Annotated in this window: 48 protein-coding genes and 1 pseudogene (2 of these 49 only partly in view); 28 read left to right on the forward strand and 21 right to left on the reverse strand. The window is 70.6% G+C overall.

The genetic code is table 11. The annotated features are described in order from the left end of the window. The 4 genes from LCN96_RS15330 to LCN96_RS15345 form a co-directional block, all read right to left on the reverse strand. Positions 1 to 1,097, reverse strand: partial view of a DUF2786 domain-containing protein gene (locus LCN96_RS15330; RefSeq protein WP_225273295.1) — the 5' portion only. 88 nt of this gene lie to the left of the window's left edge; the window shows 1,097 of its 1,185 coding nt (coding positions 1–1,097); it begins with the start codon at positions 1,095 to 1,097; its stop codon lies off the left edge, out of view. A 315-nt stretch (positions 1,098 to 1,412) separates the two neighbouring features. Beyond that, positions 1,413 to 1,718, reverse strand: coding sequence for a hypothetical protein (locus LCN96_RS15335; protein WP_225273296.1), 306 nt, complete (start codon positions 1,716 to 1,718; stop codon positions 1,413 to 1,415). A gap of 15 nt (positions 1,719 to 1,733) precedes the next feature. After that, positions 1,734 to 2,906 carry a zinc-dependent alcohol dehydrogenase gene (locus tag LCN96_RS15340; protein WP_225273297.1) on the reverse strand — a complete coding sequence of 391 codons (1,173 nt, stop codon included), beginning with the start codon at positions 2,904 to 2,906 and terminating at the stop codon, positions 1,734 to 1,736. Continuing rightward, positions 2,903 to 3,280, reverse strand: coding sequence for a hypothetical protein (locus LCN96_RS15345; protein WP_225273298.1), 378 nt, complete (start codon positions 3,278 to 3,280; stop codon positions 2,903 to 2,905). The genes LCN96_RS15340 and LCN96_RS15345 overlap by 4 nt, the downstream gene beginning before the upstream one ends. A 306-nt stretch (positions 3,281 to 3,586) precedes the next feature. On the opposite strand from LCN96_RS15345, the gene LCN96_RS15350 reads away from it, so the two are divergent. Further along, positions 3,587 to 5,047, forward strand: coding sequence for a ricin-type beta-trefoil lectin domain protein (locus LCN96_RS15350; RefSeq protein WP_225273299.1), 1,461 nt, complete (start codon positions 3,587 to 3,589; stop codon positions 5,045 to 5,047). Positions 5,048 to 5,072: 25 nt separating this feature from the next. On the opposite strand, the gene LCN96_RS15355 is transcribed toward LCN96_RS15350, so the two are convergent. Genes LCN96_RS15355 through LCN96_RS15365 form a run of 3 tightly spaced genes read right to left on the reverse strand, consistent with a single transcriptional unit; the run spans position 5,073 to position 7,184 of the window. Beyond that, positions 5,073 to 5,729, reverse strand: coding sequence for a carboxymuconolactone decarboxylase family protein (locus tag LCN96_RS15355; protein ID WP_225273300.1), 657 nt, complete (start codon positions 5,727 to 5,729; stop codon positions 5,073 to 5,075). A 15-nt stretch (positions 5,730 to 5,744) separates the two neighbouring features. Further along, positions 5,745 to 6,563 (reverse strand): SDR family oxidoreductase, encoded by an 819-nt coding sequence (locus tag LCN96_RS15360; RefSeq protein ID WP_225273301.1) that lies wholly within the window; start codon positions 6,561 to 6,563, stop codon positions 5,745 to 5,747. Positions 6,564 to 6,584: 21 nt separating this feature from the next. Next, positions 6,585 to 7,184, reverse strand: a complete 600-nt coding sequence (locus LCN96_RS15365) for an HXXEE domain-containing protein (RefSeq protein ID WP_225273302.1) — start codon at positions 7,182 to 7,184, stop codon at positions 6,585 to 6,587. 124 nt (positions 7,185 to 7,308) lie between these two features. Between LCN96_RS15365 and LCN96_RS15370 the strand changes: the two genes are divergently transcribed. Genes LCN96_RS15370 through LCN96_RS15380 form a run of 3 tightly spaced genes read left to right on the forward strand, consistent with a single transcriptional unit; the run spans position 7,309 to position 9,702 of the window. Then, complete coding sequence (locus LCN96_RS15370; protein ID WP_225273303.1) at positions 7,309 to 8,580, forward strand: hypothetical protein; 1,272 nt, start codon at positions 7,309 to 7,311, stop codon at positions 8,578 to 8,580. After that, a complete protein-coding gene (locus LCN96_RS15375; protein ID WP_225273304.1) occupies positions 8,577 to 8,945 on the forward strand; it encodes a FixH family protein in 369 nt (122 codons plus the stop codon). Before LCN96_RS15370 ends, LCN96_RS15375 begins: the two co-directional genes overlap by 4 nt. Before the next feature lie 40 nt (positions 8,946 to 8,985). After that, positions 8,986 to 9,702, forward strand: coding sequence for a hypothetical protein (locus tag LCN96_RS15380; protein ID WP_225273305.1), 717 nt, complete (start codon positions 8,986 to 8,988; stop codon positions 9,700 to 9,702). Here LCN96_RS15380 and LCN96_RS15385 read toward each other — a convergent pair. Together LCN96_RS15385 and LCN96_RS15390 are read right to left on the reverse strand one after the other, a co-directional pair. Further along, positions 9,687 to 12,482 (reverse strand): AAA family ATPase, encoded by a 2,796-nt coding sequence (locus LCN96_RS15385; RefSeq protein ID WP_225273306.1) that lies wholly within the window; start codon positions 12,480 to 12,482, stop codon positions 9,687 to 9,689. The two genes, LCN96_RS15380 and LCN96_RS15385, sit on opposite strands and share 16 nt — an antisense overlap. A gap of 64 nt (positions 12,483 to 12,546) precedes the next feature. Next, positions 12,547 to 13,437: an alpha/beta hydrolase gene (locus tag LCN96_RS15390; protein WP_225273307.1), complete on the reverse strand. Its 891-nt coding sequence runs from the start codon at positions 13,435 to 13,437 to the stop codon at positions 12,547 to 12,549. A 78-nt stretch (positions 13,438 to 13,515) separates the two neighbouring features. Between LCN96_RS15390 and LCN96_RS15395 the strand changes: the two genes are divergently transcribed. Then, on the forward strand, positions 13,516 to 14,220 hold the full coding sequence (locus tag LCN96_RS15395) for a TetR family transcriptional regulator (protein WP_225273308.1): 705 nt from the start codon (positions 13,516 to 13,518) through the stop codon (positions 14,218 to 14,220). Positions 14,221 to 14,278: 58 nt separating this feature from the next. Here the strand turns inward: LCN96_RS15395 and LCN96_RS15400 are convergent, their stop codons facing one another. Further along, positions 14,279 to 15,208: a TetR/AcrR family transcriptional regulator C-terminal domain-containing protein gene (locus tag LCN96_RS15400; protein WP_225273309.1), complete on the reverse strand. Its 930-nt coding sequence runs from the start codon at positions 15,206 to 15,208 to the stop codon at positions 14,279 to 14,281. Between the two features lie 216 nt (positions 15,209 to 15,424). Between LCN96_RS15400 and LCN96_RS15405 the strand changes: the two genes are divergently transcribed. Together LCN96_RS15405 and LCN96_RS15410 are read left to right on the forward strand one after the other, a co-directional pair. Then, entirely contained in the window at positions 15,425 to 16,456 is a 1,032-nt protein-coding gene (locus tag LCN96_RS15405; protein ID WP_225273310.1) for a hypothetical protein, read from the forward strand. A 558-nt stretch (positions 16,457 to 17,014) separates the two neighbouring features. Further along, positions 17,015 to 19,111 carry a tetratricopeptide repeat protein gene (locus LCN96_RS15410; protein WP_225273311.1) on the forward strand — a complete coding sequence of 699 codons (2,097 nt, stop codon included), beginning with the start codon at positions 17,015 to 17,017 and terminating at the stop codon, positions 19,109 to 19,111. Positions 19,112 to 19,371: 260 nt separating this feature from the next. Here LCN96_RS15410 and LCN96_RS15415 read toward each other — a convergent pair whose 3' ends face one another. The 3 genes from LCN96_RS15415 to LCN96_RS15425 all read right to left on the reverse strand — a co-directional run bounded on the left by LCN96_RS15415 (position 19,372) and on the right by LCN96_RS15425 (position 21,281). Next, positions 19,372 to 19,605: a hypothetical protein gene (locus tag LCN96_RS15415; protein WP_225273312.1), complete on the reverse strand. Its 234-nt coding sequence runs from the start codon at positions 19,603 to 19,605 to the stop codon at positions 19,372 to 19,374. 283 nt (positions 19,606 to 19,888) lie between these two features. After that, positions 19,889 to 20,587 (reverse strand): SDR family oxidoreductase, encoded by a 699-nt coding sequence (locus LCN96_RS15420; protein WP_225273313.1) that lies wholly within the window; start codon positions 20,585 to 20,587, stop codon positions 19,889 to 19,891. Positions 20,588 to 20,984: 397 nt separating this feature from the next. Continuing rightward, positions 20,985 to 21,281 carry a hypothetical protein gene (locus LCN96_RS15425; RefSeq protein ID WP_225273314.1) on the reverse strand — a complete coding sequence of 99 codons (297 nt, stop codon included), beginning with the start codon at positions 21,279 to 21,281 and terminating at the stop codon, positions 20,985 to 20,987. A gap of 176 nt (positions 21,282 to 21,457) precedes the next feature. Between LCN96_RS15425 and LCN96_RS15430 the strand changes: the two genes are divergently transcribed. Next, complete coding sequence (locus LCN96_RS15430; RefSeq protein ID WP_225273315.1) at positions 21,458 to 22,636, forward strand: DUF5685 family protein; 1,179 nt, start codon at positions 21,458 to 21,460, stop codon at positions 22,634 to 22,636. Positions 22,637 to 23,305: 669 nt separating this feature from the next. Here LCN96_RS15430 and LCN96_RS15435 read toward each other — a convergent pair. From LCN96_RS15435 to LCN96_RS15445, 3 genes are all read right to left on the reverse strand, one after another. Continuing rightward, positions 23,306 to 24,127 carry an alpha/beta fold hydrolase gene (locus tag LCN96_RS15435; protein WP_225273316.1) on the reverse strand — a complete coding sequence of 274 codons (822 nt, stop codon included), beginning with the start codon at positions 24,125 to 24,127 and terminating at the stop codon, positions 23,306 to 23,308. Positions 24,128 to 24,146: 19 nt separating this feature from the next. Continuing rightward, positions 24,147 to 24,716 (reverse strand): DJ-1/PfpI family protein, encoded by a 570-nt coding sequence (locus LCN96_RS15440; protein ID WP_106242228.1) that lies wholly within the window; start codon positions 24,714 to 24,716, stop codon positions 24,147 to 24,149. 87 nt (positions 24,717 to 24,803) lie between these two features. Next, entirely contained in the window at positions 24,804 to 25,547 is a 744-nt protein-coding gene (locus LCN96_RS15445) for a GntR family transcriptional regulator (protein WP_225273317.1), read from the reverse strand. 440 nt (positions 25,548 to 25,987) lie between these two features. Here LCN96_RS15445 and LCN96_RS15450 point away from each other — a divergent pair, with 440 nt between their 5' ends. From LCN96_RS15450 to LCN96_RS15480, 7 genes are all read left to right on the forward strand, one after another. Beyond that, positions 25,988 to 27,355 carry an extracellular solute-binding protein gene (locus tag LCN96_RS15450; RefSeq protein WP_225273318.1) on the forward strand — a complete coding sequence of 456 codons (1,368 nt, stop codon included), beginning with the start codon at positions 25,988 to 25,990 and terminating at the stop codon, positions 27,353 to 27,355. Further along, the gene (locus LCN96_RS15455) at positions 27,352 to 28,302 is read left to right on the forward strand and encodes a carbohydrate ABC transporter permease (protein ID WP_225273319.1); all 951 of its coding nucleotides are present in this window, start codon (positions 27,352 to 27,354) and stop codon (positions 28,300 to 28,302) included. The genes LCN96_RS15450 and LCN96_RS15455 overlap by 4 nt, the downstream gene beginning before the upstream one ends. Next, positions 28,302 to 29,213, forward strand: a complete 912-nt coding sequence (locus tag LCN96_RS15460; protein WP_225273320.1) for a carbohydrate ABC transporter permease — start codon at positions 28,302 to 28,304, stop codon at positions 29,211 to 29,213. Before LCN96_RS15455 ends, LCN96_RS15460 begins: the two co-directional genes overlap by 1 nt. After that, the gene (locus LCN96_RS15465) at positions 29,213 to 30,280 is read left to right on the forward strand and encodes an ABC transporter ATP-binding protein (protein WP_225273321.1); all 1,068 of its coding nucleotides are present in this window, start codon (positions 29,213 to 29,215) and stop codon (positions 30,278 to 30,280) included. Before LCN96_RS15460 ends, LCN96_RS15465 begins: the two co-directional genes overlap by 1 nt. After that, the gene (locus LCN96_RS15470) at positions 30,280 to 31,356 is read left to right on the forward strand and encodes an ABC transporter ATP-binding protein (RefSeq protein ID WP_225273322.1); all 1,077 of its coding nucleotides are present in this window, start codon (positions 30,280 to 30,282) and stop codon (positions 31,354 to 31,356) included. The genes LCN96_RS15465 and LCN96_RS15470 overlap by 1 nt, the downstream gene beginning before the upstream one ends. Before the next feature lie 107 nt (positions 31,357 to 31,463). Then, positions 31,464 to 32,924: an NAD-dependent succinate-semialdehyde dehydrogenase gene (locus LCN96_RS15475; RefSeq protein ID WP_225273323.1), complete on the forward strand. Its 1,461-nt coding sequence runs from the start codon at positions 31,464 to 31,466 to the stop codon at positions 32,922 to 32,924. Between the two features lie 180 nt (positions 32,925 to 33,104). Next, the gene (locus tag LCN96_RS15480) at positions 33,105 to 34,343 is read left to right on the forward strand and encodes an iron-containing alcohol dehydrogenase (RefSeq protein ID WP_225273324.1); all 1,239 of its coding nucleotides are present in this window, start codon (positions 33,105 to 33,107) and stop codon (positions 34,341 to 34,343) included. A 153-nt stretch (positions 34,344 to 34,496) separates the two neighbouring features. Here LCN96_RS15480 and LCN96_RS15485 read toward each other — a convergent pair whose 3' ends face one another. The 3 genes from LCN96_RS15485 to LCN96_RS15495 all read right to left on the reverse strand — a co-directional run bounded on the left by LCN96_RS15485 (position 34,497) and on the right by LCN96_RS15495 (position 37,244). Next, positions 34,497 to 35,504, reverse strand: coding sequence for a sugar phosphate isomerase/epimerase family protein (locus LCN96_RS15485; protein ID WP_225273325.1), 1,008 nt, complete (start codon positions 35,502 to 35,504; stop codon positions 34,497 to 34,499). Continuing rightward, the gene (locus LCN96_RS15490; protein ID WP_225273326.1) at positions 35,501 to 35,641 is read right to left on the reverse strand and encodes a hypothetical protein; all 141 of its coding nucleotides are present in this window, start codon (positions 35,639 to 35,641) and stop codon (positions 35,501 to 35,503) included. The genes LCN96_RS15485 and LCN96_RS15490 overlap by 4 nt, the downstream gene beginning before the upstream one ends. A 268-nt stretch (positions 35,642 to 35,909) precedes the next feature. Further along, entirely contained in the window at positions 35,910 to 37,244 is a 1,335-nt protein-coding gene (locus tag LCN96_RS15495; RefSeq protein WP_225273327.1) for an ROK family transcriptional regulator, read from the reverse strand. 242 nt (positions 37,245 to 37,486) lie between these two features. Between LCN96_RS15495 and LCN96_RS15500 the strand changes: the two genes are divergently transcribed. From LCN96_RS15500 to LCN96_RS15535, 8 genes are all read left to right on the forward strand, one after another. After that, positions 37,487 to 38,764 (forward strand): ROK family transcriptional regulator, encoded by a 1,278-nt coding sequence (locus LCN96_RS15500; protein ID WP_225273328.1) that lies wholly within the window; start codon positions 37,487 to 37,489, stop codon positions 38,762 to 38,764. A gap of 212 nt (positions 38,765 to 38,976) precedes the next feature. Continuing rightward, entirely contained in the window at positions 38,977 to 44,175 is a 5,199-nt protein-coding gene (locus LCN96_RS15505; protein ID WP_225273329.1) for a ThuA domain-containing protein, read from the forward strand. A gap of 111 nt (positions 44,176 to 44,286) precedes the next feature. Beyond that, entirely contained in the window at positions 44,287 to 44,922 is a 636-nt protein-coding gene (locus LCN96_RS15510; RefSeq protein ID WP_225273330.1) for a hypothetical protein, read from the forward strand. Between the two features lie 200 nt (positions 44,923 to 45,122). Continuing rightward, complete coding sequence (locus LCN96_RS15515) at positions 45,123 to 46,148, forward strand: COG1470 family protein (protein WP_225273331.1); 1,026 nt, start codon at positions 45,123 to 45,125, stop codon at positions 46,146 to 46,148. Beyond that, complete coding sequence (locus LCN96_RS15520) at positions 46,145 to 46,861, forward strand: hypothetical protein (RefSeq protein WP_225273332.1); 717 nt, start codon at positions 46,145 to 46,147, stop codon at positions 46,859 to 46,861. Before LCN96_RS15515 ends, LCN96_RS15520 begins: the two co-directional genes overlap by 4 nt. Further along, on the forward strand, positions 46,858 to 47,490 hold the full coding sequence (locus LCN96_RS15525) for a hypothetical protein (protein WP_225273333.1): 633 nt from the start codon (positions 46,858 to 46,860) through the stop codon (positions 47,488 to 47,490). The genes LCN96_RS15520 and LCN96_RS15525 overlap by 4 nt, the downstream gene beginning before the upstream one ends. Positions 47,491 to 48,227: 737 nt before the next feature. Beyond that, on the forward strand, positions 48,228 to 49,418 hold the full coding sequence (locus tag LCN96_RS15530) for an MFS transporter (RefSeq protein ID WP_225273334.1): 1,191 nt from the start codon (positions 48,228 to 48,230) through the stop codon (positions 49,416 to 49,418). Between the two features lie 572 nt (positions 49,419 to 49,990). After that, positions 49,991 to 50,143: a hypothetical protein gene (locus LCN96_RS15535; protein WP_225273335.1), complete on the forward strand. Its 153-nt coding sequence runs from the start codon at positions 49,991 to 49,993 to the stop codon at positions 50,141 to 50,143. A 4-nt stretch (positions 50,144 to 50,147) separates the two neighbouring features. On the opposite strand, the gene LCN96_RS15540 is transcribed toward LCN96_RS15535, so the two are convergent. After that, positions 50,148 to 51,137 (reverse strand): GlxA family transcriptional regulator, encoded by a 990-nt coding sequence (locus tag LCN96_RS15540; RefSeq protein WP_225273336.1) that lies wholly within the window; start codon positions 51,135 to 51,137, stop codon positions 50,148 to 50,150. A 176-nt stretch (positions 51,138 to 51,313) separates the two neighbouring features. On the opposite strand from LCN96_RS15540, the gene LCN96_RS15545 reads away from it, so the two are divergent. Beyond that, the gene (locus LCN96_RS15545; protein ID WP_225273337.1) at positions 51,314 to 51,898 is read left to right on the forward strand and encodes an HD domain-containing protein; all 585 of its coding nucleotides are present in this window, start codon (positions 51,314 to 51,316) and stop codon (positions 51,896 to 51,898) included. A 426-nt stretch (positions 51,899 to 52,324) separates the two neighbouring features. On the opposite strand, the gene LCN96_RS15550 is transcribed toward LCN96_RS15545, so the two are convergent. Beyond that, entirely contained in the window at positions 52,325 to 53,311 is a 987-nt protein-coding gene (locus tag LCN96_RS15550; protein ID WP_225273338.1) for an AraC family transcriptional regulator, read from the reverse strand. Positions 53,312 to 53,383: 72 nt separating this feature from the next. Here LCN96_RS15550 and LCN96_RS15555 point away from each other — a divergent pair, with 72 nt between their 5' ends. The 4 genes and pseudogenes from LCN96_RS15555 to LCN96_RS15570 form a co-directional block, all read left to right on the forward strand. Then, positions 53,384 to 54,229, forward strand: coding sequence for an SDR family oxidoreductase (locus LCN96_RS15555; RefSeq protein WP_225273339.1), 846 nt, complete (start codon positions 53,384 to 53,386; stop codon positions 54,227 to 54,229). Next, positions 54,226 to 54,582 (forward strand): DUF4440 domain-containing protein, encoded by a 357-nt coding sequence (locus LCN96_RS15560; protein WP_225273340.1) that lies wholly within the window; start codon positions 54,226 to 54,228, stop codon positions 54,580 to 54,582. Before LCN96_RS15555 ends, LCN96_RS15560 begins: the two co-directional genes overlap by 4 nt. A gap of 240 nt (positions 54,583 to 54,822) precedes the next feature. Beyond that, positions 54,823 to 55,083, forward strand: a pseudogene (locus LCN96_RS57640) (ISAzo13-like element transposase-related protein); the annotation flags it as partial. A 561-nt stretch (positions 55,084 to 55,644) separates the two neighbouring features. Beyond that, positions 55,645 to 57,398, forward strand: the 5' portion of a protein-coding gene (locus tag LCN96_RS15570) for a fibronectin type III domain-containing protein (RefSeq protein ID WP_225273341.1). The gene runs 85 nt beyond the window's last position; 1,754 of the gene's 1,839 nt are visible here — the first part of the coding sequence; it begins with the start codon at positions 55,645 to 55,647; its stop codon lies off the right edge, out of view.

Raw genomic sequence — 57,398 nt, forward strand, 5'->3', positions numbered from 1 at the left:
TGCGAGACCAGGTTCGGAAACAGGCGCTCGACCGCCTGCTCCACCTCCTGCTCGCGGGCCGCCAGCACCGGCACCAGATCGGTGCCCCGGCTGGCGCTCTCCTGCGCGACCGCACCCGCCGTGGCCTCGGCGAGCCGCTCCCCGATCCTGGAGGCGAACGCCGACAGGAACGACTGCCGGAACGCCTTGTTCCTCGACCGGCCGCCACCGTGCTTCTTGGTGCCCGAGTTCACCAGCGCGGTCTGCGCCTGCACCAGCAGCGAGGTGAACAGCATCTCCACCCACGACAGGTCCGCGGCGAACCCCAGCACGGTGGCGAACCCCAGCTCCTGCGACCAGATCACCCGGCACCTGTTGGCCTCGGCGACGAGGCTGAGCAGCACGGCCTTGGGCTGCTCGTACGGCGCGTCCACGCCGACCCGGATGCCCGCCGGGGCCTCACCGCCGCCCGGCTGCGCGTCCAGCATGGCCGCGTCGATGCTGTACTTCGCCATCAGGCTCTGCGCCGCCGAGGTGAACGTCTGCGCCTCCGCCTCGTACGTCGTCGACTCCGCCTGGGCGAGCAGCGCCCGCACCCGCGTGAGCGTCTTCTCGCTGACCGCGTGCGGACGTGCCAGGACCGGACGTCGAGCGGCCCCGGGCGGCGGGCTCAGCGACTCCAGCCGGGGCAGCCCGGTCAGCAACCCCAGCAGTTCGAGCACGCCGGAGACGGTCATCAGCCGGCTCGCCCCGTCGCGCGCCCGCCGCGCCGCCAGGTAGCCGCCCTGCCACCACACGGCGGCCTCCAGGCCGGCGAGCTGGTCGCGCCAGCGCTCGTCCACCGTGGCCGGCGCGTAGGCGCGCAGCTCGAAGGCGACGAGGTCGGCCGCCGCCCGCCCGTGCCAGTCGCTCAGCCGCCTGGCCGCGATCCTGACCACGTCGGCGGGCTGCCAGCCGTTGCGCCACAACGCCGAGATCGCCCGGGTCGCGGCCGCCACCAGCACCCGATCGGCGTCGTCGCGGTCGGCCAGGAAGGCGGCGGCGGAGTCGAAGGCCGCCTGATCCTCGCGGGCCAGCGCCTCCATCGCCGCGCCGATCAGCTCATTGGCCCTGCTCACACGCGCCGTCCAGGTCGAGGAAGAGTCCGCCAGAACTTTACCGTGCCGGAGCCCCGTCTCCGCTCATCGGTGGGACCCTGACCGGCCCCGGCTGTGCCGTCGTTCCGGCAGGTCGGGTGCGCGGCATCCGGCCGGCGGCGCCGTGGAGGCCGGCGACCCTGGACACGGTGGCCGGCGGCGCCGGCCTGCGCGCGGACGCCGCGGCGTTGCGGGTGCACCAGGCAGCGGAAAGGAGGACCAGGGGCTGTCTTGCTTGACAGGCCGGCCACGCGGGCGGGCGGCCGATGGAGCGGCTCGACCGCAGCGTGGTAGCCACTAGGGACGTGGTGAGTGCCTCGTCCAGCCCCTGCTCCAGCCGCGGTGTGAGCGGCGCCCGGAGGCGGCGACGCAACTACGGCAGACCTCGCCGATCTGGTCCGCCGCGCCGCCCGACTCCGGGAACACCTCCGGCCAGGCCACATGCGGGAACCGGATCAGCCGTGCCCGGCTCAGCGCCAGCCCGCACAGGGTCTGGTTGGTCCCCGGCCGCCAGGCGTGCGCCTCGCCGGACGGCATGCGGATGCCGTGCTCGTCGCGCCACTGTCCCGACGCCGCGACCGACGGCTCACCACGTGGCGGCATGGCACCCCACCCCCGTCACGTCGTGGGCTGGAAGACGGCCCGTACGCAGCCGTCCCGCTTGTTCTTGAACAACTCGTAGCCCGTGGGGCCGTCCCGCAGGCTCATCGGGTGGGTGAGCAGGGGAGAGGCGTCGATCTCGCCCTTGCTCATCCGGTCGAGGATCATCGGGATGTAGCGGTGGCCGTGCTGCTGGCCGCTGCGCAGCGTCAGCCCCTTGTTCATGACGGCCCCCATCGGGAACTTGTCGACCAGCCCGAGGTAGACGCCCAGGACGGAGACGATGCCGCCCTTGCGGCAGGCGTGGATGGCCTGGCGCAGCGACAGGCCGCGGTCGGTCTGCAGGCGTACGGACTGCTTGGCCCGGTCGTAGGCGTACTGGAAGCCGGTGCCGTGGCTCTCCATGCCGACCGCCTCGACGCACACGTCCGGCCCGCGCCCGCCGGTCAGCTCCTTGAGCGCGTCCAGGACGTCCACCTGCTCGTAGTTCAGCGTCTCGGCGCCGATCGCGGCGGCCATCGCCAGCCGCTCGGGGAACCGGTCGATCGCGATCACCCGTTCGGCGCCCATCCGCAGCGACGCCAGGGCCGCCATCTGGCCGACGCCGCCGCACCCCCACACGGCCACCACCTTGCCGGGACCGGCCTCGCCCAGGTCGGCGCCCATCCAGCCGGTGGGCACGGCGTCGGAGGCGAACACCGCGCTGGAGTCCGGCACGCCCTCCGGCACGGGGAAGGCGTTGACGTCGGCGTACGGCACCCGCACGTACTCGGCGTGGCTGCCGGCGAAACCGCCCATCGCGTGCGAGTAGCCGAAGATGCCGGCCGTGGCGTGCCCGTTCAGCTTCTCCAGGAAGCCGGGGTTGGGGTTGGTGTTGTCGCATAGCGACCACAGCCCGGTCCGGCAGTAGTGGCAGCGGCCGCACCCGATGATCGAGCACACCGTCACCCGCTCGCCGATCCGCCGCTCGCGCACCTCGGAGCCGACCTCGACGATCTCGCCGACGAACTCGTGGCCGAGCACGTCGCCGGCCGCCATCGTCGGGACGTACCCGTCCAGCAGGTGCAGGTCCGATCCGCAGACCGAGCTGGCGGTGACCCTGACGACGGCGTCCTGCCGGTTGAGTATCCCGGGGTCGGGGACGTCCTCGACCGACACCTCGTTCACACCGGTCCAGCACAGCGCCTTCATCGCAGCCCTCTCCTCGCCAGCCGCCGGAACGCGGGCAAGCCCGTCCGGCCCAGGACCGTCCGATGCCCCTCCGGCTGGCCCTTCACCACGAGCACCTCGCCGGTCTCCAGCAGTTGCTTGAGTGCCCGTACCTGCTGCCTGGCGTGCCCGCCGGCGGCGCGGACCGCGATCTCGCTGCCCCGCCCGCCCGGAGCGGGGGTGACCCGCACCTCGTGCCGCTCGGCCAGCCGGGCCAGCACGTCGGGCCGCTCAGTGCCGGTCAGCTCGGCCGGGTCGGCCAGGACCGTGACGGCGAACCAGGTGGGGTCCGCCGCGTGCGAGGCTCTCGCCAGTCGCGCGGCCGCCGCACCTGCGGTGGCCGCGACGGCTCCCACCAGGAAGAGGCGTTTGGTACGGCTGCCGTGACCACGAGGTCTGCGGCCTTTGAACGGTATGGCCCTCATGCCGCGCGGCTGCCCCGCACCGGAACCCCCAAACCGCGTTCGCTGCCGCGGCGGCCTTTTCCCGGCGCGGTGTTAGCGCTAACTTAAGCTTGCCACCCCCCGTTCCACGTCGCGCCCGCCCGACCACGCGCGACCACGTCAGGTACCGGCACCATCCCGGCTGGACCGGCCGATGCGACCTTCCGGCTTCCGGCCCGCGAGCAGACGACCGCGACGACGCACGAGAAGGGTTCCCCCATGGACACATCCCGAGCCAGGCGCCTGCTCGCCGGGCTGGCGGCCCTGGTGCTCCTGCCGCTCACCGCGGTGAGCTCATGGACGACGCCCGCGGCGGCCGCGACCAGCCAGTTCCGCGGCATGAACTGGGCGGTGCCGGGCGACAACTTCAGCACCGGCCCGCTCGTCCTCGACGGGCTGAGCGGCTCCGACAGCTACGCCACGGTGCAGGCCAAGGCCAACGCGCTGTACGACGACATGCAGGCGACACTGGGCGTGAACACGGTCCGGCTGCCGATCAACACCCACACCGTCGGCACCACCTGGTGGAACGCCTACCGCGGCGCCATCGACGCCGCCACGGCGCGCGGCTGGAAGGTCGTCCTCGCGTACTGGGAGGACGGCGCCGCCTCCGGAGGCCGCATCACCGACCTGCCGGCGTGGAACTCGATGTGGTCCACCGTTACCTCCCAGTACGGAGGGAACGGCCTCGTGTACTTCGAGCCGATGAACGAGCCGCACGGCTACAGCTCGGCCGAGTGGCGCAACCTCGCCGCCGACTGGCTGAGCCACCACTACTCGGCCCCACCGAACCGGGTGCTCGTCGGCGGCACCGGCTACAGCCAGGACCTCCGCGACCTGTGCGGCGACTCGCGGTTCGCCGGCACGCTGTTCTCCTTCCACCACTACGCGTTCTTCTACGCGGCGAACACCTACGACGGCTGGCGCTCCCACGTCCAGACGCGCCTGGGCACCTGCGCCTCGCGGGCGGTCGTCACCGAGTTCGGGGCGCCGATGAACAACGGCCTCGACTACGCCGACGCCAACAGCACGGACAACTTCGTCCGCCACATCCGCGCCGTCACCCAGGTGATGCGGGACAACGCCATGGGCGGCACCTACTGGCCGGCCATCGGCGGCAAGCCCGGCGACATCGGCTACGACTGGTACTCGATGTACGCCAAGACCGGCAGCGGCACCGACCTCAACCTGACGGTCCGCAACCCGTCCGGCGCGAACCGCCTGCGCTACGGCTGGGGCGACGCCGTGGACGGCGGCGGCGGCACGACGACGACGCAGATCGTCAACCAGAACTCCGGTAAGTGCGTGGACGTCCTGCAGGGCTCGACCGCGAACGCCGCCGAGATCGTCCAGTACACCTGCTCCGGCGCCGCCAACCAGCAGTGGCAACTACGCGACCTGGGCAACGGCTACCACAACATCGTGGCTCAGCACTCCGGCAAGTGCCTCGACGTGACCAACGCCTCCACCGCCAACAACGCGGCCGTCATCCAGTACACGTGCGGCACCGGCACCAACCAGCAGTGGCAACTGCGCGCCGTGTCGGGCACGAGCCACGTGGAGATCGTCGCCCGGCACTCGGGCCGGTGCCTCGACGTGTCCGGCCAGTCGACGGCGAACAGCGCCCGCCTCCAGCAGTACACCTGCTGGGGTGGCGCCAACCAGCGCTGGGACGCTTGAGGCCGCGACCTCGGGCTCAAGATCGTCAAGCCTGCTGAAGATCCAGGGCCCGGGCGGCGGCCCAGGCTCTCGGAAGGCCGAATTCGGCGACACCACGCAGCAGGTCCCGCAGGGTGTCGTCGGTCGCGCCGGCCGCTCGCGCCAGCTCGGCGTGCACGCGCAGGGATTCCCCGAGCGTCTGGTAGAACACGTCCACCACCAGGCAGGCGATGGCCCGCTCCCGGACGCTGAGGTGCGGGCGCGCCCAGCGCTGGGCCAGCTGGTCCTCGGTGAAGGCGGCCAGGCCCGGGTCCACGTCCTCCAGAGCATGGACGACGCGTGCGAGCGGCCCGGCCAGCGGCGTCGGCTCGACGGGCCGGTCGTCCCGCGCCTCCGGCAGGCCGAGCTCGGTCAGGCGCTCGAACGCGGTGACCACGATCGGGTAACCGACGTAGGGCGCCAGATGCCGGAAGAGCTCGCGGATCGCCTCGGCGTCGGCTCCCTGGTCCAGGGCCATCCGCAGGTGCATGGCCAGGGGGCGGCCGAGGTGGGGGTGGCACAGGTCGGCGGTCAGGCAGACGAACGCCTTCTCGCGCACGGTCAGATGGGGCAGGCCCCAGAGATTGTGGCCCGCGCTCACGGCGCACTGGGCGAAGACGGGGTCGAGCGCGGTCAGGGCTTCGGCGCCGGAGAGCTGGGTCATGCCGGTGGACTCCGTTCAGGACAGGCCGAGCACGCGCATGCGTACGGCGTCGAGGGTGTACTGGGGGACGATGCGGCCCATGGTGCTCATCAGGCGGGACTTCTTGCCGACGGGGTAGCGGGCCCGTGGCCGGCGCGCGGTGACGGCGTGCAGGACGGCGCGGGCGACGACGTCGGGGCTGGACCCGCTGCGCTCCTCCTTGAGGCCGGCGGTGGTCATGGCGCGGTACGCCCGGCCGTACAGCCGCCGCCCTTCCTCGCCGAGTGAGGCCAGGCGGGGCTCGACTTCCTCTTCGAGCTTGTCGACGGCGTCGGTGTGGATGGAGCCGGGCTCGATGAGGACGGCCGCCACGCCGTACGGCTTGAGCTCCATGCGCAAAGCGTCGTTGAGCGAGCGGATGGCGTGCTTGGACGAGCAGAGCGGGCCGCCGAACGGCAGGGTGATCCAGCTCCCGACCGAGCCCACCGTGACGACCCGGCCGCGCGAGGCACGCAACATCGGCAGCATGGCCTGGGTGACGGCGATCTGGCCGAAGACGTTGACCTCGTACTGCCGGCGCAGCGCGTCCAGGGGGACGAACTCGAGCGGGCCGGTGACGCCGATGCCGGCGTTGTTGACCAGGGCGTCGAGGTGGCCGAGCCGCTGGGCGGCGCCGGCGATCTGGCCGGCGTCGGTGACGTCGAGGGTGATCGGGGTGACGGTGGGGCCGAGTGCCCGGCCATCGGCCTCCTTGCGCACGCCCGCGTAGACGGTGCAGCCCTCGCGGGCCAGCAGCAGGGCGGTGGCCCGGCCGATGCCGGTGGAGGCGCCGGTCACCAGGACCTTCTTCGACATGGTGGTGTGCTCCTTTCCGCGCTACCCGACCGCCAGCGGCTGAGCCGCCTGGTCCTCGGCCTTGAGCTGACGGTTCTCCTTGACGAGGAAATAGATCAACAGGCTGCTCATGATGAGGTGGCCGCCGGCGGTGTAGAGGCCGGGGAAGTAGCCGCCCTTGATGATCGGGAAGACGAAGTGGGCGATGCCGTTGAGCAGGCCGGCGCCCAGGGCGTACCACCACAGGAAGAAGTTGGCCACGCGGATCCGGTAGAGCGCGCCCGCACCGGCGAAGAAGTAGAGCGAGCCGAAACCGAAGACGAAGACGAGCAGGAACTCCCTCTCCGGCCAGTCCCGCGGCGAGTCGAACAGCTCGACGATCTCGTGCGGGAACCCGCCGGTGTACTCCTCGGCCATGTGGATGAGCTGGAAGCCCACCGCGCACAGGTAGACCGCGATCACCTTCCTGGACTTCACCGGGCGGACGTAGCTGAAGGTCATCCAGCCGCTCCAGCCCAGCACGCTGGCCACCACGAGGATCATCGCGCCCTGCAGGGGGAGCGTGAGCAGGGCCCAGGTGCAGAAGGCCACGGCCAGGACCGCCATGACGGCCGCCGAATAGGGCTCAGGTCGTTTGGTCATGGCCCGGACCCTACGAAGATCGCGGCGACGCCCGCCTCCGTCGCGTGACTGATGTTCGCCGCGCGGTCACACCAGTCATGCGACGGAGGCGCTGCTCAGGGGCCCCGGGCTAGCGTCTGGCGGCATGAAGTGGATCAATGGCCGGCTCCGGGTCCTGGGTGCCGCGTTCCTGCTGGTGCTGTGGCCGGCCGGCCCCGCCCGGGCGCATGTCGTCGAGGCCGGTGCGGAGCTGCGGGTGACGCAGACGTTCGGCGCGGGCGAGGTGACGCTCGTCGTCGCGGGCGTCTCGTCGGTGCCGGCGCCGCTGCGGGTGCGCGCGCAGGCGCTCCGGCCCGCGGGGCTGGAGCTCGGGCTGGAGCTCGGGCTGGAGCTGCGGTCGCTGGCCGACGGGAGCAGGGTGACGGGTGTCGTACGGGTCGGTCAGGGGGGCGCCGCGTTGCCGGTCGGGCAGGCCGGGCCGTACGAGCTGCGGGTTCGTGCCGGAGAGGAGGCGGCGGTGATCCCGTTCCGGGTGCTGGTGCCTGTCAGCGCGCCCTGGACGATGGTGCGGGACGGCGCCTTCCTGGTGACCGGGCTGCTGGTGGTCGGCGGGGTGCTCGCCGGCCGCAGGTCCGGGCTCCTCGTGGGCGGGGCGAGCGCGGCCGGGGCGGTCGCGGTGGCGCTGCTGCTGCTGGCGCCGTACCTGCCGCCCGCCTGGCCGGACGGTGCCGCGCCCGCCGCCGAGGCCGCCCAGCGGGACGGTGCCGCGCCCGTCGCCGAGGCCGGCCGCCCGTACGCGCAGGGGCGGTTCTCGACGCTGCCCGCGCGGCCCGTCACGGGCGCCGAGTTCACGCTGACCCTGCGGCTCACCGACGGCGCGACAGGGCGGCCGGTGGACGACCTCGCCGTCCACCACGAGGCCCCGGCGCACCTGGTCGTCACCAGCCAGGACGGCGCCGTCTTCCGGCACGTGCACCTGTTGCGGACCGCGCCGGGCGTGCTGTCGGTACGGCTGCGCCTCCCGCGACCGGGCCGCTACCTCGCCCATGCCGAGATCGAGCGGCAGGACTCGGGCGGCCAGCTCGTCACCGGAGCCTTCGAGGTCACCGGCGCGGCCCTGCCGGAGACCGCGCCCCAGGAGAACGCGACGCCCCGGCTCACCCCGGCGGCGCCGGTCGCGGGCAGCCCGGTGACCATCCAGATCGGGGTGGAGGGGCCGCTCCAGCCGTGGCTGGGCATGCCGGGCCATCTGATCGTCAGGAGCGAGGACGGAGCGTACCTGGCCCACGCGCACGGGGCCGCCGCGCTGAGCTTCACGCTCGTGCTGCCCGATCGGGGCCGCTACCTGGCGTGGGCCCAGTACGTCACGGGAGGCCGGCTGGTGACCCGGCCCTTCACCCTGGAGGTGGATCGATGAAGTACGCGGGTGTCTGCCTGCTGGTGGCGGGCGTGCTGTTCGCCGTCACGGCACGCTGGCTTCCCCACGACCCCGAGGAGGTGCGGGCCGCGGGCGAGCGGTACGGCGTCACCGTGCTGCCCGCCGATCCCGTCGAGGTACGGGTGACCTCGGGCGAGGCGGAGACGGTCACGCTGGCCGCGGTCATGCCCGCCATGGGTCACGCGCTGCCGCCGGTCACCGCCGTACCGGCCGGGGCAGGCCGCTTCGTCGCGGCCGGGGACGTGTTCAGCATGAACGGCGTCTGGGAGCTGTCGATCACCCTCTCCGGCGCCCGGGGACGGGAAGTGATCAACTTGAGTACGGTAGTCACCTCAGTGCGATGACGGAGGCGCCCGGCGACGGGCCCGCCCTAGCGTCGCCGGCATGAAGCTGATCAACGATCACCTGGCCGTCAAGGCCCGCCTCCTGCCCACGACCGGCGATGGTTTCGTCGTGCTGGCCGGTGAGACCGGCACCTGGCGCGGCCACTTCCCGTCCGCGCCCATCCGGCTGGCCGCCCGCCTCAAGGCCCTGGCCGCGGACGTCGAGGCGCGCGAGGCCACCGTGTTCCGCGCCGTGTTCCGCACTCCTGGCGAGGGCGACGAGCTGCTGACCGCCAGGGGCATCCACCCCGCGCGTTACGACGTCGTGGTGCTGATCCGCACCGCGTCCGTGGAGGCCGCGCTCGCGGTGCGGGGCGACGCGGCGTACCAGGAGCTCGCCGGGACGATGCGGTCGGCCGCCCGCCGTACGCACGAGGTCGTCGCGAGCAACGCCGGACGGCTCGGCGACGTGGACCACGGCCAGGACCACTACTTCCTGTTCAACTACTTCTACGCCGACGACCGCGCGACCCTGCTGAAGGTGTGGGAGTACACCGCCGGCTGGTTCCAGGCCAAGACGGCGCTGCCCGACTCCGCGCTGATGCGGCCGCTGGAGGGCGAGCCCGCCGACTACGGGCTCATCAACCACGCGAGCTGGCCGACCCTGGGCACGTTCCTGCCCAGCCTGATCTTCCGGCCCACATTCCGCAGGTTCGTGCTGGCCAACTTCAAGGCGAACGGCATCGCCGCGCAGCCGATCATCTACCGCCGGGTGTGATCCAGCCTGGCCAGCTCGGCGCGCGAGGCGACACCCAGCTTGGGGAAGGCCTTGTACAGATGGGAGGCCACCGTGCGGGGGCTCAGGAAGAGCTGGGCGGCGATCTCGCGGTTGGACGCTCCCGTGACCGCCAGCCGGACGACCTGGAGCTCCTGCGGGGTGAGCGTGGCCATCAGATCGCCGGCACCGCCGCTGCGCACTGACACGCCGGCCGCGCGCAGCTCACCGGCCGCGCGGGCGGACCACGGCGCGGCTCCCAGGCGGTCGAAGGCCTCCATGGCGGCCTCCAGGTGCGGGCGGGCCTCGCTGCGCCGCTGGTGCCGCCGCAGCCACTCCCCGTACACCAGCCGCGTACGCGCCTGGTCGAAGGGCTGCTCGTGCCGCAGGTGCAGCTCCAGAGCACGCTGGTACTCCTGCTCCGCGCAGTGCTCGGCGGCCATCAGCGCCCTGGCCCGGTGCTGGACCGCCAGGGGGCCCGGCTGCTCGGTGGACTCCGCCCAGTCCGCATGCCGGCGTAACGCCTCCAGCGCCCGCTCGGGGGCGCCCGCTCTGACCGCCGCCTCTACGTAGTCGGGCCAGGCGTAACGCCAGATGAACGCGTGCCGGGACGGGCCCGCCATCGCCCGGTCCATCTGGTCGAGCACCGCCTCGTAGCGGCCCTGGCCCAGCTCCAGCAGCGCCCCGGCGTACTCGGCCCAGCAACGGCTCGGCATCCACCTGCGTGCCTCGGAGAGCCGGAAGGCCTCGTCGGCCAGCGCCGTGTACTCCTCCTCGGCGCCGGCGACCGCCGACAGCCAGGCGTGCACGCCCGCCAGATAGCTGCCCCACACCGGCTGGCCCACGTCCGCGGCCAGGGCCTGCCCTTCGGCCGCCGTGTCGCGGGCGGCCGGGTGCCTGCCGTCCATCAACTGGGCGATGGCCAGAACGGTCATCGCCTGCGGCATCCGCCCCAGCCGCCCCTCCGCCCGGCACTCGCGGACCATCGCGGCCGCGGCGTCGAGCATCACCTCGCGGTCGGCGGGAATGACGGCTTGAAAGGCGACGATCAGGCGCAGGTCGAACGGCACCTGCCCGACCCTGGCCGCCACGGTGGAGGCCACCGAGGTGCCGCCCTCCAGGACCGTACGGAAGTCCTGATTGATCCCCTTCACCACCGTGGTCACGCCCTCGCCGGTCGGGGTCAGCTCCTCGATGCGGCGCGTCAGGTCGATCTGGTCGGGGTGCGCGGCGCTGGTCCAGGTGTAGAAGCCGGCCATGCTGAGCAGTGACAGCCGGGTGAGGTGGTCCGTGCCGGTCTGGGCGCCCTCCATCAGCAGCCGCGCGGCCTCCAGCGGACGGCCCGCCTCGACGGCCAGCCGCGCCCGCACCTCGGCCAGCTCCGCCATGACCGCTTCGCCCGGCGCTTCCGCCTCGGCTCCGCGCGGTGCCATGACGGCTTCGCCCGATGCGTGCGCTTCGGCTCCGCGCAGCGCCATGACGGCTTCGCCCGGCGCCTCCACCTCGGCTCTGCGCAACGCCTGGGTGACCAGTTCGGTGGCGCGCTGCCCCAGCCCGGCCTCGACCGCCGCCGACGCGGCCCGCGTGTACCGGCGTGCCGCGTCGGCGGCGCCCGGCGACAGCTCGGCGGCCCGCGCGTAGGCCGCCGACACCGCGGCCTGCCCACCACGCCGCTGCGCGCGCAACGCCAGCCGTTCCATCTCCATGGCCACCTGCTCGTCCGGGCGCAGCGTGACGGCGGCCAGATGCCAGGCCCGCCGGTCGTCGTCGACGGCCTCGGCCAGGGCCCGGTGGGCGGCCATCCGGGCGGCGATGCCGGTGGCCAGCAGCACCGCGGCCCGCACCAGGGGGTGGTGGAAGGTGACACCCTCCGGAGTGATCCGGATCAGGCCCGCCCACTCGGCCGGGGCCGCGTCGTCGAGCGAGGCGCCGAGCAGGCCCAGCGCGTGGGCGAGCACGCTCAGCTCACCCCGGTCGTCGAGGGCTGCCACCAGCAGGCAGGTGCGGGTGCTCTCGGGCAGCGCGGCGATGCGGTCACGGAAGGTGGCGAGCACCCGGCTGGTCACCGGGGTCGCGTTGCCCAGGCAGAACGGCAGCGGGCCCGTCGCTGCGGGGCTGAGCATGCGTGGCAGTTCGAGCAGGGCGAGGGGGTTGCCCTGGGCCTCGGCCACCACCTGGTCGCGTACCGCGGGCGGCAGGGTGCCCGCGTGCGCGGCGAGGAGCTGACGGGCGGCTTCGGGGGCCAGACTCCCCAGGTGGAGCTCGGGCAGGCCGCCGGCGGGCAGCCGGGCGCCGGTGCGGGCGGCGAACAGCACGGCGACGGGCTCGGCGTGCAGGCGGCGCGTGGCGAACAGCAGCGCGTCGGCCGACTCGCCGTCCAGCCATTGCGCGTCGTCGACCAGGCAGACCAGCGGCCTCTGCGCCGACAGCTCGACGAGCAGGCTGAGCGTGGCCAGGCCGACGAGAAAGCGGTCGCCGCGGGTGGCGCCGCCCAGGCCGAGCGCGCCGAGCAGCGCCTCGGACTGCTGCGGCGGCAGCACGCCCACCCGGTCCAGAGCCGGGCGGAGCAGCAGGTGCAGCGCGGCGAACGGGAGCTCGGCCTCCGACTCCACGCCGGTGACCCGCAGCACCTGCGCGTCGGCGTTCGCCGCGGCGTGGTCGAGCAGGGCCGACTTGCCGACGCCCGCCTCGCCGCGCACCACCAGCGCGCGGGGACGGCCTTCGAGGGTGTCGAGCAGCAACTGGTCGATCACGGCTTGCTCCGCCGCGCGGCCGTACAACATGTCACTCCTCGTGGTCACCGTACTGCCCATGGGGGTCCGCCGACTGCCCGCACCAGTCTTCCGGTCACACCATCGCGCAGGCGCGGCGGAAGAAGGCGACCTGGTCGGCGACCACGCGGTCGCGGAACGTGGGGTCGGTGTAGAAGGTGAAGTGGGTGCCGGGGTAGACGCGCAGCTCGCCTCGCGGGGCGCGCTCGGCCAGCTCCCGGGTGCTCTCCAGCGGCGTCTCCCGGTCCTCGGCGGCGACGCAGACCAGCAGGGGACAGGCCAGGCGGGCCGCTGACTCGGCGGGGTGGTAACGCATCATCTGCAGCAGCCCTCTGGGGGCCACGCTGTTGCGCCACGACGTCCGCTCCTCGCCGCCGGTCAGGGTCTGGATGTGCTGGTCGGCCTCGGGGGTCGCGGTCACGGCGAGCTCTCCCGGCCGTCCCACCATGGGGATGTAGTACGGCCGCAGGCCCAGCCCGCCCCGCAGCGCGTCCCAGTAGATCGCGCCCAGCACCTTCAGCGTCTCAGCGGCCGAGCGTCCCTCGACCTTCTTCGGGAAGCCGTTGAACGGGATCTGCGCCACCACGGCGGCGACGCGGGGATCGCCGGCGGCCACGGTGATCACATGGGCGCCGCCCAGCGAGTTGCCCCACAGCAGCACCTTGCCGGGGTCGACCCGCTCGTGCCCCCGGACGAAGGCCACGGCGGCGCGCACGTCGGCGAGCTGACCCTGAATGTCCGGAACCTGGCGCGGCTCACCGTCGCTCTCGCCGAAGCTGCGGTAGTCGAAGACCAGCGCCGCGAACCCCGCCGCGGCGAAGCGCTCGCCGTAGTCGAAGAGCCGGTCCATCGTCCCGCTGAAACCGTGGCAGAGCACCACGCACGGCGCCGGACCCGGATCGGCGGGCAGGTAGAGGTAACCGGCGCACCGGACGCCCTCAGCGATGAAGGACACCTTGGACCGCATGCAGATCTCCCCGCGGCAATAGACTGACTTCCGGTAAGCACATTAGCGAAAGAACCGACCGTTGGTAAGTGAGGCCCCTTGACTTCCGAGCGGATCCTGGAGGCGGCGCGCGTCCTGTTCGCCGCCCGCGGCTACCGGGCGACCTCCATGCAGGCCATCGCCGACGAGGTGGGCATCACCAAGGCCGCCCTCTACTACCACTTCGACTCCAAGGAGGAGATCCTCCGCCACATCACGGTGCCGTTGCTGGACGAGCTGGAGGAGGCGCTGGCCGGGGCCGAGTCCGGAGGGAGCGCCGAGGAGGTCCGGTGGCGGGCGATCGAGGGCTACGTCGATGTGCACCTGCGTCACCGCCACACGCTCACCATGCTGGTCAAGGACATGACGCTGCTGGTGCAGGCGCCGATCGCCGACCGCTTCCGCACCGCGATCGCGCTGGCCAACGAGCTGGTGGCCGGCCCGAGCCGCGGGATCGAGGGGCGGGTGCGGGCCTGCCAGGTGGTCGCGGGGCTCGCCGATCCCGTGCTGTTGTTCCGCGACGAGCCACCCGAGCGGCTGCGCCGCCTGATCCTGGACGGTGCCAGGGCCCTCCTGGACGCACCCGGGGACATGGCGATCGAACGTGGGCGTGCGCGCGGACGGAACGGCGGGCGACGCGCCGTCCTCACCGAGGAACAGGTCGCCCAGGCCCGCTCCCTGCACGCCGAGGGCCTCGCCGCCGAGGAGATCGCCGCCCGCTTCGGCGTCTCCCGAGCCACCGTCTACCGCTATCTCAAAAACTAAAGATTATGAGACCAGATGTGAGACTGAGACTGAGACTGAGACGTCCCGGCGACGGCGATCACCGAGGAGCGTTCCTGCTCAGCATGACGGCGACCCCGTCGAGATGGCGCGCCAGGATGTAGTCGAACAACCCGTCCAGGTCCGACACCGTCTCCTGGGGGAGCGTGGCCAGGAGCGGGAACCGCCCCGTGCTGAGCAGCTCGTCGGCCCGCCTGCGCTGCAGCAGCCGCCACCCGTCGAGCGTCACGCCGGTCTCCTGCTCGGCTTCCGCCTCCTCCGCCATGGCCAGCGCCACGGTGTGGACCAGCGCGGGCAGCGTGAGCGCCTCCCTGATCCGGGTCTCCACGGGCAACCCGAGCCCGTCGAGCGCCCGCAGGGTCCACTCGGTGTGGGCCATCATGTTGGGCGCCAGCAGGGGGCGGGTGAAGGAGACGGCCCTGGGCAGCCAGAGGTGCCGCCTGGACAGCTCCCACTGCCGGCGGGCGATCAGCTCCAGCTTGGCCCGCCACCCCTCCGGCCCGGGGACGGGCAGCTCCACCTCGCCGAAGACCTCGTCGGCCATCTGCGTCACCAGCTCGTCCTTGCCCGTCACGTGCCGGTACAGCGACATCGGGCCCGCGCCCAGCTCGGCCGCGAGCCGCCGCATGGACACCGCGCCGAGCCCTTCGGCGTCGGCGATCGCGATGGCGGCGCGCAGGAGGTGCCCGCGGTTCAGCGACCCCTTGGGCGCGCCGGCCGGCCGCTCCTTACGGATCGCGCGGGCGCTGACCACCGTGCCGGCGCCGACCTTCGCCTCGACCAGCCCCTCGTCACGCAGGGCCGCCACCACCTTGGTCGCGGTCGCGACCGCGACCCCCCATCGCCGGGCGATCTGCCGGATGGACGGCACGCGATCGCCGGGCCGCAGGTCTCCGTCCAGGATGCGGGTGCGGAACTCCGCGACGATGCGCCGGTAGGGCGGATCCGGACGTTGCGTGGCCGAGGTCATGAGCGCCTCCCCATCCTTCTCATGTACTAGTGCACTTCCTAGTACACTAGAGCACTTTATGTCTTTAATTACCAGCTATATCGTGATTCCTCCCCTATCCATCCATACGATGTACGCGTGACACGTAATACACCGTACGCAAACACGAGGGCGACAGCCTGGCGAGGGCCCGGGATCCGGTCCTGGCACCGGCCGCTCATGATCATGGTGGCGGCGATGTCCGCGCTGGTCGTCGTCGCGAGCGTCGCTCTCTTCGCCGACGGTCGCGAGCTCCTGCAACAGTCGGTCTGGGCCAAGCCGCTGAAGTTCGGGGTGTCGTTCGTCATGTACGGCGCCACGCTCGCCTGGCTGCTACCGCAACTGCACCGGGCACGGCGCACCATGTGGACCGTCGGAACGCTCTTCGCCGTCGCAGGGCTGATCGACGTCGGTTTCATCGTGGTGCAGGCCGCCCGCGGCACCTTCAGCCACTTCAACGCGGGCACCGACACGTTCAACCAGGTCGGGCAGCAGATCTTCGCCACGGGGGTGTTCGGGCTGTTCGGGACGAGCCTGGTCGTCGCCGTCATGCTGCTGTTCCAGCGCATCGGGGACGCGGCGCTCACCTGGGCCCTGCGTGCCGGCATCGGGCTGGCCGTCCTCGGCATGGCGCTGGCGTCCTTCATCACCGGGTGGACCTCGTCGGCCGGGCCCCGCACGGTCCAGGACGCCTACGGCAGGCCGGTCCCGCTGGTGGGCGGACACGGGGTGGGGGCACCGGACGGCGGCGGCATGCCGATCACGAACTGGAGCACCACGGGCGGCGACCTGCGCGTGCCGCACTTCATCGGCCTGCACTCCATCCAGGTGTTCGTGCTCGCGGTGCTGGTCGTCACCGCCCTCGCGACCCGGATCGGGCTGCTCCGCCACGAACGCGTTCGTGCCCGGCTCACCGGGGTCTTCATCCTGGGCTACGGTGCGGTGTTCGCCATCACCGCCTGGCAGGCACTGCGCGGCCAGTCGCTGATCCACCCCGACGCGGCCACCTGGATCGCGCTCGCGGCGACGGCCGTCATGACCGCGCTGGCAGCGGCCCTGACCGTCACGGCCGCCCGCCGCGACGAGCGGATCCATCGCGATGAGCGGATCCACTCCGATGAGCGGGCCCATCGCGACGAGCGGGCTTATCGCGATGAGCGGATCCACTCCGACGAGCGGGCTTGTCGCGACGAGCAGGCCCGCCGCGACGAGGCGGTGCGTCGAAGCTAGCCGGTCCGCCGCGGCAGAGCGGCGCACGGCAAGGAATCCGCGCCCGGCGGGACGACGGCGCCCACCGGCCCCCTGGAAACGGACCCGCACCACAGCGCGGCCGGCACCCCGGCCCGTTCTTCCGGCTCAACATCGACCAGTGCGGGCTGAACCCTTCCGATCATCCGCGTGTGGTCTCACGCACGCGTCCGCAGCGGAGATCGGCAATGTACTGATCGATCGAATTGGCGTTGTGGCGGTCTGGTAATGATGCAGTGCCCCTGGGCCGCCTCGTATGAGGAATTCTTCGGCTGGATTCCGCAAGGCTCCTAGCGTGGTGGTATGGATTTGGTGGCAACGATCGCTGGTGTGATCGCCGCGCTGCTGGCGATGCCTCCTGTCTTCCGACAATGGCGGGAAGGCCATCGACCTCGGAGTCGGCGTGCCATGAGAGACGCTGTATCTGGGGCTGCCGCCGGTGCTGACCTCGCCGGCGCTTTCGGTCGCCTCGGTTCGGTCGAACCGCCAGTTGGACGGCTGCCTCAGCGAGTGCGGGGACGCTCAGATCTCGTTCGGCAGTTGAGCGCCCTGGCGAGCGCGCCTGACGTCAAGGTGCAGGTGCTGTGCGGGCTGGGTGGACTGGGAAAGACCACCGTCGGACTCTTGCTGGCACAGGAACTCAGAACAATGGGCCGACTGGTGTGGTGGGTAGAAGCAACGAGTCGCAGCCATATCGAGAATCTCCTGCTGCGGGTGGCGCAGGACGAGCTTGGTGCACCTGTGAAGGCTGTCGAGGAGGCGCTGGCAGGCCGGCGTAATGCCGCTGACGTCTTCTGGAAGGCGATACGACGAGCCGGAAAAGGGGATGAGTTCGCCTTGGTACTGGATAATGCTGATGATCCACAAGCCGTACTGGCGGCACCGGGTGGCCAGGTCTGTGACGGCAACGGCTGGATAAGAGTCAGTCAAAAATGTTTGACGATTGTCACGTCTCGTGACCGCGATCCGGCAACGTGGGGTCCTCTGTGTGATTTACACGAAATCAAGCCTATCAGCGTTGAGTCCGCGGCACTCGTACTGCGCGATCTTGCTCCACGTGCCCCTGATCCTGAATGCGCACGCGCTCTCGCCCAGCGGCTCTATTGTCTGCCTTTGGCCTTGCATCTGGCTGGCGCCTCCATCGCATGGACGCGTGCCGAGTATCAGAGCTTCGCCGCCTATCTTGGGGCACTGCAACAAGGGATACCCCAGCTGCTCGACCCACATCCCCGCTCGCTGCAGCTGATCGGCCAGAACTCAGACCGGCGGATCATAACCCGAACCTGGCAACTGTCCCTGCAAACCCTTCAGCGGCAGGACGTCAATGCGGCTGCCGTACTGGCGATCACCATGGCACAACTGGCGGATGCGCACACCATCCCTCAGACTGTGCTCGATCCGAACCTGCTTGCTTCGATTCTGCCTGGGACGACGTCACATGACGTACATGCGGCGCTGGAAGCGCTAACCCGGGTCGGCCTCATCGATGACCACAGTGACGAGAATGTGCCTGGGATGCGCCTGCACCCGCTGGTGGCCGAGACCCTGCGGGCAGCTCCACCATCCGTCGGCCTCGGTTCATCGCTGAGACGCGTCGACGCCATCCGTCTGGCATGGATGACGGCGCTTCGGGCCTTGCGCGCCGCGACCGCCGGCGTGGATCCCTATTGTCCTGGTCATTGGCCGATGGGAGCCCTGCTGGAACAGCACCTACGTGCCCTCATCGAGCGGAGCCCGGCAAAACTCCGGCGCGTGTGGGTACGTGAGCTGCACTACAGTGCCGCCGCGATTGTCGATACTCTGCGCGAGTACGGCTCTTACAGCCGGGCCCTGAATCTGGCGCAGGCCACCATGGCCATGGAACCCCTCCTGCCCGGCCGTGACTCCGCCAGACTCAAGGTCCATCACAGCATGGCGAACGTCCTCCACAAACTTGGGCGATTCGCAGATGCGGAAGCCGCGTTCCGTAGCCTTCTGGCGTATCGAGAACGTGCTTTTGGGAGCGGGCATCCTGAGACGTTACTTACGCGGCATAATCTTGCCACTACCTTGCACAAGAGCGGTAAGGTGCACGAGGCCGAGGAGGGCTACCGAAGCGTCCTGGTCGATCGCGAACGCGTACTGGGTGCTGACCACCCGCACACCATGCTCACGCGACACAATCTGGGACTCGCGCTGCATGATATCGGCCGGTTCCGGCTCGCGGAGAAAACCTACCGAGAAGTTTTGTGCGACCAGACGCGAGTGCTGGGGCCTGACCATCCGCAAACTCTACGGACCCAGCACAATCTCGCCACAGTGCTGCATGACCGTAAATGTATACGGGGAGCGGGAGTAGCCTTGGCGGAGGTCTTGGCAGCGCGGGAACGGGTATTGGGAGTAGATCATCCGGACACGCTGCTCACTCGGCATAACTTCGCCGTCAACCTGCATGAACGAGGAAAGTCCCGCGAGGCGCAGGACGTCCTCCGTAAGGTTCTGGCTGATCGTGAACGAGTCCTCGGCCAAGAGCATCCACACACTGAACTCACTCGCCGCTATCTTGCATCAGTGTCACATGACGGCGAAGCATCCCCGAGCGAGACACCTTTCGAGGTGTCGGTGAAACCTGTGCAGCTTCCTCCGAGGGGTGTGTAGGTGCCCGAGTCGGTGAAGTCCCCGGCGGCCGGGACGATCGTCCCGGTTCCTGGTGGAGTTCGAGCATGGGCGAAGGACACAGCCTGCCGACCGGCTTGCCGCGCGCTCGTCAGCGTCTGACTACGCCGACCGTTTCGCCGCCGGACGCCTTTCACGCGCCGCACCAGCCGTTCCACCGGCCCCCGGTAGCCGTGGAGGTGCTCCAGGCACCACGTGGCGCCCGCCTCGGCGTAGGCCCGAACCGGCGAGCCCCGGCTCGCTCACTCCGATGACCGCCACGTCCAGATCGCCCGCAGTGGCCGGTGCCGGCGCAGCTCGCTGACCTGAGCGGCCGGGGAGTCGGGCGAGAGCGTCATACGGACCTCCTGGTCGTCGCCGGCGACGATCCAGCCGTCCCAGCGGGCGGCCCGCAGAAGGGCGCCCGCAGCCGTGCCGCCGACCCACATCGGGACCCGGGGCCGCTGGAACGGCGCGACGTCGATGCCGTAACGCATGCCCACACCCGACCACCCGGCACCGACACTTCCGTCGTCAGAGATGACCGCCATCCCGCCGGCGGCCACGATGCAGGTGAGCGAGCGCGGTGGCCGTCCCTCCGCAAGGACCTGTCCGAGCAGGACGGGCAAGCCCGCGCCGCCCTGACCACTGTGACGAGCCGATCGCGGCCGGCATGCAGCACGCCGGCCGGGGCGTCCGAGCACAAGCCCGAAGCTCATCCCTGACGAGGGGACCCCGCAGGCCTCACCCGCGGAGATCTCCGGCCACCTGCCGTCTCGCTCAGGCGGGCTGGCCGACCGGCCGGATGGTCAGGGTGTTGAGATCGACGCCGGCCGGCTGGCCCAGGGCGAAGCAGATGGCCTCGGCGACGGGCTCGGGGGACAGGGCGAAGGGCGGGACGCCGCCCTGCCAGAAGGCGGTGTCGGTCATGCCGGGGTTGACGAGGGTGACGCCGACGCCGCGGCCGGTGGCGTACATCCGCAGGTTCTCCGCCATGCCGGTGACGGCCCACTTGGTGGCGGAGTAGAGGTTGGCGGGGCTGTTCTTCAGCCCGGCGACGCTGCCGATGAGCACCAGCCGCCCGCCCGTGGCCTCGAGGTGGGGCAGGGCGGCGTGGGCCAGCAGAGCGGGGCCCAGGACGTTGGTGAGCACCATGGGCGCCCACAGCTCCGGGTCGCCGTCGGCGATGGTGCGCGGGTGGTCGGCGGGGATGAAGCCGGCGTTGGCCACCGCGGCGTGCAGGGCGCCGAAGTGCGCCACGGTGCGGGTCACGGCGGCTTGGGTGGCCCGCCAGTCGGCGGCGTCGGCGATGATGCCGAGCAGCCGGTCGGGGTGGCCGGTCTCGTCGAGGAAGGACTTGAGCCTGGTCTCGTCGCGGCCGGTGACGGCGACGTTGTGGCCGCGGTCGAGGAGCAACCGTGCGGTGTGGGCGCCGATGCCGCTGGTCGCGCCGGTGATCAGTACGGTCTTGCCGGTCATGGTCATGCTCCTGGGTGTCGGAGGTCCTGTCGGTGCATCACAGGAGGGCTTCCACGGTGATGGGCGGGCCGATCACCACTGCAAGAGGCGCAGGTGGCGTTCGACCTGCTGATCCCAGGAAACCCGCCCGGCCGCGCACGAGGCAGAGCGCGTTTATGGGGGGACAAGCTCAACCCCTCTACCACCGCCACTTCGCGCGAGCCGTGCGGTCGCGGCCCCTCTTCGGGCCCGTGTGGCCGAGGGTTCTGAACGCGACGTGCCGAGCAGTGTGCGCGCCGCCGCGTCCGGCGAGAAGTCGCCCTCGATCAGGCCCGGCCGCAGGCTCGCGTGCGGGTCGGCACCGTGGCCTGCCGCCGGCGGCGCCGATACCGTCCGGCCCGCTCAGCGCGAGGGAGCGTCAGCGGCGCGCCCGGTTCAGCATGATCAGCCCGGCGATGAACGACCCGAGCAGGACCGGCGACCCGACCAGGAGGACGCCCCACACGACGATGCCGAGATAGCCGAGAGCGGACGAACCGTACGTCGGGTCGGCGTCGGCGACCGCGAACAGCCCCAGACCGCCGACGACACCCGCCACCGTGATCGCGATCGGACTCCACAGGAGCACGTGGGCCCACACCCGGTACGCCCGGCTGTAGACCCGCCGGACCGGCGGGACGTTCGGCTGCGGGGGATGACCGACGAATTCGCCCATGCCGCATTTGTATCAGCCCGCCTGGCCCCGCAACCGCCAGGTCCGGCCGCGGCGACACAATGCTCGGTGACCACCGTCCTCCAGAGCGGCATCTCCTGTGGATTCCCCCTCGTTGCCGCCTCTTCTGACGGCCTGCTGCTACGGTTGGCTCTCCATTTGTAGTCAAAAGGGGACGTATGTTCGGCATTGTCCGCCCGTGCCAGCACGTCCTGTGCAAGGGGCTCTACGCGGACTGGATGGGCCACTTGTGCGGACTCTGCTTGGCCCTCCGTGACGAGCACGGACACCTGTCCCGTCTGGTGACCAACTACGACGGCCTGCTCGTGTCCGTCCTGACCGAGGCCCAGACGCCCGCGCCGACGTCGCGCCGGAAGGCGGGCCCGTGCGCGCTGCGCGGCTTCAAGGGCGCCGACGTGGTGGAGTCGGAGGGGGTACGGCTGGCGGCCGCGGTGTCGCTGCTCCTGGCGGCCGGCAAGGTGAACGACCACGTGGCGGACGGCGACGGCATGTACGCCCGCCGCCCCCTGGCCGCCGGCGCCACCCGCCTGGCGGGCCGCTGGTCCTCCGCCGGTACGGCCACGGCCGCCACGCTGGGCCTCGACCCCACCCCGCTGACGACGGCGGCCGCCCGCCAGGCCCTCCTGGAACGCATCCCCGCCCAGAGGTCACCTGGCAGCGGCGCGGCGCCCGGATTACGAGAGTTGACGGGACCCACCGAGGACGCGGTAGCGGCGGCGTTCGCACACACGGGGGTGCTCGCGGGCAAGCCGCACAACCGCGAGGCCCTGGAGGCGGCCGGGCGCGGGTTCGGGAGGCTGGCCCACCTGATCGACGCGGTGGAGGACCTGGCCGACGACCGCGCGTCCGGGGCGTACAACCCGCTGGCCGCCACCGGCACCGGCCTGGAGGAGGCGCGCCGCCACTGCGACGCCGCGCACGCCGACCTGCGCGCCGCCGTGAACGCCCTCGACCTGCCTCGCCCCGCCCTGACCCGCGCCCTGCTGGTACGGGAAACCGGCAACGCCGTCTCCCGAGCCTTCGCCATCGCCGGATCGCAAACCGCCGCAGGAACGCACGCCCCGGGTCACCCGCCCGGCGACCCCGGCGCGCCGCCGGGACGACGGCCGCCGAAGCGGGATCCCGGCGGGCTGCTGTCGATGGTGTGCGCCGCGTTGACCTGCTGCACCTGTGGCCTGTACCGGCCCGCCTGGGACGAGGACCGCGAGGGCTCCTGCTGCGAGCGCTTCGACTGTTCCGGGTACGAGTGCTGCGGCAACTGCGGCAATTGTTGTTCCTGCTGCTCGGGCGAGGACGGCGGTTGCGGTTGCGACGGCTGCAGTTGCGGCTGCGACTGACGGCGGCGGCTGCTCACCGCCGAACGCGGTAGAGGACACGCGGCACCGCCAACCCGTCCCGGTCAGAGTTGGTGCCGTGCAGCGACCCCCCGCACCACCCGGGTAAGAAGCAGCTTGCGAACCCGGCAGACGTGGACCATCATCCCCCTCTCGCGAGCCCGGCGGGATGCGGAGGGAGGACTACCGGTCCGCAACCGCCTTCTTGCCGATCCGTCTGACCGACAGGATCGACGAGACCCGCCGCCACCAGGAACAACGCCAAAGAACGCAACGGTGCATTAACCCACGGATCAACGCCGGGGGAGGTTCGTGGAGCTACGTGACATCGAGATCCTCAGTGAGGTATTCGGCGTAGATCCAAGTAGGGCCGTCGTCATCGGCGCTCTCGGCACGTGTGTACGCCGTCCTCGCACGTTGCACCGGTCGACGCGGGCTTTGAGCACCTGGTCAGAGCCGACGCCACGACAGGCTCCGGTGGGACTCAAAGGCGGGCGCGGAGCCCCGCACGGACGACCTCGATCATCCGGCGCCGGGCCGAGGGATCCTCGGCGCGGCGACGTCGTGGCCGCCACCGGTGAGGGCCTCGGCCCGGCCGTGGTCCACGGCGCCCTCCTCCACCAGGTGGGCCAAGTAGCAGAAGAAGGCGTCTCCTGGGCCATGAGACCTGTCTCAGCCATCAGGGACCTCGCCGAGGAAGCACGACAGGAGTCGCCTGAAGTCGTGCGGGTGTTCGAGCGCCGGCACGTGCCCGCATCGGCCGAGCACGTGCAGACGGACATCGGCCAGGTGCTCGAGCAGGGGCAGGGCCGCCGTCCCGAGCGGGGTGACTCGGTCCTCGGCGCCGTGGACGAGCAGCACGGGCGCGCGGATCCCTGCCAGCGTTCGCGCAGAGAGGGCGAGGTCGTCGGCCCAACGTGCCCGAGGCGGAGGGAACAACGACGCGAACGCGGCCGCACCCGCTCGCATCGCAGCCGCACGGACGGCGACGGCCGACTCGGTCACGAGCGCTTGGTCGAGGACGAGGCGACTCAACATGTCTCGTGCCCCGAGCGGGCCGGCGGGGGCGGCCCAGACCGCGTCGAGCTCGGCGGACAGCGGCGCTCCGGGTGCGCCCATCGTCGAGACCGCCACGACACGGGTGACCTGCTGGGGACGCGCGGCCGCCAACGCCAGCGCCACGGCGCCGCCCATGGAGTGGCCCACCACGGCGTAGTGCTCGATACCGAGAGCGTCCATCAGGCCCGCGGCCTGCTCCGTCCACAGCCGCAGCCCGCCCCTGGAGCCGGCCGGGATCGGTGTACGGCCGAACCCCGCCTGGTCAGGAGCCACCAGGTGCAAGGACGTGCCCAGCGCCTGTGCCGTCGTCGCCCAGGCTCCGGATCCGGTCGTACCGGGTCCTGAGCCGTGCAGCATCAGCACCGCGGGCCCGGTGCCGCTCTCCAGGACGTGGACGGGGGAGCCGTAGACGGTGACGGTCCGGAGTGCCGTCACCGGGACAGGCCAGGTGTGCTCATGCCGATGCGGAGTTGACGGACTTCGAGAAGACCTCCATCATCGCCCTGCCGAATTGCGGCATGTCGGGCCACCCCCGGCAGGAGACGAGGTTGCCGTCCACGACGTCGGGAGCGTCGATGACCGTCGCGCCCGCGTTCTCCATGTCACCGGTGATGGGCGGGAAGCACGCCGTCTTCCGCCCTTTCAGCAACCCGTACACAGCCGGCACCTGCGCGCCGTGGCACACCAGCGCGATCGGGAGGTTGCGCGCGAAGAAGTGCTCGGTGATGCGCCTGACGTCGGCGTCGACCCGGATCCACTCGGGGGCGCGTCCTCCAGGGATGATGAGGGCGTCATAGCGCTCGACGTCGACCTCGGCCCAGGGCACGTCGACCGGCAACTTCCGGCCGTTCTTCTCCACGTAGGCGTCGGAGTTGGGGTCGAACTCGTGGATGACCAGCTGAACGTCACGCATCGTCCGTGACGAGACGTCGACGTCCCAGCCGCCCTCCTGCACGCGATAGTAGGGATACATGGTGTCGAGCTCCTCGGCGGCGTCGCCGGTCAGGAGCAGCGCTCTGGGCACCTGCTTCTCCTCGCATCTGGGGCGGGTGAGGTGGATCCAATCCGATCCGATCGGATTGAGTTAGCATTCCCCGGCCTAGTCCGCCCGTCAAGCCCCTTCCGCCATTCCGCCCGCGGCCTCCGCCTCGTCGAACAATCGCCGGAACCGCTCGCCGGACAGCAGGATGTGCCGGCGCATGGCGTAGGCGGCGGCGTCGGGGTCGCGCGCGGCGATCGCGGCCAGGACTTCCTCGTGCTCGGCCATGGCCAAGTGCGTGACCTGGGCGTCGCGGTGCAGCCGGAACAGGTGCACGTGCGTGTGCAGGCGAGCGAGCGCCTCGCGGATGACCTGGTTCTCCGCGCTCAGGGCGACGAGATCGTGAAAAGCGGCGTCGCGCAGCCCGAAGGCGCCGTAGGCCATGGGGCCCTTGCCCCCCTCCAGCTCCGCCATGTCCTCCAGCATTCGCCGCATGCCGGCCACCTGCTGCGAGGATGCGCGCTCGGCGGATCTGCGCGCCGCCGCCGGCTCGAGGAGCAGGCGGACCTCGAGCATGTCCTCGAATCGGTGACGGGTGAGCTGGGGGGGAATGCGATAGCCGGCATGGGGCACCCGCACGACCAGGCCCTCGGCCTCCATACGGTTCAGCGCGTCTCGGATCGGCGTCTGCGAGACCCCCAGCTCTCGCGCCAGGGCGTCGATCGTGACGCGGGAGCCAGGCTCTATCCGTAGCGACATCATCTGCCCGAGCAGCGTGTCGTACACCTCGTCGGCAAGCCGGCCGCGAGATCTTCCCGGCGGCGTCCCGCCCGTCATGGCCTCACGGCGCCGCGCGATCACCGCTTCGTCGTCCATCGTGACGTGAGGTCCTTTCTTGCGTCTTCGGGAACCTGTTGACATCGGTCGCCATACTGCGGGATGTTGACGCTCCCCACCGGATCGTATAGGAAAGGTGGCGGATGCCAGCCATCCCTCACCTATCGGGGAACCGTCCGCCATCGCTCCGCTTCGATCAGTTGGAGCTTCCACGAGCATGCTCGACGTCCTGCTCGGTCCGCCACCGGGCCGCACGAGGACCGAACGACTTCTCGGCTGCTTGAAGCCCCATCACGTCGCGGCGTACTCGTGACGCCGGTTCGCGGGTCAGCCCCTGCGACAGCCGGCGACACGCCTGAACAACCCAGCAACCGCTCGGCGAAGCACGCAGCAAGGCTCCAGAAGTCCCCGCCCAGAAAGCAGGCAAGAAGATGCGGTATCCCCAGCGAAGAGGACGACTGTCCGTTCCCGGTCGAAGGGTGCGGCTGGCGACGGCGGCCATGTTGGTGGCCACGACCGCGGCGGCTTGCGGCGGCCAGAGCGACAGCGCCCCCAAGGCGCCGGCGACCATCCCGGAGCTCACCAAGGATCCGCTGACCCTCAGCTTCATCTGGTTCGACTGGCCCCCCGCCCACGCGCTGGAGACCTTCGCGAACGCGGAGTACACCAAGGGGCGGCCGAACGTGACCGTCAAGGTCAAGACCGTGCCGAACGCGAACTGGCACGACGCGATGTTCACCCAGTTCGCCGCGCACAAGACCGACTTCGACATCCCGATCCTGGACTCGCAACACATCGGTGAAGCCGTGACGAACGGCAACATCCTGGACATCACCGACTTCGTCAAGAAGAACATCGACGTCAACGCCTACAACCCGTACCTTCTGGCGGCCTACGGCCAGTTCCCCCAGGCGGAGACCGGGAAGCGCGACGAGAACGCCAGCCTGTACGGACTCCCGCTGCTCGGCGACACCTGGACGATGATCTACCGCAAGGACCTGATCGGCGACAAGCCACCACAGACCTGGGACGAGATGATCTCGGCCGCCGAGAAGTGCCAGGCCGACAACCCTGGCGTCAGCGGGCTGGCCTTCCACCAGGCCAACGGCTCCGACGCCGCGGCCGTCACCTACAACACGGTCAACGGCGTCTACGGCGGCAACCTCTGGAACCCCAAGACGCGCAAGATCAACGGCGTTCTCAACGACGCTGCGGGCCAGGAGGCGATGGACGTCCTGGTCAACAAGATGAAGCCGCTGACCGCCAAGGGCTCAGGCAACTGGTTCATCGACGAGGTGAACGCGGCGGTCGCCCAGGGCAAGGCCTGCATCGCGTTCAACTGGATCGCCGCGAGCGGCGGCCTGCTCGACCCGAAGCAGTCGACGCTCGGCACCACGCGGGAGCAGATTCTCGACAAGCTGGGGTTCGCCACCCTGCCGAGTCAGAAGACGAACCTGGTGCCTCTCGGCGGCATGGGGATGCATGTGTCGGCCTATTCCCCCGAGGCGAACCAGGCGGAGGCCCTGAACTTCATGAAGTGGTTCGAGCAGGCTGACATCCAGAAGAAGTGGGCCGCGGCCGGTGGCGTGCCCTCGCGTACGGACGCCCTGGAGTCGCCCGAGTTCCTCGATGCCGCGCCGTTCAACCAGGTGTACACCGATTCGGTTCCGCGGATGCGGGACATGTGGAACGTGCCCGAGTACGCGCGCCTCGTCGACATCGAGAACACCAACGTGAACGCGGCTCTCAACGGCGCGAAGACGCCGAAGGAGGCGCTCGACGACATCGCCAAGGAGCAGCAGAGCGTGCTCGACGCCAGCGGCGGCAAGGGCGGCGGCGGACTGTGAGTGACTCCGCCCCCCTGACGACCGACCACCCGGGGCAGGTGGCGGCTGCGACGCCGCCTGCACCGGGCCGGTCCCGCCGCCTGAGCGACCGCGGGCTCGCCGTGGCCTTCACCTCACCCGCGCTGCTGCTGTTGCTCGCGATGTCGGTGTTCCCGTTGCTGTGGGCGTTGTACCTGTCCTTCACCGACTACTCGGCCACCCGCGGGGGGCCGGCCCAGTTCATCGGACTCGGGAACTACACCGCCATCCTGGCTTCGGAGCAGGTCCACCTGAGGGCCTTGACGACGTTGATCTACGTGCTCGGCGCGGTCACCCTGCAGACCGTGCTCGGTTTCGCCATCGCCTACCTGATCTCACGGCGCACGCACGGGCGAGGACTGCTGACCACTCTGTTCCTGGTGCCGATGATGCTGTCGCCGGTCGTGGTGGGGCTGTTCTGGCGATTCATGCTCGACGCGCAATTCGGCGTGATCAACAGCATGCTCGGCTCGCTCGGCCTGGGGCAGGTGGAGTGGCTCACCGGGCAGCGAACGGCACTGATCTCCCTGATCCTGGTCGACACCTGGCAATGGACGCCGTTCATCATGCTCATCGCACTCGCGGGCCTCACCGCGGTTCCCAAGTACCTGTACGAGGCCGCCTCGATCGATCGGGCGTCCGAGTGGTTCCGGTTCCGCACCATCACTCTTCCGCTGGTGTGGCCGCTGCTCCTCATCGCCGTGCTGTTCAGGGCCATCGAGGCCTTCCGGCTGTTCGACCTCGTCTACATCCTCACCAGCGGAGGTCCGGGGGTCTCCACCGAGACGTTGTCGTTCCACGTCTACAAGGTCGCGTTCCTGGGCTTCAACACCGGGACCGCTTCGGCGTACGGGATCTTGATGGTCCTCGTCGTCATCGTCCTTACGCAGCTCTACCTGCGCTACTTGAACAAGCTCAAGGAGGACTGATGGCAGTCTCCGTCGACGAGGCCGTGTCCACGGGTCCTGCCCGGGATCGCACGCCCCCCGCGCGCCGCTTCGGTGGCCGGGGCCGCTCCGTGCTGGAGGTCGCGCTGCTGACCGTGCTGGCCGTCGTGATGCTCTTTCCGGTGCTGTGGATGATCGAGACGTCCATCAAGGAGAACCGGGACGTCTACGCCATCCCGGCCAAGTTCTTCGACTTCAAGGTCACCATGGACCACTTCAAGGACGTGTTCGCCGCCTCCGGCGGCGGTCGTTCGGCCTTGTCCGTCTCGTTCCTCAACTCCTTCGTGGTCGCCGGGGCCTCCACGGCGCTGGCCACCGTGCTGGGGGTTCCGGCGGCCTGGGCCTACTCGCGCTTCGCCGTGAAGGCCAAGAAGGACCAACTGTTCTTCATCCTGTCCACGCGCTTCATGCCGCCCGTGGTGGTCGTGATCCCGATCTTCCTCATGTACCGCCAAGTCGGGCTCATCGACACCAAGCTCGGCCTGATCCTCATCTACGCCGCGTTCAACGTCCCGTTCACGATCTGGATGATGAAGGGGTTCGTCGACGAGGTGCCCGCGGAGTACGAGGATGCCGCCATGCTCGACGGCTACACCCGCTTGCAGGCGTTCTGGCGATTCACCCTTCCCCTGCTCCTGCCCGGCATCGCCGCGACGGCGGTCTTCGCGCTCATCTTCTCGTGGAACGAGTTCGTGTTCGCCATCTTCCTCACCTCCAGCGACACCGTGCGGACGGCCCCACCTGCCATCGCCGGCCTCATCGGCGGAACCACCGTGGACTGGGGCCTGGTGGCCGCCGCCTCCGTGGTGTTCGCCCTGCCGGTGCTCGTCTTCGCCTACCTGGTGCGAAGGCACCTCATCGCCGGTGTGACGCTCGGGGCGGTGCGACGCTGATGGCGGCCATCGAGGTGACCGCCCTGCACAAGCGCTACCCGGACGGGACGGTCGCAGTCGATCACGTGGACCTGTCCATCCGCGACGGCGAGCTGTTCGTGATGCTCGGCCCGTCGGGCTGCGGCAAGACGACCACGCTGCGGGCCATAGCCGGCCTGGAGAGGCAGACGACGGGCGACATCCGCATCGGCGACACGCTGGTCAACGACCTGCCGCCCGCCGAGCGCGACATCGCCATGGTGTTCCAGTTCTACGCCCTCTACCCGCATCTGAGAACCCGCGACAACCTGGCCTTCCCCCTGCGGGCCGAAGGACTGCCCAAGGCGGAGGTGCGCGAGCGGGTCGAGGAGGCCGCCCGGCTGATGCGGCTCGGTCCGCTCCTGGACCGGCGGCCGCGCCGGCTGTCCGGCGGTGAGCAGCAGCGCGTCGCGCTTGCTCGTGCCCTGGTGCGACGACCGCGCGCCTTCCTCATGGACGAACCTCTCACCAACCTGGACGCGGAGCTGAGGGCGGACATGCGCACGGAGATCAAGCACCTGCAAGGGGAGCTGGGGACGACGATGGTCTACGTCACCCACGACCAGGTCGAGGCGATGTCGCTCGGTCACAGGATCGCCATCCTCAACAAGGGCCGCGTCGAGCAGATCGGCACGCCGCTGGAGGTCTACGACCGTCCTGCGAGTCTCTTCTGCGCCGCGTTCATCGGCTCCCCGCCGATGAACCTGATCGAGGTGGAGGTGGCCGACGGGAAGCTGCGCGGTCAGGGCGGGCTGGTCATCGCGCCACCGCCGGGACTGCCGCGCGACCGTCGCCTGGTCGCGGGCGTCCGGCCGGAGGCGCTGGAAGTCACGGAACCAGGGGCGGAACGTTCGGTCCCGGCCCGCGTGGTCTCGGCGGAGTGGCTGGGCGACGAGATCATCTACGTGGTCGACCACGGCGGCCGGCGGGACGTACGGGTTCGGATGCCACCGACTGTCCGTTTCGCCGCTGACGCACCGGTCGGGCTGCGGCACACCGGCCAGACCCCGGCCGTCTACGACGTGAGCACGGAAGAGCTGGTGGCCTGATGGGAACCGTGGCAGCGCACGGGCTGCGCAAGTCCTTCGGCAAGGTCCAGGCCCTGGACGGGGTGACGCTGGACGTGCCGGACGGATCGTTCTTCGTCGTGCTCGGACCCTCCGGGGCAGGCAAGACGACGACCCTGCGAGCGATCGCCGGCCTTGAGAAGCTTGACGCCGGGTCGGTGCAGCTGGACGGGAGGGACGCGACCGGTGACGCCCCGGCCGCACGCGACCTGGCCATGGTCTTCCAGAACTACGCCCTCTACCCGCGACACACGGCGTACGAGAACATCGCTTCGCCGCTGCGGGCACGCCGCTGTTCCGCGAGCGAGATCGCCGCTGCCGTCGAGCAGATCTCAAGCCTGCTGCACATCGAACGTCTGCTGCAGCGTCGTCCGGCGCAGTTGTCGGGCGGTGAGATGCAGCGTGTCGCGCTGGCCCGGGCGCTGGTACGTCGCCCACGCGCGTTTCTCATGGACGAGCCGCTGACGAACCTCGATCTCAAGCTCCGCGTCGAGATGCGCACCGAGCTCACCCGCATCCACCGCAGCCTCGGAGCGACCTTCGTCTACGTGACCAACGACCAGGTCGAGGCCCTGTCCATGGCCGACCAGGTCGCGGTACTCAAGGAGGGGAAGGTGCAACAGGTCGGAACGCCGACCGAGGTGTACGAGCGTCCAGCCAACCAGTGGGTCGCGGGATTCGTCGGGAGCCCGCCGATCAGCCTGCTCCCCTGCCACGCCGAGGGAGATCGTCTGGTCGGGGCGGAGGGCTGGACGCTGCCGCGGCCCCGCTGGACCACGGCTGAGGACGGTCGTCCGCTGCTGCTGGGCCTGCGCGCGGAGGACCTGTCCGTGGAGCAGCGTGGGGACGCGTCGTTGCCGGGTGAGCTCTACGGCCTTGAGCCGCTCGGTGACCGAACGGTGGTCGACGTCCGAGTGGGGACGGAGATCCTCAAGGTCAAGGCACGAGCCACCGTCACCGGTACGCCGGGCGAGCGGCTGCTTGTCACGGTCGACCTGGACCGTGCGCACCTGTTCGATGCGGGCACCGGGCTGGCGCTGTCCGAAGCCGGGAGGTGATCGCGCAGGGTGGCGACGTCGACATGCGCCCCTTGCGGCGAGGGCCAAGGCCACCTTGACCGAGGTCACGCTGGACATCCACCACGAACAGCACAGGAGGCGACGCGATGAGTGACCCGATGAACGTCCTGGCCCCCGAGCACCGGCGGCTCCGGATCGGCGCCGCCTGGCGCGACGCCGCCGGCGGAGCCACCTTCGCCGTCGAGGACCCGGCCACAGGCAAGACCATCGCCGAGGTGGCGGACGCCGACGTCGTCGACGGGCTCGCCGCTCTGGACGCGGCCGGCAAGGCGATGGCGGAGTGGGCGGCGACCCCGCCGCGAAAACGGTCGGAATTGCTGACCGCGACGTACCGGGCACTGACCGAGCGATCCGAGGAGGCCGCCCGGCTGATAACGCTCGAGATGGGCAAGCCGCTCGCCGAGGCCCGGGGAGAGGTGGCCTACGGCGCCGAGTTCTTCCGTTGGTTCGCCGAGGAGGCGGTGCGCGTCGAGGGGCGCTACAACACCGCTCCCGCTGGTGGATATCGCATCCTCACCGTGCCGAAGCCGGTCGGACCGTGCGTCTTCGTGACGCCCTGGAACTTCCCGCTGGCCATGGGTACCCGCAAGATCGCTCCTGCGCTGGCGGCGGGCTGCACGACGATCACCAAACCGGCGGCCCAGACGCCACTCACCATGCTGTTCCTGGCCCGCATCATGGAGGAGGCCGGAGTTCCCCCGGGCGTCGTCAACGTCGTGACGACCACGCGGGCCGGCGAGGTGGTCTCGGCACTGCTGGCCGACCGCCGGACCCGCAAGCTCTCGTTCACCGGGTCGACCGAGGTCGGGCGCGTGCTCCTCCGGCAGGCGGCGGACAACGTGCTGCGCACCTCCATGGAGCTGGGCGGCAACGCGGCCTTGATCGTGTGTGCCGACGCGGACCTGGACGTCGCGCTCGACGGCGCCATGGTGGCCAAGATGCGCAACCTCGGGGAGTCCTGCATCGCGGCCAACCGAATCTACGTCGAGGAGCCGGTGCGCGAGGAGTTCACGGCGCGCTTCGCCGAGCGGATGGGCGCGCTCTCGGTGGGCCACGGTCTCGACGACGGCGTGGACGTCGGGGCGTTGATCGACGAGGCGTCGGTCACCAAGCTCGACGAGCTCGTCGCCGACGCGGTCGATCGCGGCGCCCGTGTCCTGGTGGGCGGCGAGCGTCCGGACGGGCCGGGCTACTTCTACCCGCCTACGGTCCTCGTCGACGTGCCCGAGGACGCGCGGCTGCTGGGGACGGAGATCTTCGGCCCGGTGGCGCCGATCATCTCGTTCACCTCCGACGACGAGGTGATGGCGAAGGCCAATGACACCGAGCACGGCCTCGTCGGATACGTCTTCACCCGTGACCTCCAGCGGGCGCTCCGGTTCACCGAGGGGCTGCAGACGGGGATGGTCGGCGTCAACCGTGGCTTGATCTCGGACCCGTCAGCTCCGTTCGGCGGCGTGAAGCAGTCCGGGATCGGCAAGGAGGGGTCGCACGAGGGCATCCTCGAGTACCTCGACGTCACCTACGCGGCGATCGACCTACCGTGACCGGCCTGCTGCTCCAGGTGCCCGCCGAGGATCGCCGCCGGCACCCGGGGACGCCGTCGACTCCGCCGGTGCGCGCGCCTGCGCCACCCGGCAGCCGGCCTGCCGACGCGGTCCCGGTCCCGCAGGTGACCTGGACGTCCGTCCAGCGAATCACCGCCGACGCTCCAGAGAGGCACTGACATGCTTGAGACCGTCCGCGGGCCACGCCAGCTGATCGTGGGCGAAGGGGTCGCGCAGAACATTCCACGAGTGGTGGCCGAGTGTGGCTCGCGAGTCCTCATCGTGACCGACCGGGTTCTTCTGGGGCAGCCGGGCGTGGCCGAGATCGTGGCCACCGTGCGGGAGAAGGTCGAAGTCGTCGGGGTGTTCGCCGACGCGACTCCGGACGTGCCACTCGCCGATGTCGCCCTGGCCGTCTCGGCCGCCGCCGAGGTGGACGCCGACGTCATCCTCGCCATCGGGGGTGGCACGGTGATCGACCTCGCCAAGATGGTCGGCGTCATCCGGTGCCACGGTGGGACGCCGCGCGACTTCTACGGCGAGTCGAAGGTGCCGGGGCCGACGATTCCGCTCGTCGCGGTCCCGACGACGTCAGGCACCGGCTCCGAGCTCACACCCGTCTCGGTGCTGACCGACCCGGACCGTGCGCTGAAGGTGGGGGTCTCCAGCGTCCACATCGTGCCCGACTTCGCCATCGTCGACCCCGAGCTCACCTACACCTGCCCGGCGACCGTCACTGCCCACTCCGGCATCGACGCGTTCTGTCACGCGGTGGAGAGCTACACCGCGCGACCCAGGGCCCACGGCCCGCGCGACCCGGTGGAGCAGGTCTTCCTCGGCCGCAACCCGATCACCGATCACTACGCGCTCCTGGCCGCGGAGCGGATCGCCCGCAGCTTGCCCCATGTCGTCAGGGACGGAGGCGACAAGGACGCGCGCGCGGACATGTCCTATGGGTCCATGCTGGCCGGGCTCGCGTTTTCCCACGCGGGCAACGCGGCTCCGCACGCCCTCCAGTACCCCATCGGCGCAGCCACCCACACACCGCACGGCCTGGGCGTCGGGCTGCTGCTGCCCTACGCGCTGGACGCGGCCAGGGATGCCATCGGCGACCGGTTGGCCATCCTCGCCGGGGTGTGCGGGCTCGACGTGACCGACGCCTCGGAGGCGGAGGCCGCCGATACGTTCCTCACCTGGCTCGACGGGCTCCTCGCCGACATCGGCATCCCTGCCACCTTGGCGGACATCGGAGTGGCACGCGCCGACCTCCCGCGCTTCGCGGAGATGGCCGGCGGTGTCACCCGCTTGATCCAGAACCATCCGGGCCCGACCGACACGGCCAGCCTGACCGCGATCCTCGAAGCGGCCTGGCTCGGGGACCGGAGCCGACACGTCCTGACTCCTGAGCAGGGATGGTGACGGGCATTTTCACGTGACGACGAGTTCGCTGCCCTCCCCGGGTAGCGGATCGCCTCCATGGGAGCCGCCCATTCGCCGCCGCCCCGGCATGACGGCATGACGGCATGACGGCATGACGGCGTCACGGCGTCACGGCGTCACGGCGTCACGGCGTCACTCGGAGGAGAAGGCGGCGTCGAAGGCGGCGGCCGGCGGGGTGATGGCGTTGAGCGAGCGGATGTAGGCGAGGGATTCCGGCGCGCCGTGCAGCCGGTCCATGCCCGCGTCCTCCCACTCGATGGAGATCGGGCCGTCGTAGCCGATGTGGTTGAGCGCCCGGAAGCACGCCTCCCACGGCACGTCGCCCCGGCCGGTGGACACGAAGTCCCAGCCGCGCCTGGGGTCGGCCCAGGCCAGGTGGGAGGACAGGCGGCCGCGCCGTCCGTCGCGGGTGGCGACGCGGGCGTCCTTGCAGTCCACGTGGTAGATGCGGTCGGCGAAGTCGAGGATGAAGCTCGCCGGGTCCAGGTCCTGCCACACCATGTGCGAGGGGTCCCAGTTCAGGCCGAAGGCCGGCCGGTGCCCGATGGCCTCCAGCGCGCGCACCGTCGTGTGGTAGTCGTAGGCGATCTCGCTGGGGTGCACCTCGTGGGCGAAGCGCACGCCGACCTCGTCGAAGACGTCGAGGATCGGGTTCCAGCGGTCGGCGAAGTCGGCGTACCCCGCCTCGATCATGGACGGGGGCACCGGCGGGAACATCGCCAGCGTGTGCCAGATCGACGAGCCGGTGAAGCCGACGACGGTCGTGACGCCGAGCGCGGCCGCCGCGCGGGCGGTGTCCTTGATCTCCTCGGCGGCGCGCTGCCGGACGCCTTCCGGCTCGCCGTCGCCCCAGATGCGGGCGGGCAGGATGCCCTGGTGGCGCTCGTCGACGGGGTGGTCGCAGACGGCCTGGCCGACCAGGTGGTTGGAGATCGTCCACACGCCGAGGTTGTACTTGGCCAGGGTCTCCTTCTTGCGTTCGACGTAGGAGTCGTCCGCGACGGCCTTGTCGACCTCGAAGTGGTCGCCCCAGCAGGCGATCTCCAGGCCGTCGTAGCCCCATTCGGAAGCCAGCCGGCAGACCTCCTCGAACGGCAGGTCCGCCCACTGCCCGGTGAACAACGTGACCGGTCTCGTCATGAATCCTCCACAGTCGTGAAGCGGCTGTCCTCAGCCGCGCTCTGCTCGGCGGCCGCCGGCATGCGCCGTACCCGCAGGCCGTCCTCGAAGGACGGGAAGGGGCCGGCGCCGGCGGCGAGGTGTGGTCGTGGAACCACAGGTTGTCCATGGGTTAGGTGGGACCGTGCCCCGCCCGCCTGACGGCGCCGGTTGGCACCGCCGCGGTGGCACCGAGGTCGGCGTCAACGGTGCCGCCGCGGCTCGGACGGCCGATCAGGCGGGCGGGACGTTCTGGGGGAGAAGGGGCAGGGACACAGCGGTGTCCGCCCGCCGGACGGCAGGTGCCGTGGCCGCGGCAGGCGGAATGTGCGGAGGTGGTGCGGAACAGCGATCAGGCGGGCGGAAGGTGCGAAGGACGGGGGCGGGTCAGGACGAGCGGGGAGAGCAGGCCGTCGGGGTTGCCTCGATGACCCCGGCGGCCGGAGACGTTCGGATGGAGATGCTGGTGGGGTCGGACAGGGCTCGTTCGGCGACGACACCGGCCGCGCCGCGCGAGGCGGCGCCGAAGCCGAGGTCGGAGGCGGCGAACCGGCAGCGTTCGACGGCGTCGCTCATGCCCGTGCGGGCCAGTTCGCGCTGCGCCGCGGGGATGAGCGGGTCGGCGAGCCGGGCGAAGTAGCCGCCCAGCACGATCACCCGCGGGTTCAAGAGGTTGATGAGCAGGGCCGCGCCGATCCCGAGCCACCGGCCGACCTCCGCGACGGCGGCCTCGGCGCGCGGATCGCCGTCGGCTCGGCGCTGCTCGATCTCGGCCAGGCGCTCCTCCGGGTCGCGGACGACCTGCGGGCCGGTGCCGTACGGGCGGTGCGGCGTGGCCATGCGCACCAGCGCGGCCAGCCCGACCTTGGTCTCCCAGCAGCCGACGCGGCCGCAGCGGCACCGCTCGCCGGACGGATCGATCATGACATGGCCGATCTCTCCCGCGAACCCGTCCGCTCCGCCCAGGAGCCGGCCGCCGGAGATGACGCCGCCGCCGACGCCCACCTCGCCGGTGAGGCAGACCAGGTCGGGGATGCCCGCCGCGACGCCCGAGGTGTACTCGGCGAGGGCGGCGAGGTTGGCGTCGTTGTCCACCGCGATGGGGATGTCCCTCGCGACTCGGGACAGCCGCTCGGCCACCGGCACGCCGCGCCAGCCGAGGTTCGGGGCGACGACGACGGTGCCGGTGGTGGTGTCGACCAGGCCGGGGACTGCCACAGTGATCCCGGCCGGTGTGACCCCGAGCCGGCCGAGGTCGGCGACGGTCGTCTCGACCATGCGGGCCAGCTCGTCCAGTGAGCGTTCGGGGCCCGAGCCCATGGCGTCGAAGCCGATCCGCCGGTCGATGAGCACTCTTCCGGCCAGGTCGGTGGCGATCGCGGCGATGTAGTCGACGTTGACCTCCACGCCCAGGGCGCCGGCCCGGGAGCCGTCCAGGGCGAGCGCGACACCCGGGCGGCCGACGGAGCCCGCGTGCTGCGGCCCCATCTCCTTGACCAGCCCGCGGGCCTGCAACTCGTTCACCAGGCTGGTGACGGTGGCCTTGTTCAGCCCGGTCGAGACGGCGACGGCCGACCGGGAGCACGGGCCGTTCGCGCTCACGTGACGCAGCACGAGGGCGAGGTTGGAGCGGCGCACGGTGGCCTGGTCCGCGGGGGCTCCCGCGGGTCCGCCGCGACTCGCCGAGTCGGTCGCGTGGCCGTCGGCCCGGTCGTGGTCCACGCTCCTCCTCAATTAGTGCGGATGGCTAGCCGAATTAAAGGGGTCGGTCTCTGAGGACACAAGGGGGAAATCGATTCCAATTTATGTAACGTTCCGATAACTAATGCCGGAATGGCCACTGAAATGCGGGGACCTCGGCGATGCCAACTCGTTACGCACGTGAGGGGTGCACATTCAGACACTCGCGTGTTACAACTCCGATTAATTGATCTCAAAGATAAACAAAGGGGCGGGTGGTGCCCATGACGTACAAGCCGCCCAACCGTGCTCCAGGCGGCGCTCCGCCGGCGGGTCCCGCCGCGCTGCGCCGGGCGAACCTCTCCCTGGTGCTGCGGGAGCTGCGCGACCACAAGTCCCTCTCCCGTGCCCACATCGCCGAGGCGACCGGGCTGCACCGGGCCACCGTGTCCAACCTCATGGCCGAGCTCCTCGAACGGCGTCTGGTACGCGAGGTCGGCGTCGAGCACGTCGGCGCCGTCGGCCGCCCCAGACGGGCGGTCGCGCTGCACGGCGCGCACGTCGGCGCCCTCGGCATGGAGATCAACGTCGACTACATCGCGGTCCACGGCACCGACCTCAGCGGCCGGGTCCTGGTCGAGCGCCGGGTCGTCTACGACGCCATGGGCAGCGGCCCGGACAGCGCCGTGCGCCGGCTCGGGCTCGTGGCCAAGGAGGCCGTGGCGGCCATGCGGCGGGCCGGAGCGTCGCCCGCCGGCATCGTGGTGGCGGTCCCCGGGCTCGTGGACGTGGTACGCGGCGTCGTGACGCTCGCGCCGAACCTCTACTGGCACGACGTGCCCCTGGCCGACCAGCTGAGCTCCCTGCTGGGCCCGCTGCGCGTGCCCGTGCGGGTGGACAACGACGCGAACCTCGCCGCGCTGGCGGAGTACACCTCCGGCGTCGCCGCAGGCACGCCGTACCTGGTGTACCTCACCGGCGAGGTCGGGGTCGGCGGCGGCATCATCCTGGGCGGCGAGCTCCTGCGCGGCGCGGACGGATTCTCCGGCGAGGTCGGTCATCTGCAGGTGGACCCGAACGGCGCCCAGTGCGGCTGCGGCCGCATCGGGTGCTGGGAGACCAAGGTCGGCCTGGCCGCGCTCGTCCGCGCGGCCATGCCCGAGCAGGCCTACGGGCTGCCCGGCATGCCGGTGCCCGACCCCGGCGAACGGGTGGCCGACCTCGCCAGGGGCCTGGCCTCCGGCGACCGGCGAATGACGACGGCGGTGGCGCAGGTCGGCGAGTGGCTCGGGCTCGGCGGCTCGATCCTGGCCAACCTGTTCAACCCGCGCGTGATCGTCATCGGCGGCTACTTCGCCTCGCTGGCGCAGTGGCTGCTGCCGCATGCGCAGGACCAGCTACAACGGCTCGTGGTGGCCGCTCCCGCCGCCCAGTGCCGGTTCGTCGCCTCCACTCTCGGCTTCGGCGCCGCCTCCCGCGGCGCCGCCAGCATGGTGGTCAGCGACATCATCGACGACCCGACGACGATCATGAATTCACCGCCCCGGCCGGCACCTTACTGACGGCCCCCACAGGCCTGGAGACGGCACCCTCCAGCACCCCGCACCATCCGCTACCACCCAAGTGGCAACAGCGCGGCGGCGCGCGCCTTGCCTGACGTCCCCCCGGTCAGGAAGGGTTTTCCATGTCACCACGTCATCGAACGTGGGCCAGGCTGCTCAACGCGGTCCTGCCAGCACGCGGACGACGCCCGAGGCGCCGGACCGCGACGACGATGGCCTTAGCCCTCGTCGCCCCCTTCGTCACCCTCCTCGCGGCGCCCGTGAGCGCCGAGGCCGCCACGGCGGCCGAGCCCGCGTTCAAGGTGCTCGTCTTCTCGAAGACGACCGGCTTCCGGCACGACTCGATCCCCGAGGGCATCGCGGCCGTGCAGAAACTCGGCCAGGAGAACAACTTCGCGGTCGACACCACCGAGGACAGCGCGCTGTTCACCGACCAGAACCTGGCCCAGTACCAGGCCGTGGTCTTCATGTCCACGACCGGTGACCCGCTGGGCACGCAGGACCAGAAGGACGCCTTCCAGCGCTACATCCAGAACGGCGGCGGCTTCGTCGGCGTCCACGCCGCAGCCGACAGCGGCTACAACTGGGCCTGGTACGGCAAGCTGGTCGGGGCGTACTTCAAGTCGCACCCGGCGATCCAGCAGGCCACGGTCAAGGTCGAGGACCCGGCGCACCCGTCCACGAAGGACCTGCCGGCGACCTGGACCCGTACCGACGAGTGGTACGACTACCAGGCCAACCCGCGCGGCACGGTCCACGTGCTGACGTCGATGGACGAGAAGTCCTACACCGGCGCCACGATGGGCGCCGACCACCCGAACACCTGGTGCCACGACTACGACGGCGGCCGTTCCTGGTACACCGGGCTCGGCCACCTCAAGGAGAACTACAGCGAGCCCAACTTCCTGAAGCTGCTCCTCGGCGGCATCCAGACCGCCGCCGGCGCGGTCAGGGCCGACTGCTCGGCCTCGCAGAGCAGCAGCTTCGAGAAGGTCACACTCGACGACAACACCTCGAACCCGATGATGGTGGACGTCGCCAAGGACGGCCGGGTCTTCTACATCGACCGGCTCGGCGACGTCAAGATCATCAAGCCGTCCGGCGGCACGGTGACGGCGGCGAAGCTGGACGTCTTCACCGCCAACGAGAGCGGCCTGCTCGGGCTCACGCTCGACCCCGGCTTCGACACCAACCACTGGGTGTACCTGTACTACTCGCCCGCCGGGACGAACGTCGACCGGCTGAGCAGGTTCACCGTCACCGGCGACACCCTGGACCTGGCGAGCGAGAAGCGGATCCTCGACGTCCCGGTCCAGCGGGCCGAGTGCTGCCACCACGGCGGCGGCATGGTGATGGACCCCAGGACCGGCGATCTGTGGCTGGGCACGGGCGACAACACCAACCCGTTCGCCTCCGACGGCTACACGCCGATCGACGAGCAGTCCGGCCGCGCCAGCTGGGACGCCCAGCGCACCTCGGGCAACACCAACAGCCTGAGCGGCAAGCTGCTGCGGATCCACCCCGAGCCCGACGGCACCTACACCATCCCGTCCGGCAACCTCTTCCCGCCGGGCACGGCGAAGACCAAGCCGGAGATCTACGGCATGGGCTTCCGCAACCCGTTCCGCATCGGCCTCGACCCGAAGACGGGCCACATCATGCTCGGCGAGTACGGCCCCGACGCCGGCTCGGTGAGCGCCACCCGGGGCCCGCAGAACACGGTCGAGTGGAACCTCGTCTCCAAGCCGGGCAACTACGGCTGGCCCTACTGCGTCGGCAACAACACCCCGTACATCGACTACGACTTCGCCACCAAGCAGTCGGGGGCGCCGTTCAACTGCACCGCGCCGGTCAACGACTCCCCGAACAACGACGGCGTCACCGACCTGCCCACGATGGTGCCCGCGACGATCTGGTACCACTACGCGGCCGACCCGCAGAACTTCCCGGAGCTGAGCGGCGGCGCGCCGATGGGCGGCCCGGTCTACCGCGCCGACCCGAACCTGCAGTCGGACGTGAAGTGGCCGGCGTACTGGGACGGCAAGGCCGTGTTCGGCGAGTGGAACAACAACCAGGTGTGGTCGCTCCAGCTCGACGGGAGCGGCACCAAGCTCGTGGAGATGAACCGCATCCTCGGCTCCCTGTCGTTCAAGAAGCCGATGGACATGAAGTTCGGCCCCGACGGCGCGCTGTACCTGATCGAGTGGGGCTCCGGCTTCGGCGGCGACAACGCCGACTCCGGCATCTACCGGATCGAGTACACCAAGGGCACCCGCCCGCCGATCGCCCGCGCCACGGCGGACAAGACGGACGGGCCGCTGCCGCTGGCCGTCACGTTCTCCAGCGAGGGCAGCCGGGACCCGGAGGGCAAGACGCTCACCTACGCCTGGGACCTCGACGGCGACGGTGACACCGACTCCACCGACCCCAACCCCTCCTACACCTACGAGGAGGGCGGCGACTACAACGTGGTCCTGACCGTCAGAACCCCCGACGACAAGACCGCCACCGCCAGCGTCGCGATCAGCGCGGGCAACACCCGTCCCACCGTCACGGTGGACGTCCCGCCGAACGGCGCTTTCTTCGAGTTCGGCGACCAGGTGAAGTTCAAGGTCACCGTTACCGACGCCGAGGACGGCACGATCGACTGCGACAAGGTCAAGATCCAGGCGATCCTCGGCCACGACAGCCACGGCCACCCGCTCGACCAGCTCAAGGGCTGTGAAGGCACCCTGCAGACCCAGCAGGCGGGCCACGGCGAGTACGACAACCTCTTCTACGCCATCGAAGCCAGCTACACCGACGCAGGCGCCAACGGCGCCGGACCGCTGACCGGGCGGGGTCAGATCATCCTGGAGCCCAAGCGCAAGCAGGCCGAGCACTTCACACAGACCGGCAGGGTGACCGGCGGCCTGGGCACCGACGCCGCGGGAGTTCAGGCGGAAGCCACGAGCGACCCGCAGGGCGGCAACCAGCACATCGGGTTCGTCCAGGACGGCGACTGGTGGTCGTTCGACCCGGTGAGCCTGTCGAACGTCACCGCGATCCGGTTCCGCGCCTCCTCGGGCGGCGCCGGCGGCACCGTCCAGGTCAGGGCGGGCCACCCCGAGACCGGCACGCTGGTCGGCTCGGCCGAGGTGACGCCCACCGGCGGCTGGCAGACGTTCACCGACGTCACGCTCGACGTGACCGGCCCGCCGGCGGAGAGCGGACCGCTGTACTTCGTCGTGCGCAAGCCCGCGAGCGCGGCGAACAACGCCTACCTGGCGAACTTCAACTGGGTCGACTTCGTCGGCAAGGGCGCCACGGACAACCAGCGTCCGGTCGTGACCGCGACGGCGACGCCGGCGGCGGGCGTCGCCCCGCTGAAGGTCGACTTCAAGGCGACGGCCACCGACCCGGAAGGCGACCCGATCACCTACAAGTGGAACTTCGGCGTGAACGGCGCGCCGGAGCCTGCCACGGCCGAGGCGAGCCACACCTACACCGCGCCGGGCACCTACACGGCCGTGGTGACCGTGTCCGATGACAAGGGCGCGTCGGCCACCGCGCAGGTCCAGGTCAAGGTGGACGCGCCGGCCACGGTGTGCTTCACCGGCCGTTCCGACGACTTCCTGGGCGGCCAGCTCGACCGGGACCGCTGGTCGGTCATCAGGGAGAACCAGGACCTCAGGGTCGCCGACGGCAAGCTGGTGATCCCGACCTCGACCACCGACATCTACAGCGCGGGCGGCAACACGCCGAACATCGTGGTGCAGCCGGCGCCGTCGGGCGCCTGGACCGCCACCGCCAAGCTCACGCTGGACGCGCGGGACGCGTACCAGCAGGCGGGCTTGACCATCTACGGCGATGACGACAACTACGCCAAGATGGTGCTGCAGGCGCGCTCCACCTCGGGCTCGAACCACGCCGACCGCATCTTCCAGTTCATCCGGGAGGAGAACGGCAGCCCCAACGAGGTGTCGCAGAGCAACACGGCCACTCTTGGGGACGCCTACCCCGACACGGTGTACGTGCGGTTCGTCAGCGACGGAACCAACATCACCGCCCACTACTCCGCCGACGGCACCACGTTCACCGCGATGCCGCAGACCAAGTCGCTCGCCGGGATCACCAACCCGAAGATCGGCCTGATCTCGCTGGCGGGGGCCAACCACCCGGTCGTGGACGCGTCCTTCGACTGGTTCCACCTCACGCCGGACGACAGGGCGACCGGGCCGGACCCGGACGACGAGTTCGACGGCACGGCCCTCGACGCCTGCCGCTGGACCGCGATCGTGCGCCCCGACGCCACGGCGGTGCGCGTGAGCGACGGCAAGCTGGAGCTCGACACCACGACCGGTGACATCTACGGGACCGACAACACCGGCCCGAAGAACCTCATCCTGCAGCCGGCCCCGAACGGCGACTGGACGCTGGAGACCAAGGTGGACGCCTCGGCCCTCAACGAGCAGTACCAGCAGGGCGGCCTCATGGTGTACACCGGCGACGACGACTACGTGAAGCTCGACTTCCTCACCACCAACGCCGCCGGGTCGGCAGCGGCGCGGAGCATCGAGCTGCGCAGCGAGGTCGGCGGCACCGTGCAGAACCCGCAGCCGCAGGTGAACAACCTCACCACCGGCGTGTGGTGGCTGCGGCTCAAGAAGGAGGGCGACACCTACACCGGGTCCTACTCCGCCGACGGCCAGACCTGGACGGCACTGTCCGCCGCGGTGCAGAACAGCGCGGTGGCCACCGGCGCCAAGGTCGGCGTGTACACGATCGGCACCAACCAGTCGGCGTCGAAGAAGGTCACGTTCGACTACTTCCGCCTCGCCGAGGCGGCGGCCGAGGACGAGACCGCGCCGGTGACGACGGCGACGACCGATCCGGAGCAGCCGGCGGGCGGCACGTTCCCCGGCCCGGTGTCGGTCACGCTGCGGGCCACCGACGAGGCCGGGGGCAGCGGGGTCGACAGGACCGAGTACCGGCTCGACGACGGCGACTGGACCGCCTATACCGGACCGGTCACCGTGACCGGCGACGGGCAGCACGAGCTGCGCTACCGCTCGGCCGACAAGGCGGGCAACGTCGAGGAGGCCAAGACGCTGACACTGACGATCTCGGCGTCCACGCCGCAGGTCGACCTGACGGTCTCCGCCTCGTCCCGCTGCATCGGCACCTCGGCGTACGTGGCGGTCACGGCCGTCAACGGCTCCGACGTGCCGGTGACGGTGACGCTGACCACCCCGTTCGGCTCGAAGACCGTGGCCGGCGTGGCCCCGGGCAAGCAGGCGTACCAGTCCTTCAACAGCCGGGCCGGGCAGATCGACGCCGGCACGGTGACCGTGAAGGGAGTCGCGACGATCGGCGGCGAGCAGGTCACCTCGTCGTACGACGCCGACTACCCGGCGCTCAGCTGCCGCTGACCGCACCGGCGGTGACCACTGTCCGCGCGACCGTGGCCACCGCCCCAGCAGAACCGGGGCCGGCCGGCCGATCGGCCGGCCGGCCCCGCCCCCCATCAATGGAGCGAAGACATGAGAATCAACAGGACCACGCAACTGCTCGCCGCGGCGGTGCTCGGCGTCGCGCTCGCGGGCGTCGGCGTGGCCGGTCCCGCGGTGGCGGACGACGACCCCGAGAAGGGCATCGACGTCACGGTGACGATCGAGCCCAGCACCACTGCGGGCCAGGTGTCCATGACCGTCGCCGACAGCGGCGGCGTGTCCCTGCAGGAGGACGGCTCCAACGCCGCCGCCCGCCAGTTCGTCGGCACCCTGCCGACGGTCACGGTGACCGACACCCGCCGGCCCGAGGAGATCCCCGCCGGCGACTTCTGGGCGGTCGTCGGCCAGGCCAGCGAGTTCACCGCGACGAGCGGCTCCGCGCCGCCCATCGGCCCGCAGTACCTGGGCTGGCGGCCGCACCTGCTGACTGGCTCCTCCTCCGGGGCGGTGGAGGCCGGTGAGCCCGTCTCCAGTGTCATCTCCGACGGCTCTGGAGCGCCGGCCGTCGGTCTGCAGGGCCAGGAGCTGCTGGTGTCGACGGCGAACTCCGCCGACGAGATCGGCACCTGGCAGGTCAACGCCGACCTCGCGCTGCGCACCCCCGCCGACGTCACCGCCGGCGAGTACCGCTCGACCCTCACGCTCTCCCTGTTCAACCAGTCCTGAACGTTCGCCAGTCCTGAACGTTCGCCGGTCCCGAACGCTCGCCAGACTCGAACGTTCACCGGTCCCGAACGTTCGCCGGTCCCGAACGTTCACCTGGTCCTGAACCGGAGGCAGGACGCCATCGCCCGCTCCGGCCGATCCGGGGCCCGCGCCCGCCCGGCGCGGGCCCCGGACGGCCACGACGAGACTGGAGACCTCTCTTGACCGTAAGCCGCCCGCGAGGCGTCCTCGCCCGCCTCGCCGTCCTCCCCGCTCTCGGCGTCGCGATGCTGGCCGCCATGGTGGCGTTCGCCACCCCGTCCGGCGCCGACACCACCTGGTCGGTCGTGCCGGCCAACGCCGACGGTCCCGACGGCCGCAGCGTCATCGACCTGGAACTCGCCGGCGGCCAGCAGGCCGTCGAGCACGTGGCGGTCATCAACCGCTCCACCGAGCCGGTGGACTTCGCGATCGACGCCAACGACGGCTACCTGACCTCCAAGGGCCTTTTCGACATGCGGCCCTCCGACGCCGAGCCCACCGACGGCGGCGCCTGGATCACGGTCCCCGGGAAGGTGACCATCGCCGCCGGGGCCACGTCCGTCGTTCCCGTGACGGTGTCGATTCCCCGCAACGCGACGCCGGGGGACCACCCCGCGGGCGTGACCGCGTCCCTGGAGACCGTCTCCGGCCAGGTACGGGTCCAGAACCGGGTGGGCGTCCGCCTGAACATCCGCGTCACCGGCGACTACGTGGCCAAGGTGGCCGTGACCGGCGTCCGGGCCGAGTACGTGGGCTCGTGGAACCCGTTCGCCGCCGGATCCGTCGAGGTGACCTACACCGTGGCCAACGAAGGCAACGTCCGGCTGGTCACGGACAACCAGGTGCTGACGTCCACGCTCGTGGGGGAGAGCGGCTGGAACGACCCGTCCGCGGCCAGGGCCAGGGAGCTCATGCCGGGCGGCAGCCGCACGTTCGTCGCGCGGGTGCCCGGCGCCTGGCCGCTGGGAGTCATCGGCACGACCGTCATGGCGGTACCCTCACCCGCGGGCGAGCCGCTTCCCGGCGTCGCCGCCCAGCGGGCGGCGGTCGGCACCACGGTGTGGGCGCTGCCCTGGCCGCAGCTCGGCTCCCTCGCCCTCCTCGTCCTCGCCTTCTTCGCCATCCGGCTGAACGCCGCCAGGCGCCGCAGGCGCATCGAACAGCTGATCATGCTCGCCCGCCAAGGCGCGGCCCAGGAGGCGTGAGCGCCCCCGACAACCGCCCCCAGGAGGTGGCCACCATCAACCGACCCAGGCAACCGGCCCCGGCCCGGCCCGCGACGCGGGGCCGCGTGCTCGCCCTCGCGTTCGCGTTCGCGTTCGCGCTCGGCGCGCTCGTCGCCGGCGGCGTGGTGTTCGGCGTGACCCGGCCGAGCTCGATCGAGCAGGCGGCCGACCGCCTCCGCGCCGAGTCCGCGCTGCGCGACCGGACACAGATCAGGACCCTGACGGAGCTGGCCCGCGGCACGCGGACCCGGCTCCTGCCCGTACTCGACGGGCTCGCCCTGGTCCTGCCGGGTGACGGCGCAGCGGGGCCTGTCGCGGTGACCGCAGCCGACGTCGAGAAGTGGCGGCAAACCGCCGCCGCGGCCGTCCAGGGCTTCGCCGACCCGCCGTCCGGCGAGACCGCCACCAACGTGGCGCGGTCGAGTCTCGCCTCCGCCGTGCGGCAGTTCGCCACGACCGTCGACACGTACGCGATGGCGCGGGACCTCACAGGACCGGCCCGCGCCGCCGCCCTCGACCTGGCCGCCCGGCAACGCGCCGACGCGCTCTTCACCTGGTCGATCGGGGCCACCGCCCTCGACGCCGTGAACATCGACGCCGGCTACGGCCACCAGCACGTGTTCCTGCCCACATCACCCGGCGAAGGGGCGCTCACCCCCGACACCGAACCCGAGGGGAGTCACCACCAGTGAAAAAGGCACCGGCATACGTCCTCACCGTCCTGCTGGCCGGGCTCGCGCTGGTGCTCGGCGCACCGGCCGCCGCGGCCCACGGCGGGCCGATCAAGCTGGAGGTGACAGGAGACGGCGCCGACAACGTCAACGTGCTGGTGACATACAAGGAGGACGGCCATCCCGTCACGGAGATCGTCGCGGCGACGCTGAAGGCGACCTCGGCCGACGGCCGGTCGTTCGGGCCGGTGCCGCTCAGGTCGGCGCCCGAGGGCCAGAACCTCTACCACTCCGCCGAGCCGCTGCCGAGCGGGGAGTGGCGGGTCACCGTGACCGCGACCGAACCGTCCAAGGCGAAGGCGACGGTGCGGGTGAAGGCGGGCGTGGTCGCCGCCGCGCCCGCCGTCGCGGCCCTTCCCGCACTGGACCAGCCGACGAGCCAGCCGACGAGCCAGCCGACGAGCCAGGCGACGAGCCAGGCGACGGCCTCCGCGCGGAACGGGGCCGCCGCGGCGACGACCGCGGGGGACGACGACGGCGCGGCGGGGACTCCCCTCATGATCGGCGTCATCGTCCTGGCGGCGCTGGCCGCCGTCGCGGCCTGGATCGTCTTCGCCCGGCGCCACACCCGCGCGGGCGCCGGGCACTGACGGACCTCGCGGGCCGGTTGCGGCCCGTGCGGTTCAGCCCGGGTAGGGCCGGTTGGTACCGGGGCGGGGTGAACGAGCCGTACCGGGGAGCGGTGCCGGTCGCGGACGCCGCACGGGCGTTCATCGCCGCGGCGGACGTCGCGGGCCAGCGTCCGCTCCGCAGCCGGTCGAGCATCATCACCAGCGCCGCCCGCCGCCGTGTGGCGTGCGGCGTGCTGTCCGTGGGCGCCTACCGGGATTGGACGCTCGTCCTGCAGACGGTGGGCGTCAAGAGCATACGGACAGGGAGACGCCGTGACACTCGGGAGGCTCGACGTGGTCGCGATGGCGCTGCCGCCCCGGCGCAGGTGACCGAACGATCGATCAGAGCGACGGCGCAATTTTCGCACCCACAAGCGCGAGCAATTCCTGTGGGCTTTGATCAGCTGACAGCACTCGGGTTGAGTGCGCCGTGGGAGCTGCGCGTTCAGGTGAGGCGGGGCTCTGCAGGCGATGGCGACGTTCGGCCTCCTGCGCCGTCAGCGCCAGGCCCGGGACGGACGGGCCCATCTAGGAGCCAGGCGATCGAAGTGCCCAGAGTAGTCGCCAGGCCGTCGAGGACCGGCACATTCGTCGTCTTGGTGCCGGATCCTGGCTTCCAGCTCGGCCATGGACAAGCCGCCGGGCGAGGAAGAGAGCGTGTCTCGCAATATGATACAAACTATCTCTAATATTGGGACATTGCTAACGTCCCGGTCATGCGCACAAGATCTAAGTGGGTTGCGCTGGGGCTGGGCACGGCGGCTCAGACCTCGGGCACGATCTATCTCTACGGCCTGCCGTTCCTGCTCCCCGCCCTGCGCGAGTCAACCGGCATGACTCTGCCCCAGCTCGGCTTCCTGCTCGCCTGCCCGTCCATCGGCATGGTCGTGGCCATGTTGGGCTGGGGCGCCATCGCGGACAGACACGGTGAGCGGCTGATCATCGGAGCCGGGCTCGGGCTTGGCGGGCTGCTGCTGAGCCTGGCCGGGCTGGCCTCGGGGGTACTGATGGGCGTGCTGCTGGTGCTGGCGGGCGCGGCGGGCTCGGCGGTGTACGCGGCGAGCGGGCGACTGGTCGTGGGCTGGTTCGAGCCGGGCCGGCGTGGGCTGGCCATGGGCATCCGGCAGGCCTCGCAACCCCTCGGCGTGGCCGTGGCCGGCGTGGCGTTGCCCGCGATCGCCGAGCAGTGGGGCATCCGGGTCGCCTTCGCGGTACCGGCGGGGATCTGCATGGCCGCCGCGCTGGTGACCGTGCTGCTGCTCGCCCCGGCACCAAGGGCGACCGTCAGCTCCAACGACCCGAACGCGGCCTCCCCGTACCGGAGAGGATCGTCAGTGTGGCGCGTGCACGTCGCCAGCGCCCTGCTGGTCATCGGGCAGATCACCGTGGGCACCTTCGCGTTCGACTACCTGGTGCGGGGCCTCGGCTGGACACCCACCATGGCAGGGCCGTTGCTGGGGGCGGCACAGCTGATCGGCGCGGCCGCCCGGATCGGGGCCGGACGATGGTCGGACCGCTCACCCGGCAAGGGCGGCCCGCTGCGCCGCCTCGCCCTGGTCAACACCATCACCCTGGCCGCGTTGGCCTCCTCCGTGGCGCTGGACGCCTGGCCGGGCCCCTGGCTGCTGGTCGTGGCGATCGTGGCGACGGTGAGCTGGCACGGCGTCGGCTACGCGGCCGTCGCGGAGCTGGTGCCCGTCTCGTGGTCGGGCCGCGCGATGTCGGTCCAGACGATCGTACAGAACCTCGCCTCCTCGGCCACCCCGCCCGCGATGGGCACGCTCATCGCGACCCTTGGCTACGCCGCAGGCTTCGGTACCGCCGCACTGTTCCCGCTCGCCGCGGCGATCACCGTAACGCCACTGACCTCGCGAACAGGCAGAGCAGTCCCCGAGGTCAGCACGTAGAACCGCCTGATCACCTGGCGACAGCAACCCGGTGCCACGAGAGTCCACCCGGGCGGCAAGGTGACCGGGGCGGCGTAGCGCCGCGAGCCCGGCGCGAACGCATCCCCCGAGCGCCGCCCGCACCACGCAGAGCTCCCAACAGTGCCGGTAGGCGGTCTCGTCACCGTCTCTACGCGCCTGGCCAGGCACTCGGCATGGCGGGCCGGAACGAACGAGGTGAGGCGCCCTCGGGCACCTTGCGGCCGCTGCTCTCATTCAACCGCTTCTCAGCACGCCGACGCCCATGGCGTCGCAGAAGGTCAATCCACTGAGGTCGACGACCAGCGGTGAGGGTGCAGCCGCCGTGACTAAATCCCGTCCGGGGGCAGGGCAGGGCTTCGCGGTTGTCACCGTCACATCCCGTACCCCGGCTCGCTCGGGCCCATGAACTCCGGCGAGAACTGCCTGCGACGCCTCGTCACGTTCCTACCTCTTCCAGACTGCTGTCCGCGTGTGACATCACGGGCGTGCTCGCCTTACTGTTCCCTTGTCCTCTGGCATGGTGCGAGTCCCAGTCGTCGTTGTACCACTCGATGACCACCCTGCGTCGCCGCCTGCTCACCTCGGTCCACCGGCGCGGCCTGACCCCGCTGTTCTCGCTGCAGGCCCGCCCGCGTGGTGAGGTGCGCTTCGATCTGAGCGCCTGGTTGATCATCGGTGCTCCCGGCTCGTTCGGCGGTGCATGAGGGGTCATGTTCCTCCTGTGGTGAAACGCTCCCGATACGCCGCAGGCGTGACGCCGAAGCGCTGCTTGAACAGCCGGTGGAGCGTCTCGACGGAGCCGAACCCGACCGCGTTCGCGATGGTCCTGAGCCCGTTGCCGGTGTGGAGGAGGTGCCGCGCGGCGGCATCGAGCCGGACCGACTCCACATACTGCGCTGGTGTCATCCCGACCTGCTGACGGAAGATTCGTGAGAAGTGCCGAACACTGAGGCTCGCCCGGCACGCGAGCGCGTCGTTGGACAGATCCTCGGTGAGGTGGTCCGGAATCCACGCCTGCAGGCGGGCGATCTGAGCGTCGGTGGCTGAGGGGTAGGCCAGAAGCTCGCTGAACTGGCTTTGACCACCTGGTCGTCGCATGTACATGACGAGCCACCGGGCGACACGGCGGGCCAGCTCGGCATGATGGTCGTGGGCGACCAGAGCGAGTGCGAGGTCTATCCCGGTGGACACGCCCGCGGACGTCCACACGTGCTCGTCGCGTACGTAGATGGCGTCAGGTTCGACGGCCACCTCGGGATGGTCGGCTGCGAGCTGGGCCGCCGTCGCCCAGTGTGTGGTCGCCCGCCGCCCGTCCAGTAATCCGGCGGCAGCCAGCATGTGCGCTCCCGCACAGACCGAAGCTATGCGGGAGGCGCGGTGAGCGGCGGGGGTGGCCAGCCACTGAACAAGCGAATCCGCCTCCAGCGCCTTCACCCCGCCCTCATCGAACACCAGGCCACCTGGCACGATGAGAGTGCCGATCTCGTGCGGCAGGCCCTTCCACGAGAGGTCGGCTGCGATGGAGGTGCCTCCGGCACAGCGGACGAGCCCGGGCCGAGGGCCGGCGATCAGCGTCTTGTAGCCGGGGACGTCCTTGTTCAGCAGGCGATCGGCGGTGGAGAACACCTCGATCGGGCCGGCGACGTCGAGAAGCTCTACGCCGTCGACCACGGCGATCACGACGATGTGAGGGGGCATTTCGCCCACTGTGCAGCATCGCCAGGATGTCCGCAATGACAAGGAGATGTCATCTACGGACATATCTCGGCCAGATGCGGCGGTGTCCGAATCTGGCATATGCGTGTCCTTGCGGACATCGGTCGCGCCCGCCCACGATGGTGCCCGTCCAATTCCCTGACGAACGGACCCATCCGATGCTCCCCACGGTTCCTCGAACGCCCACATCCCAGGCGGCCGCCGACCTCGCCGCCGAGGCCGCGCCCGCCTACCTGCTCAATCACAGCTACCGCACCTATCTCTTCGGCCGGTGCATCGTCCCCGAGCCCGAAGTCGACGATGAGGCGGCCTTCGTCGCGGCGATGATCCACGATCTCGGCCTCACCGACGCCTACGCCGGCGAGAGCGAGTTCGCACGCGCCGGTGCCGATCTCGCGTGCCGCTTCCTCGAAGGGCGCGGATGGGACCTTGAGCGCATCCAGCTGGTGGAGGAGGCGATCCTGCGGCACACCAACCTCGTGGCTGAGCAGGTGCCCGTCGTCCGGCTGGTCCAAGCGGGGGCGGCCCTCGACGTCGCCGGACTCGGCCGGGAAGGACTCGCATCCGATGATCTCGCCGAGATCTTGACGGCCTATCCGCGGCTTGACTTCGCATCGAGCATGCGAAACAGCTTCCTCGATGAGGCCCACCGGCATCCGGAGGGCGCCTTCGCCCAGCTCGAACGAGCCATCGCACTCTCCGGTCGATTCGGCAGCAACCCGATCGACGCTGCAAGCGCATGAATCACCATCCAGCACCGTCAACTCCAAGGAGCGGAACCAGCCACCCGACTGGGTCACGCGCATGGCGGTGTCCGTTCCAGATGCGTGGGGGGATTGTCGGAGGGGGGCCGTGGTGTGGTGTCCCGGGCTAGACTGATCTCACTCCAGTGCGCCACCAGCAGCGATCGTCCTCCATCGCGGTCCACCACGACCCGAAGGCCACGGCGTGGACCGTGCTCGGTATCGAGCACGGCACGCCATCAAGCTGTCCTCCAAGCCGTCCGCGACCAGGACGCCCTCGGAGCGGTGCGCCAGGTGCGGTCGTCCGAGCCTTGACCTGCAGCGCGATTTCTTCGGCCTGGAGCGAAGCGATCGGGAGTGCGGGCGCCGCCCGGCCGGGAAGAAAGGGGGAAAGGCCGGCGGGCCGGTGATCCCGATGCCGGCCAGTCAGTCGTTAGGCCCAGAGAGCTGACCGGCCTCCTTGCGCATCGGAGCCGTACCCCGCAGCGTTTGAGACCATCGGCGGCGGTAGTCACCGGGGGTGACTCCGTACCACTTGCGGAAGGCCAGGTGGAAGCCGACCGTGGACTCATAGCCGACGCGCTCGCTGATCCGGCTGTGAGAAAGCCCGGTATCGCTCAACAGGCGCGCGGCCTCCTGCATGCGGCGGGCCGTCAGGTGCCGCATCGGCGCCTCACCGACCAGCTCGCGGAAGGTCGACGCGAACGCCGAACGCGACAGCCCGGCCTGGGCTGCCAGTGACTCCACCGTCCAAGGCTCGGCGAATCTGGTCTGTACGACGTGCAGCGCCGTCCCGATCGCCGGATGATGTAACGCCCGCAGGATCGCAGAGCCCTCGGCCAGCTCGCCCACCGCGGCCCGCAGCGCCAGCACGAAGACGAGCTCGAAGGCACGCAGCGTGACCAGCGTCGCGCCGCCTTCGGCCAGGTGCCACTCGTTCGCCAGCCGCCCGAGGACGTCACGGAGCAGTCCGTGACCTTCCAGCGCAGCCTGGTCGAGGACCAGGACGGGCGGCAGTACTCGATAGAGTGGCGAGACGGCGGCCCGGTCGTAATGGAGCCCGCCGCAGAGCAGGACGGTCCGCTCGCCGGGCCCGCCGAGTTCGACAGTGCTCATGCCGCCCGGCGGCCGCTCGGGCAGCACAGAGGCGAGCGGCACGGTGGGTCGCCCCGGCCGGTCGCCCAGCCGGTGGGCGCTGCCGTGCGGGAAGACGGCCAGGTCCCCGGCGCGCAGCAGCACAGGCTCGGCGCCGGGCAACTCGACGGCGCAGGTGCCGTCATGCACATAGTGCAGCAGCGCGCAGTCCTCGCCCTCGCCTGCGATGCCCCACGGCGCGCCGGCCTGCCAGCGGCTGTGGAAGACGCCCTCCAGGCGCAACGGGGCCAGCAGAGCGCTCAGCAGGTCACCCTTCACCCGGACGATCCTTAAATAGCCTGATATTTCTCTTTATCGAGCGTATCGCGGATGCGGTCGATGCTGTCTGGCATGACCTTTCTTGTAATCGGGGCGGCAGGCGCTCAGGGCGGCGCGGTCGCTCGGCGACTCGTCGCTGAGGGGCACACGGTGCGCGGCCTGACCAGGAGCGGCCGAGTGCCGCATGGAGTGGAGCCGGTCGCCGGTGATCTCGGCGACGCTGAGGCGGTGAAGGCGGCCTTCGCCGGGGTGACACACGCGTCCGTGACACTGCCCCTGGTCTACGAGCCGGACACGGTGGCCGCGTACGTTCGCCATGTGCGCGACTCCGCGCTGGCGGCCGGGGTGCGGCGGCTGGTGTTCAACACCGCCAACCGGCTGCCCGAGGACACCACACAGGTGGCGGCCTTCGAGACGCGCCGGTGGGCGATGCGTACGCTGCAGTCGGCCGGTCTGCCGGTCGTGGTGCTGTGCCCGCCGGTCTACTTGGACAACCTGGCGGCGCCGTGGGTGGCGGGTCCGCTGGCGGCCGAGGGCGTGCTGCGCTACCCGCTGCCCGCCGACCTGCCGGTGCCCTGGCTCTCGCTCGACGATCTGGGCGCCATCACGCACGCCGCGCTCGTGCGTGACGATCTGGAGGGCGCCGTGCTGAAGATCGGCGGGCCCGACGTGGTGACCGGCGATGAGCTGGCTGACGCCTTCGGCGCCCAGTACGCCGCGCAGGATCCGGCTGACTTCGAGTCGGGCCTGGCGATGGCGCTGGGCGCATCGAAGGCCGCCGAGGTGGCGGCCACCTACCGCTGGGCCGCCGCCGACCACGATCTGTTCGCGCCCGTCCCCGCAGTGGCCGATCTGCTGGGCCTACGGCTGACGCCGTTGCGCACCTGGATCACCGCCCAGCGCTGGGCGACCCGGTGAACGCCGTGGAGGCGGAGATCGTCCGTCACCACAAGGTCATCGAACGCTGGCTGACCGGCGCCGCCGCACCGGAAGAGTTCGCCCGCTTCGCCGACGCCCACGCCCCCGGCTTCACGCTCATCACCCCCGACGGCCGAACGCTCTCCCGCGACCAGGTCCTCGCCGAGGTCGAGCCACTCTACGGGAACGCGCCCGGGCTGACGGTCGAGATCCGCCACGTGCGATTCGTCGCATCCGAAGGAGCCCTCCTCGTCGCCACCTACCAGGAGGTCCAGCCGGATGGGATCCGGCAGTCCACCGTGGTCTTTCAGGGCGCCAAGTGGTTGCACCTGCACGAGGTCTGGCTACCGTGACGGCGTGCTGCCGCAGGAGACGCTGGGCGAGGCTCGGCTCCTCGACGACGAGGGGTCATTGACCGGGCTGCGTGGCGGGCAGGTGCTCAACGAGCTGTGAGCACGACACCGGCCGGCTGCGCGCTGCGGCAGATCGTCCATGATGGAACGGTGGGCTCGGCCAGCCAGAACGAGGGACCGCGTGCGGAGCGGCCGCGGCGGCGGAGGTTCACGTCCGAGTACAGGCAGGCGATCCTGGCCGAGCACCACCTGTTGTCGCATATCACCATGAACTGGCGCGGCAGGCCCCTGACCAGCCACGAGGTCGTGGTCAACAGCATTGCCGCGACCCGCACCCGCACCGGGCTGACCGTCGCGGCCGAACTGGACACCAACGCCTACCCGCTGGGCGTGTCGGTGTCCGCCGAGCGGATGAGCATGCTGCCGATCACCCCGCGTACCGAGCGCGGCTCCTGGAACTACACGATCGGCCCGGCAGACGACACCCGCACCAACCCGTATGTGACGACGGGCGCGTATCCGGTCCGAAAGCCTGCACGCTTTGGCCGATCCCCGGCCGACCGGGATGAGCCGAGAGGAGCTGAACGAGCTGGCTGCGTCTTCGGCCCCGGATCAGGCGGCCCTGGCCGAGCAGCCCGTTGACATGTTCCTGACTTACTACCGGGCAAAGCCACTGGATCAGGACACCTCCCCGCCTCCCCGGGCGTCACATCCTCGATGCGGGCCCGAATCCACCACACGTCGCCGCTTGCCGTGAAACTTTCAATATGTTCCAGGTTGAACGATGCGATACGTGCCAGCAAAACGGCACGGGAACGCCGCCCGTCACGTCAGAGGAGCGAGCGCGCCTTGACGGGACCTGCATGCCTCGTATTTGCTCCGTCGCACCACCACCCATCGGCAGGAACGGGCGCGGCAAAGCGATGTAAACGATGACACGGTTTTCCGTCATGCCCTCCATCACGCCAGTTCCGCACGGATGAGAGGACTGATCCAGCTCATGTTAACGCTAACCGAGGCGCTGGCACCGTCCCTCCCTGCGGTGCCGCAGGCAGGTGAGTGATGATGCGGCGCAAATCCGTCCTCGCCGCTGTCATCGCGGCGGTGCTTCTCGCGGTGGCCACCGGCGGTACGGCGCTGGGCAGCAGCGCAACCACGTCACGTGCGGCGAGCGCCGCCGCGGCGACGCCAGGATGCGGCAAGACTCCAACGCTCAGAAGCGGCACGCACTCGATTCAGAGCAGCGGCCGGACTCGTTCCTTCATCCTGAGAATCCCCGACAACTACAACAACAACAACCCCTACCGGTTGATCTTCGGCTTCCACTGGCTCAACGGCACCGCCAACGACGTCGATACGGGCGGGAGCAGCGGATTCACCTGGTCTTACTACGGGCTCAGGCAACTGGCGAACAACACCGCGATCTTCGTTGCCCCCCAGGGCCTGAACAACGGCTGGGCCAACTCCGGCGGCGAAGACCTGACCTTTGTCGACGACATGCTCAGGCTGATCGAAGCAGACCTGTGCGTCGACACCACACAGCGGTTCGCCGGAGGCTTCAGCTACGGCGGCGGCATGAGTTACGCCCTGGCCTGCGCCCGGGCGACGGTCTTCCGCGCCGTCGCCGTCTACTCCGGCGCACAACTCAGCGGATGCAGCGGCGGCACCCAGCCCATCGCCTACATCGGGCTACACGGTCTCAGGGACAACGTCCTCAACATCTCTCAGGGCCGGTCGCTGCGCGACAGGTTCGTCAGGAACAACGGATGCACTGCCCAGAACCCCCCGGAGCCGGCACAGGGCAGCCTGACGCACACCGTCACCACCTACTCGGGATGCCAATCCGGGTACCCGGTCGCATGGGCGGCGTTCGACAGCGGTCACACTCCGGGGCCAGTGGACGGGTCCACCGCTGAGGACGGCGCACGTACCTGGACCAAGACAGTGGTGTGGAACTTCTTCAACCAGTTCCAGAGCACGAACGACACCACACCGCCGACCTCGCCGGGCACTCCCGCCGTCTCCAACGTGACCGCCACCAGCGCCACCCTGACCTGGACGGCATCCACCGACCAGGGCGGCTCCGGCCTGGCCGGTTACAACGTCTACCGCGTGACGGGCGCCACCGACCCGCTGCTCGGCCAGTCCGCCACCAACTCGATCACCCTGACCGGGTTGACCGCCGACACCGCGTACCAGGTCTATGTACGCGCGCGGGACGGCGCGGGCAACCTGTCGGCCAACTCCCCGTTCGTCGCGTTCACCACGACCTCCACCGGCGGCGACACCACACCACCGACCGCCCCGGCCGGGTTGGCGGCCTCCGGCACCACCGCCGACGGCACCAACCTGTCCTGGAGCGCCTCCACTGACGACGTCGGGGTGACCGGCTATGACATCCTGCGCGCACCTGGGGCCACCGGCGGCACCTTCGCCCAGGTCGGCACCTCTGCCACGACCTCGTTCAGCGACACGGGCCTGACCCCGGGCACCACCTACCGTTACCAGGTCCGCGCCCGGGACGCCGCCGGCAACCTCTCGCCGGTGTCCAACACGGTTCAGGTCACCACCAGCGGCGGCACCACCGGGACGTGCACGGCCACGGCGACCGTGCAGAGCCAGTGGGGCACCGGCTATGTGATCCAGCCGGTGACCGTCACCAACACCAGCACCTCGACGATCACCAGCTGGACGGTCACCTTCACGCTCCCGGCCGGGCACACGCTGACCGGCTCGTGGAACGCCACCGTCACCACCGGCGGGCAGACCGTCACGGCCAAGAGCGTGAGCTTCAACGGCACGCTGGCCCCCGGAGC

Origin of the sequence: Nonomuraea gerenzanensis (genome assembly GCF_020215645.1) — a bacterium.
Lineage (GTDB): Bacteria > Actinomycetota > Actinomycetes > Streptosporangiales > Streptosporangiaceae > Nonomuraea > Nonomuraea gerenzanensis.

What these genes read in the sequence shown, in the direction of transcription:
- LCN96_RS15335 (WP_225273296.1), bottom strand. Translation starts at nt 1,718, where the DNA reads ATGCCGCCACGTGGTGAGCCGTCGGTCGCGGCGTCGGGACAGTGGCGC.
- LCN96_RS15340 (WP_225273297.1), bottom strand. Translation starts at nt 2,906, where the DNA reads ATGAAGGCGCTGTGCTGGACCGGTGTGAACGAGGTGTCGGTCGAGGAC.
- LCN96_RS15350 (WP_225273299.1), top strand. Translation starts at nt 3,587, where the DNA reads ATGGACACATCCCGAGCCAGGCGCCTGCTCGCCGGGCTGGCGGCCCTG.
- LCN96_RS15355 (WP_225273300.1), bottom strand. Translation starts at nt 5,729, where the DNA reads ATGACCCAGCTCTCCGGCGCCGAAGCCCTGACCGCGCTCGACCCCGTC.
- LCN96_RS15360 (WP_225273301.1), bottom strand. Translation starts at nt 6,563, where the DNA reads ATGTCGAAGAAGGTCCTGGTGACCGGCGCCTCCACCGGCATCGGCCGG.
- LCN96_RS15365 (WP_225273302.1), bottom strand. Translation starts at nt 7,184, where the DNA reads ATGACCAAACGACCTGAGCCCTATTCGGCGGCCGTCATGGCGGTCCTG.
- LCN96_RS15370 (WP_225273303.1), top strand. Translation starts at nt 7,309, where the DNA reads ATGAAGTGGATCAATGGCCGGCTCCGGGTCCTGGGTGCCGCGTTCCTG.
- LCN96_RS15375 (WP_225273304.1), top strand. Translation starts at nt 8,577, where the DNA reads ATGAAGTACGCGGGTGTCTGCCTGCTGGTGGCGGGCGTGCTGTTCGCC.
- LCN96_RS15380 (WP_225273305.1), top strand. Translation starts at nt 8,986, where the DNA reads ATGAAGCTGATCAACGATCACCTGGCCGTCAAGGCCCGCCTCCTGCCC.
- LCN96_RS15385 (WP_225273306.1), bottom strand. Translation starts at nt 12,482, where the DNA reads ATGTTGTACGGCCGCGCGGCGGAGCAAGCCGTGATCGACCAGTTGCTG.
- LCN96_RS15390 (WP_225273307.1), bottom strand. Translation starts at nt 13,437, where the DNA reads ATGCGGTCCAAGGTGTCCTTCATCGCTGAGGGCGTCCGGTGCGCCGGT.
- LCN96_RS15400 (WP_225273309.1), bottom strand. Translation starts at nt 15,208, where the DNA reads ATGACCTCGGCCACGCAACGTCCGGATCCGCCCTACCGGCGCATCGTC.
- LCN96_RS15405 (WP_225273310.1), top strand. Translation starts at nt 15,425, where the DNA reads ATGTCCGCGCTGGTCGTCGTCGCGAGCGTCGCTCTCTTCGCCGACGGT.
- LCN96_RS15415 (WP_225273312.1), bottom strand. Translation starts at nt 19,605, where the DNA reads ATGCGTTACGGCATCGACGTCGCGCCGTTCCAGCGGCCCCGGGTCCCG.
- LCN96_RS15420 (WP_225273313.1), bottom strand. Translation starts at nt 20,587, where the DNA reads ATGACCGGCAAGACCGTACTGATCACCGGCGCGACCAGCGGCATCGGC.
- LCN96_RS15425 (WP_225273314.1), bottom strand. Translation starts at nt 21,281, where the DNA reads ATGGGCGAATTCGTCGGTCATCCCCCGCAGCCGAACGTCCCGCCGGTC.
- LCN96_RS15430 (WP_225273315.1), top strand. Translation starts at nt 21,458, where the DNA reads ATGTTCGGCATTGTCCGCCCGTGCCAGCACGTCCTGTGCAAGGGGCTC.
- LCN96_RS15445 (WP_225273317.1), bottom strand. Translation starts at nt 25,547, where the DNA reads ATGGACGACGAAGCGGTGATCGCGCGGCGCCGTGAGGCCATGACGGGC.
- LCN96_RS15460 (WP_225273320.1), top strand. Translation starts at nt 28,302, where the DNA reads ATGGCAGTCTCCGTCGACGAGGCCGTGTCCACGGGTCCTGCCCGGGAT.
- LCN96_RS15465 (WP_225273321.1), top strand. Translation starts at nt 29,213, where the DNA reads ATGGCGGCCATCGAGGTGACCGCCCTGCACAAGCGCTACCCGGACGGG.
- LCN96_RS15470 (WP_225273322.1), top strand. Translation starts at nt 30,280, where the DNA reads ATGGGAACCGTGGCAGCGCACGGGCTGCGCAAGTCCTTCGGCAAGGTC.
- LCN96_RS15475 (WP_225273323.1), top strand. Translation starts at nt 31,464, where the DNA reads ATGAGTGACCCGATGAACGTCCTGGCCCCCGAGCACCGGCGGCTCCGG.
- LCN96_RS15480 (WP_225273324.1), top strand. Translation starts at nt 33,105, where the DNA reads ATGCTTGAGACCGTCCGCGGGCCACGCCAGCTGATCGTGGGCGAAGGG.
- LCN96_RS15485 (WP_225273325.1), bottom strand. Translation starts at nt 35,504, where the DNA reads ATGACGAGACCGGTCACGTTGTTCACCGGGCAGTGGGCGGACCTGCCG.
- LCN96_RS15500 (WP_225273328.1), top strand. Translation starts at nt 37,487, where the DNA reads ATGACGTACAAGCCGCCCAACCGTGCTCCAGGCGGCGCTCCGCCGGCG.
- LCN96_RS15505 (WP_225273329.1), top strand. Translation starts at nt 38,977, where the DNA reads ATGGCCTTAGCCCTCGTCGCCCCCTTCGTCACCCTCCTCGCGGCGCCC.
- LCN96_RS15510 (WP_225273330.1), top strand. Translation starts at nt 44,287, where the DNA reads ATGAGAATCAACAGGACCACGCAACTGCTCGCCGCGGCGGTGCTCGGC.
- LCN96_RS15530 (WP_225273334.1), top strand. Translation starts at nt 48,228, where the DNA reads ATGCGCACAAGATCTAAGTGGGTTGCGCTGGGGCTGGGCACGGCGGCT.
- LCN96_RS15535 (WP_225273335.1), top strand. Translation starts at nt 49,991, where the DNA reads ATGACCACCCTGCGTCGCCGCCTGCTCACCTCGGTCCACCGGCGCGGC.
- LCN96_RS15540 (WP_225273336.1), bottom strand. Translation starts at nt 51,137, where the DNA reads ATGCCCCCTCACATCGTCGTGATCGCCGTGGTCGACGGCGTAGAGCTT.
- LCN96_RS15545 (WP_225273337.1), top strand. Translation starts at nt 51,314, where the DNA reads ATGCTCCCCACGGTTCCTCGAACGCCCACATCCCAGGCGGCCGCCGAC.
- LCN96_RS15555 (WP_225273339.1), top strand. Translation starts at nt 53,384, where the DNA reads ATGACCTTTCTTGTAATCGGGGCGGCAGGCGCTCAGGGCGGCGCGGTC.